We start from the raw sequence: 57,027 nt of genomic DNA on the forward strand, positions 1-57,027 counted from the left end.
GATCACCGGCGACGTCACCCAGGTCGACCTGCCCAAAGGCACCAAATCGGGCCTGGCCCAGGTGATCGAGGTGCTCAAGGACGTGCCGGGGATCAGCTTCACCCACTTCATGCCCAAAGACGTGGTACGTCACCCGTTGGTGCAGCGCATTGTCGAAGCCTACGAGCGCTTCGACCACCGCGACGACCAACCGGCCAAGGACACTCGCCGCGATGCTTGAGCTTGACCTGCAACTGGCCACTGAAGCGCCCGCCCCCAGCGAAGAACAGTTCCGCCAATGGTGCACCCTGGCCCTGCGCCAGCGCACCGCCGACTCGGAACTGACCATTCGCCTGGTGGACGAGCCCGAAGGCCGTGAACTGAATCACACCTGGCGACAAAAAGACTACGCGACCAACGTGCTGTCGTTTCCCGCCGACGTACCCGATGAGCTGCTGGATATCCCGTTGCTGGGGGATCTTGTTATCTGCGTCGAAGTGGTCGAGCGTGAAGCAAAGGAACAAGGCAAGGAACTTGAAGCCCATTGGGCCCATCTGGTCATCCACGGCTGCTTGCATCTCTTGGGTTACGACCATATAGACGATGACGAAGCCGAAGAAATGGAAGCACTGGAACGAACGTTGCTTGCAGAACTGGGTCATCGTGACCCGTATGCAGACGACGAAATTGCAACTACACCTAACTGAAACAATAAAGGATTTAGAGTAATCGCTATGAGCGAAGACCGATCGAGCAACGGGCAAAAGTCATGGCTGGGGAAACTCACCCAGGCCTTTGCCCACGAGCCGAAAAACCGCCAGGAGCTGTTGGAGCTGCTGCGCGAGGCACATCAGAACAAGTTGCTGGACAGCGAAGCGCTGGCCATCGTCGAAGGCGCCATCCAGGTGGCTGACCTGCAAGTACGGGACATCATGGTTCCGCGCTCGCAGATGGTCAGCATCAAGGCGACCCAGACCCCTCGGGAGTTCCTCCCGGCCGTCATCGACTCCGCGCACTCGCGCTACCCGGTGATCGGCGAAAGCCATGACGACGTCATGGGCGTCCTGCTGGCCAAGGACCTGCTGCCGCTGATCCTCAAGGAGAACGGCGACAGCTTCAACATCAAGGACCTGTTGCGTCCTGCCACCTTCGTCCCCGAATCCAAGCGCCTGAATGTGCTGCTGCGCGAATTTCGTGCGAACCACAATCACATGGCCATCGTGATTGACGAATACGGCGGCGTGGCCGGCCTGGTGACCATCGAAGACGTGCTGGAACAGATCGTCGGCGACATCGAGGACGAACACGATGTCGAAGAAGACAGCTATATCAAGCCGCTGCCCAGCGGTGACTTCCTGGTCAAGGCCCTGACGCCGATCGAGAACTTCAACGAGTTCTTTGACAGCGAGTTCTCCGACGACGAATTCGACACCGTCGGCGGCCTGGTGATGAGTGCGTTCGGGCATCTGCCAAAACGTAACGAGACCACCGAGATCGGTGCCTATCGCTTCCGCATCCTGAATGCTGATAGCCGTAGGATCCATCTGATCCGCCTGACACCTATTGCCCGCTAAGGAAGGGGTGGGTCATCAGCTATTTCCTGTGTCGCGTTGCCCCTGAGAGCCGGCCAGGCAAGGCGCAGGCCGCAGGGAATGGCGTTCCCTTTCCAAGGCCTGCAACGCAGCATGGCCGGCTCTCAGGGGCAACCCGAAGGGCCGACCCGCTGTGGCGCAGGGCTGCGTTACTCGTCGTTCATTTGGAAAAACCAAACCACACTCCTCGCGCCTTGCCCTGCGCCACAGCGGGCCGGCGCGACACAGGAAATAGCTGATGACCCACCCCTACATGCGCCGTATGATTGCACCCGGCTGGCCCGGTAACCTGCTGGCCGTGGTGGCCGGTGCCATCACCACCCTGGCGCTGGCGCCGTTCGATCTCTGGCCGTTTGCGCTGGTGGCGGTCGGTTTCTTTTATGCGGGACTGCGTGAGCTGACACCGCGCCAGGCCTTGTGGCGCGGCTGGTGTTTCGGCTTCGGCCTGTTTGGCGCCGGCACCAGCTGGATCTATTACAGCATCCACCATTTCGGCGGCGCTTCGGTACTGCTGGCGGGCATGCTGATGCTGGCGTTTACCGCGGCAATTGCCTGGTTCTTTGCCCTGCCCGCCTGGCTCTGGGCGCGCTGGCTGCGCCGCAACGAAGCGCCATTGGCCGATGCACTGGCCTTTGCGGCCTTGTGGGTGGGCCAGGAAGCGTTTCGCGGCTGGTTCCTCACCGGCTTTCCATGGCTTTATTCCGGTTACAGCCAACTCGACGGCCCCCTCACCGGCCTCGCGCCACTGGGTGGCATGTGGCTGATTTCCTTTGCCTTGGCGCTGACTGCCGCATTGATCTTCAACCTGCCACGTTTGCTGGCAGGCAAGCGCAACCTGTTCATCGGTGCCGGCTTGCTGCTGTTGGTGGCGCCATGGGCTATCGGCCTGGCACTCAAGCATCACGCCTGGACCACCCCGGCTGGCGCGCCGCTGACCGTGGCCGCCGTCCAGGGCAACGTCGAACAAAGCATGAAATGGGACCCCGAGCAGCTCAATGCGCAGCTCGCGCTATACCGCGACATGAGTTTTACCTCCAAGCCCGTCGACCTGCTGGTGTGGCCGGAAACCGCCGTGCCCGTACTCAAGGAGTCCGTCGAAGGCTACCTGGGCATGATGGGCAAGTTCGCCGCTGACCGGCACACCGCGCTGATCACCGGCGTGCCGATCCGCCAGGAAGTGCACCACCACAAGCGCTTCTTCAATGGCATCACTGTGGTGGGTGAAGGCGACGGCACCTACCTGAAGCAAAAGCTGGTGCCGTTTGGCGAGTACGTACCGTTGCAGGACATGTTGCGCGGTTTGATCGCGTTCTTTGACCTGCCAATGTCGGACTTTGCCCGCGGCCCGGCCGACCAGGCACTGTTGCAGGCCAAGGGCTATCAGATTGCGCCGTTCATTTGCTATGAAGTGGTGTACCCGGAATTCGCCGCCGGCCTGTCGGCCCGCAGCGATTTGTTGCTGACCATCAGCAATGACACCTGGTTCGGCCGCTCCATCGGCCCGCTGCAGCATTTGCAGATGGCCCAGATGCGCGCCCTGGAAGCCGGCCGCTGGATGATCCGCGCCACCAACAATGGCGTCACCGGCCTGATCAACCCGTACGGGCAGATCACCGCGCAGATCCCGCAGTTTGAACGCGGGATTCTCTACGGCGAGGTGGTGCCGATGCACAACCTCACGCCGTACCTGCAATGGCGGTCGTGGCCGTTGATCATCCTGTGCCTTGGCCTGTTCGGCTGGACCTTGCTGGCCGGGCGGATGTCCAGGACCGTGTAGGAATGGCGCCTGTGGGTTATCGGTAAAACAACCGATAACCCACCTGCCCCACCGCTTCATTCAGCAACTGTCCGCTTTGCCATATCGCCTTGAATTCTGGCATCCAGCCACCCAGTGGCCGGGCATTGTCCATCCCCATAAAGCCCACCGGCGCCGGCACTACCGTGAACCCGGCCTTTTCGAAGCTCCAGCGCGAGCGCGGCATGTGCGCAGCGTGAGTGACCACCACCACCCGCTTGATGCCCTGCGGCAACAGAATCTCGGCGCTCATCTGTGCGTTTTCCCACGTGGTGCGGCTGCGTTCTTCCTTCCAGCGCACGCTCACGCCGAAGTCATCCTGCATCGACACCGCCATCAGTTCCGCCTCGCTGGGCGGCGTGCCGTAGTGCAAGCCACCGGTGGTCAGCACCGGCAAGCCTGAAGCTTTTGCCAGTCGCGCGGCATAGCGCTGACGCTCAAGGCCGATACCGGTCGGCTGATCAGTGCCCCATGCCAGATCCCCGCGCTCACGCCCGGAACCCAATACCACGATGGCATCAGCCCGCTGCGCCAAGGTCGCCCATTCGTCACGCGGCAACGGCGGTTCGGTCGAAAGTGCTTTTGCCCCCCACTCCACCACCACCGGCAGGCTCATCAACCACATCCCGCCGAACCCCAGCGCAAAGCACACCGCCGCAAGGCGCGGACGGCTGCGACGAAACCACCAGGCAAGGGCCAGCAACAGCAACAGAATGCCGGGCGGCAACAGCAATTGTTTAATGAAATAACGAATAGGCATCGGGCATCTCCAAAGATGCCCGAAGCCTAAGGTGTAACGGGGTTTAGCGACAATCTTTACAAGAACATACGCTGAGAAGGCTACAGATAACGCGGTGCTTCACTTGAAACGCACGGACCGGAGTTTTTCCGGGCTGCGACCGGCCGATAAATCCTTGAGCCATACCACCTTGGCCGACTGCGAAAACTCCTGGGCTGGCGGGGAGGCCATGCCATGGGGCGCGCGATGCTCATTTAACGCCAGATACGCCCTGATCACTTCCAGCTCTGCCTGGCTCAAGCCACGCAGTTCCAACTCCAGAGGCCGTTCATCACACAATCGGCCAGAGGTTTTTGCTGCATCCAGTGCTCGACCCAAACGGTCGATCAGTCCTTCGTACACCTGCGGTTTCGTTAAAGTTCGCTGCGAATCAACCATCCCTCACCTCATTGAAGATAAGACTCACTCCCCACTAAACAGCGTAGTCCTGCTGGCCCTGCCTGCCTGACGCCGCGACCAACGGCCTTGGCGGCGCAATCAGGGTTTCCCTCGATAGAGTGGGGTCATGTATGCTACGGCGCTTCCTGTAACTCCACTTCCCGCAGGGTTTGGGCACGGACGCGCCGCTTTTTGGTGTCGATCAACCTGAACGTTGCACCGAAGAGGATTAGGCCACCCCTATTCAGTTCAAAAGTAGCCATGCACGAACAATATCAGCCCCGTGAAATAGAAAATGCCGCCCAGTCGTTCTGGGATGAGCAAAAGTCCTTTGAAGTCAGTGAACAGCCAGGCAAGGAGACTTTCTATTGCCTATCGATGTTCCCTTACCCCAGCGGCAAGCTACACATGGGGCATGTGCGCAACTACACCATCGGCGACGTAATCTCCCGCTACCAGCGCATGCTGGGCAAGAACGTCCTGCAACCCATGGGTTGGGACGCCTTCGGCATGCCGGCGGAAAACGCCGCGATGAAGAACAACGTAGCGCCCGCCAAGTGGACCTACGAAAACATCGCCTACATGAAGACCCAGCTGCGCAGCCTGGGCCTGGCGGTGGACTGGTCCCGCGAGGTGACCACCTGCAAGCCTGATTACTACCGCTGGGAACAATGGCTGTTCACTCGCCTGTTCGAAAAAGGCGTGATCTACAAAAAGAGCGGCACCGTCAACTGGGACCCGGTGGACCAGACCGTGCTGGCCAACGAACAAGTGATCGACGGCCGCGGCTGGCGTTCCGGCGCGCTGATCGAAAAGCGCGAAATCCCGATGTACTACTTCAAGATCACCGCCTACGCGGATGAACTCTTGTCGAGCCTCGACGATTTGCCGGGCTGGCCCGAGCAGGTCAAGACCATGCAGCGCAACTGGATCGGCAAGTCCCGTGGCATGGAAGTGCAGTTCCCCTACAACGTCGACTCCATCGGCGCAGAAGGCGTACTGAAAGTCTTCACCACCCGTCCGGACACCCTGATGGGCGCGACCTACGTCGCCGTGGCCGCCGAACACCCGCTGGCCACCCAGGCCGCACAGAACAACCCTGAGCTGCAGGCGTTCATCGCCGAATGCAAAGGCGGCAGCGTCGCCGAAGCCGACGTCGCCACCCAAGAGAAAAAAGGCCTGCCGACCTCGCTGTTCGTCGAGCACCCGCTCACCGGCGAGAAGCTGCCGGTGTGGGTCGCCAACTATGTGCTGATGCACTACGGCGATGGCGCAGTAATGGCTGTGCCGGCGCATGACGAGCGCGACTTCGAATTCGCCGTGAAATACAACCTGCCGATCAAGTCCGTCGTGCGCACCAGCTCGGGCGACACCAACCCGGCTCCGTGGCAGGACGCGTACAACGAACACGGCACCCTGATCAATTCCGGCGAGTTCGACGGCCTGGATTTCGAAGGCGCGTTCGAAGCTATCGAAGTTGCCCTGATCAAGAAAAACCTCGGTGCCTCGCGCACCCAGTTCCGCCTGCGTGACTGGGGCATCAGCCGCCAGCGCTACTGGGGCTGCCCGATCCCGATCATCCACTGCGAAACCTGCGGTGACGTGCCGGTGCCGGAAGACCAACTGCCCGTCGTACTGCCGGAAGATGTAGTGCCGGACGGCGCTGGTTCGCCCTTGGCGCGCATGCCTGAATTCTACGAGTGCACCTGCCCGAACTGCGGCGCACCGGCCAAGCGTGAAACCGACACCATGGACACGTTCGTGGAGTCCTCGTGGTACTACGCCCGCTACGCCTCGCCGCACTATGAAGGCGGCCTGGTGGAAAAATCCGCGGCCGACCACTGGCTGCCGGTGGACCAGTACATCGGCGGTATCGAACACGCCATCCTTCACCTGCTGTACGCGCGCTTCTTCCACAAGCTGATGCGTGACGAAGGCCTGGTGAGCTCCGACGAGCCGTTCAAGAACCTGCTGACCCAAGGCATGGTGATTGCCGAGACTTATTACCGTCGCGAAGCCAATGGCGCCTACACCTGGTTCAACCCGGCGGACGTCGAGTTGGTGCGTGACAGCAAGGCCAAGGTGATCAGCGCCAAGTTGATCTCCGACGGCCTGCCGGTGGAAATCGGCGGCACCGAGAAGATGGCCAAGTCGAAGAACAACGGCGTCGACCCACAGTCGATGATCGACCAGTTCGGCGCAGATACCTGCCGCCTGTTCATGATGTTCGCCTCGCCGCCTGACATGAGCGCGGAATGGTCCGACTCCGGCGTAGAGGGTTCGCACCGTTTCCTCAAGCGCGTCTGGCGCCTGGCGCACGCCCATGTCAGCCAGGGCTTGCCGGGCAAACTGGACGTGGCAACCTTGAGCGATGAGCAAAAAGCCATTCGCCGCAGCACCCACCTGGCCATCCGCCAGGCCAGCCAGGACGTGGGCCAGAATCACAAATTCAACACCGCCATTGCCCAAGTGATGACGCTGATGAACGTGCTGGAAAAAGCGCCGCAGGCCACCGAACAGGACCGCGCACTGGTACAGGAAGGCCTGGAAACGGTCACCCTGCTGCTGGCTCCGATCACGCCGCACATCAGCCACGAACTGTGGAGCCGTTTGGGCCACAGCGGTGCAGTCATCGATGCCGGCTGGCCGGTACAGGATGACAGCGCCCTGGTACAGGACACGCTGCAACTGGTGATTCAGGTCAACGGCAAGCTGCGCGGCCAGATCGACATGCCGGCCAGCGCCAGCCGTGAAGACGTCGAAGCCGCCGCCCGTACCAACGAGAACGTGCTGCGGTTCACCGAAGGCCTGACGATCCGCAAAGTGATCGTAGTGCCCGGTAAACTGGTCAATATCGTCGCTAGCTAATCGGATCGGGCGCCAGGGCATTACCCTGGCGCCGAACAAAACCTCCAGGGCCTCGATAAGGCCCACATGGTTTCAAGGGGAGCATCAAAATGATCAAACGCAATCTGCTGGTTATGGGCCTTGCCGTGCTACTGAGCGCTTGCGGCTTCCAGCTGCGCGGCACCGGCCACACCGAACTGGCGATCAAGGAACTGGACGTCACCGCCCGTAACTCCTACGGCGAGACCGTGCAACAGCTGCGCCAGGTCCTGGAAAGCAGTGGTGTCAAAGTCTATTCAGGCGCGGCTTACAAACTGAACCTGCTGGATGAGAAAGAAGAGCAGCGCAACCTCAGCTATGCCAGTGCCGGGCGTGCGTCGGACATCGAGCTGAGCACCACGCTCTTCTTCGAAATCCAGGGCCACGACCACCTGCCGTTGATGGGCGACAAGATCCAGGTACAGAAAGTCGTGAGCCACGACGGCAACAACCTGGTGGGTTCGGACTCCGAAACCATCCAGGTGCGCAAGGAAATGCGTCGTGAGCTGGTGCAACGCATGCTTCTGCGCCTGCAGCTGATCACCCCTGAAAAACTGGATCAACTGCAGCAGACGGCAGATAACAAGGCCAAGGCAGATGCCGATGCGCTGAAAGCAGCGCAAGAGTATGAAAACAGCCAGCCGAAACAATCGCCTGTCGAAGTCCCAGCTGAGTAAGCCAGACGGGGCGCCCCTGGCGCCCCGTTCGCCCTGCCTATGAAACTTGCCCCCGCCCAACTCGCCAAGCACCTGCAAGGCAGCCTCGCGCCCGTCTACATCGTCAGCGGTGATGACCCGCTGCTGTGCCAGGAGGCTGCGGACGCGATCCGCACGGCCGCTCGTCAACAGGGCTTCGATGAACGCCAGGTATTCAGCGCCGACGCCAGTTTCGACTGGGGTACGCTGCTGCAAGCCGGGGCGAGCATGTCGCTGTTTGCCGAAAAACGCCTGCTGGAACTGCGGCTGCCTTCGGGCAAGCCGGGTGACAAGGGCGCGGCGGCACTGATGGAATACTGTGCGCGCCCGGCTGAAGACACACTGTTGCTCATCAGCTTGCCCAAGCTCGATGGCAGCGCGCAGAAAACCAAGTGGGGCAAGGCGCTGGTTGAAGGGGCTCAGACCCAGTTCATGCAGATCTGGCCAGTGGACAGCGGGCAATTGCCACAGTGGATTCGCCAGCGGCTATCCCAATCCGGGCTGACCGCCAGTCATGACGCGGTAGAGCTGATCGCAGCGCGAGTGGAAGGCAACCTGTTGGCCGCGGCCCAGGAAATCGAAAAGCTCAAGCTGATGGCCGAAGGCGGCCAGATCACCGTCGAAACCGTACAAGGCGCGGTGGCTGACAGCGCACGCTTTGACGTGTTTGGCCTGGTGGACGCGATCCTGAACGGCGAACCCGCTCACGCCCTGCGCATGCTCGAAGGGTTGCGCGGTGAAGGCGTCGAGCCACCGGTGATTCTCTGGGCCCTGGCGCGCGAACTACGCCTGCTGGCCAATATTGCCCTGCAATACAGCCAGGGCATCCCGCTGGACAAGGCCTTCAGCCAGGCGCGACCACCAGTGTGGGACAAGCGCAAACCGCTGATCAGCAAAGCCCTGCAACGACACTCGGCGCAACGCTGGGCGCAATTGCTGCTGGAAGCCCAGCGCATTGACGCGCAGATCAAAGGCCAGGCCGCCGGATCACCATGGATGAGCTTGAGTCGTTTGTCACTTTTGATGTCAGGACAGCGCCTGGCGTTGCCTGCTGAATAGTCCTACGCGTCGTTGGGCTGGACAGAACCCAAACTTCGGCCGATGATTCGCACCGCATCATCAACCCGCCAGAGAGTACCCATCATGAGCAAAAAGCCATCCAAGCATGGCCCCAACAAGGCCAAATCCATCATCGCCCAGCCGTTGTTCCGCAGTCGCCAGGAACGCGCCGGCAAGGGCAAAGGCAGCTACCGCCGCGAAGCCTTCCAGTCTAATAGCTGGGAGGCTTCTTACTTTCTGGCTGCCTGAAGGCAAGCGCCCCTCTGGCATGATAAGGTCTGTACCTGATTCGTATTCCCTGGACCTGTGCATGCCCTCTAGTCTTTCCCGTCGTTGGCACCTTCGCCAACTGATCGCTGCCTCCAGCCTCATTCTGTTAGTCGCCTGCGCAGAAAAACCTACCGCCGCCGATGCCCAACCCCTGCCCCCGCTCCAGACTGCACCGGTAGCTGCGCCTGCCGTCGTTGCGCCATTGGCGGTGGACAATCTTGATATCCAGCCAACCCAGACCTTTGCCGAGTGGCAGGCGGGCTTTCGTGTGGAAGCCTTGAAGGCCGGTATCACGCCACAGGTGTTCGACACTGCGTTTGCCAATGTCGTACCCGACATGGCGGTGATCCGCGCCGACCGCAGCCAGCCTGAGTTCTCCCGCCCGGTCTGGGAATACCTCGACGGCGCCCTGTCGCCGCTGCGCGTGCGCAATGGCCAGGCGCTGCTGGTGAAATACGCCGACATTTTGCAACGCATTGAGGACCGTTATGGCGTCGACCGCCAGGCACTGGTCTCGGTGTGGGGCATGGAGAGTAACTTCGGCCAGTTTCAGGGCAACAACTCGGTGATCCGCTCACTGGCGACCCTGGCCTATGAGGGCCGTCGCCCGGCGTTCGCTCAAGCGCAACTGCTGGCGGCGCTGCAAATCATCCAGCACGGTGATATCGCCGCCGACCAGATGAAAGGCTCCTGGGCCGGGGCCATGGGCCAGACCCAGTTCATCCCGACCACCTATAACACCCACGCGGTGGACTTCGACGGTGACGGTCGCCGCGATATCTGGAACAGCCCGGCCGATGCCCTCGCCTCCACCGCGCACTACCTGCAAAGCTCCGGCTGGCAGAAAGGCCAGCCGTGGGGCTTTGAGGTGCAGCAACTGCCGTTGAATTTTGATTACGCACTGGCCGATGGCAGCGTGCGCAAAACCGTTGGCGAGTGGTTGAAACTGGGGATCCAGGTGCCACCTGGCGCCAGCGTCCCGGCCAATGTGGACCAGCTTTCCGCAGCCCTGCTGCTGCCGGCCGGCTATCGTGGCCCGGCGTTCCTGGTGCTGGATAACTTCCGCGCGATCCTCAAGTACAACAACTCGTCGTCCTACGCACTGGCGGTGGGCTTGTTGTCGGAAAGGTTCGGGGGCGGAGGCATGATTCGTGGGAGCTGGCCGAAAGACGAGCTGCCATTGACGCGTTCACAGCGGATTGACTTGCAGACGGTGCTCAGCGCCAATGGTTACGACGCGGGCAACCCGGACGGCATCATCGGCGCCAATACCCGCAAGGCGATTCGTGCTGCGCAGCAGTCCCTGGGCTGGCCGGCGGATGGTTATCCGACGGTGAAGTTGCTGGAGTCGTTGCAGAGCCGCTAGATTACTGTGCGGCCGCTACCGCCATCGCAGGCAAGCCAGCTCCCACCTTGAGCGCGTATATCACTAACAACGCGATCGAAGGTGGGAGCTGGCTTGCCTGCGATGAGGCCTTCAGAAGCAACAGAAGTTTCAGGCCTTAAAGACCACATCCTGCTCCAACACCAACCGCTTCTCCCCCGCATCCAGCCGCACCCTCGCGCCCATCGGCAACGTGAGGTTCGGGTTGCAATGCCCGCTGCGCCAGCCGGCCAGCACAGGAATGCACAGTGGCTCGAAGGTCTCCTTAAGCAGTCGTTCAAGTGCAGCACTATCAACGCCCGCCACATCCCCCACCACCACACCCGCTACCTGAGCCAGCTTGCCCGCGAGGCGCAAATGGGTGAGCAACCGGTCGATTCGGTACAGCGGCTCGTTGATGTCTTCGATAAACAGAATGATGCCCTCGGCATCAATCTCGAACGCCGTGCCCATCACCGCTGCGATCATCGACAGATTGCCGCCCAGCAGCCGCCCGCAGGCGATGCCTGGCTCGACGGTGGTCAATGGATAGGCCACCGGGTGGGTCAGCTGGCTGCCCGCCTTCACCTGGCCACGCAGCATGCTGAACAGTGAAGATTCGGTCGGCTGTTGCTTTTCACCCAACAGGTCGGCTTTGAACATCGGCCCGTGAAAGGTGACGAAACCGGCATAACGATTGATCGCCAGGTGCAACGCGGTGATATCGCTGTAGCCTACAAACGGCTTGGGGTTGGCCCGCAGCAGGTCAAAGTCCAGGCGGTCCAGCAGGCGCGGCGTGCCGTAGCCACCCCGCAGGCAAAAAATCGCATCGATGGCCGGGTCGGCGAATGCGGCGTGCAGGTCATTCAGGCGTACGTCATCACTGCCGGCCAGGTAGCCATCACGCTGCCCCACACCCGGGAAAACCAGCAGTGTGTAGCCCCGGGCACGCATCCATTGCGTGGCCTTGTCGATATCCAGCTCGGCCGGCCCGGCAGGGGCAATCAGCCCGATCACGCCTTCGGCGCGCAGCGCAGGTACCGCACAAGTGGTCAATTGAGTCGTCATCCATGGTTCTCCTCGTGTGGATTGCCCAAGGCACTCTAAACAGCAATGGTTGCAAACAGAAGAGGAGGAATCAGCCGCTGGATGCGGAAAAAGAGGGTGTAGCAGTGGGAGCGGGAAACCCCGCCCCCACAGTCGGTATCAGGACACCAGACTGGCCTTGACCAGTTTCGCCTGCTCGTCGGCGTGGTACGAGGAACGTACCAGCGGGCCGGAAGCGACGTTCTTGAAGCCCATCTTGTAGCCTTCTTCGGCAAACCAGGCGAACACGTCCGGGTGCACGAAGCGCTGTACCGGCAAGTGGCTGCGGGACGGCTGCAGGTACTGGCCGAGGGTCAGCATGTCGATGTCGTGTTCACGCATGCGCTTCATGACTTCGATGACTTCTTCGTCGGTTTCGCCCAGGCCCAGCATCAGGCCGGATTTGGTCGGAATGTGCGGCATCATCTGCTTGAATTTCTGCAGCAGGGTCAGCGACCACTGGTAGTCCGAACCCGGACGCGCGGCCTTGTACAGGCGCGGTACGGTTTCCAGGTTGTGGTTGAACACATCCGGCGGCTCGGCAGCGGTGATTTCCAGTGCTACGTCCATGCGGCCACGGTAGTCCGGGACCAGGGTTTCGAGCATCACGTTAGGCGACAGCTTGCGGATCTCGCGGATGCAATCGGCAAAGTGCTGGGCACCGCCGTCGCGCAGGTCGTCTCGGTCAACCGAGGTGATCACCACGTACTTGAGTTTCAGGTCGGCGATGGCAATGGCCAGGCTTTCCGGCTCGTTGACGTCCAGTGGCTTCGGCCGGCCGTGGCCAACGTCGCAGAACGGGCAACGACGGGTGCAGATGTCACCCATGATCATGAAGGTGGCGGTGCCACCGGAGAAGCACTCGCCCAGGTTCGGGCAGGACGCTTCCTCGCACACGCTGTGCAGTTTGTGTTTGCGCAGCAGGGACTTGATGCGGTCGACTTCCGGCGAAACCGGGATGCGCACGCGAATCCAGTCAGGTTTCTTCGGCAGTTCGGTGGTCGGAATGATCTTCACCGGGATGCGTGCAACCTTCTCGGCGCCGCGCAGCTTGACGCCGGCTTCCACCTTGGCACGCGGGGCCGGACGCTCGGTGATATCCAGCGTCGGGATCATGGTTTGCACTGCATCAGTAGTCATAATCAGTCGATTCCGCCCGTTAGGGTCGTCTGCTCAGCATAGTCGAGGTGTTTGACGAGCTGCGCGCGCAGCCGGGCACTTACCTCGGCAAATTCTAGTGGTGTTGCGTGATCGCTCAACTGGGTCATCGCCAAACCGGCATAGCCACAGGGATTGATCCGTCGAAACGGCGCCAGGTCCATGTCCACGTTCAGGGCCAGGCCATGAAAGGAACAACCGTGGCGAATCCGCAGGCCCAGGGAGGCGATTTTCGCGCCATCTACGTATACCCCCGGTGCATCCGGCTTGGCGGCTGCGGTCACGCCGTAGCTGCCCAGCAGCTCGATCAGGCATGACTCCATGCGACTGACCAGCTCACGCACGCCAAAACCCAGCCTGCGCACGTCCAGCAACAGATAAGCCACCAATTGGCCTGGGCCATGGTAAGTCACCTGCCCGCCGCGGTCGACCTGCACCACCGGGATTTCTCCCGGCAGCAGCAAATGCTCGGCCTTGCCGGCCTGGCCCTGGGTGAACACCGGCGGGTGTTCCACCAGCCAGATCTCGTCCGGGGCTTCGGTGCCACGCTCGTTGGTGAACCGCTGCATGGCGTGCCACACCGGTTCGTATGCCATTTGGCCGAGCTCGCGAAAGCCCAGGGTCTGTGACATCACAACACCATGTGCACGAAGCCGGTAGCCCGCAGTTCGCTATTGATGTTGTAGAGCTGGTCCTGGTCAGTCGCCACGATGTGCAACTGAATAGTGGTGTACTTGCCGTTGGTGCTTTGACGCTCATCCACACGGTCATGGTTGATCGTTGCGTGTTTCTTGACGATCTCGATGATCTTGTCTTTGTTGCCCACACCCGTATCGCTGATCACCTTGACGGGATAGTCCACGTTCGGGAATTCGATCTTTGGCGCCTTTACTTCGGTATCGGTCATGGCGTAACGGCCTCGTAAGCGTAAGCCGTGGCGACGGGCATAACCCCGCGCCGGATCAGCGCGAGGTCATGCAGGTGCACACTATCAGTTGAACAAGCTGTAGAAGAATAGACGGATGCTATCCCACACGCGTCGGAAGATACCACCTTCGTCGACGGCGTCCAGAGCGATCAGGTCGGCGCTGTGGATCACTTTGTCGTCCAGTTTCACTTCGACCTTACCGATGACATCGCCCTTGGCGATCGGTGCGACCAATTGCGGGTTCATGGTCATGCTGGCAGCGAGCTTCTTGAGCTGGCCTTTTGGCATGGTCAGGGTCAGGTCTTCAGCCAGGCCGGCCTTGACTTGATGAGTCGCGCCTTTCCACACAGGGGCTTGAGCCAGCTCGGTGCCTTTCTGGTAGAAGGTCTGGGTTTCGAAGAAACGGAAGCCATAGGTCAGCAGCTTCTGCGTCTCGGCCGCACGGGCCTGCTCGCTGTTGGTACCGAACACCACGGCAATCAGACGCTGGCCGTCACGGACAGCAGACGACACCATGCAGTAGCCGGCTTCTTCGGTGTGGCCGGTTTTCAGACCATCGACGGTCTTGTCACGCCACAGCAACAGGTTGCGGTTAGGCTGCTTGATGTTGTTCCAGAAGAACTCTTTCTGGGAGTAGATTGCGTAGTGCACTGGGTCGACACGAATGATCGCGCGGGCCAGGATCGCCATGTCGTGAGCCGACGAGTAGTGCTCCGGGTTCGGCAGGCCGGTCGGGTTCATGAAGTGGCTGTTGGTCATGCCCAGGTCGGCCACGGTTTTGTTCATCATGTCGGCGAACGCGTCTTCGCTGCCGGCGATGTGCTCGGACAGCGCCACGCTGGCGTCGTTGCCGGACTGGATGATGATGCCGTGCAGCAGGTCGCTGACCGTTACCTGCGAGCCGACCTTGATGAACATCCGGGAACCGCCGGTACGCCAGGCGTTTTCGCTGACGGTGACCGGATCGTTTTCACCGATCTGGCCGCGACGGATTTCCAGGGTCGCGATGTAGGCAGTCATCAGCTTGGTGAGGCTGGCTGGGGGCAGGCGCTGGTCACCGTTGTTCTCCACCAGCACGTTACCGCTGGCGGCATCCATGAGCACCCAGGCCTTGGCGGCCAGTTGCGGTGAAGCCGGCACCATTTCCACCGCCCAGGCGGCAGGGGTGATGATCAGCGAAAGAAGCAGGCACGTGCGTTTGGCTAAGGTGGTGATGTTCATCCGTCTCTCGAAATTGCTTATGGAAACTTGCCCTCGCGGGCAAAACTATTCAGACAGCCCGTCGCCAGACTGTCGCGTGTTCGGTTGTACGCCCACCCCTTGCCCCTGGGTTTTTTATTGTTCAACGAGCCAACAACCAGGGCTCAAACCCGCATGCGAGCCTGAGCCATCAATCCTTTGTCTTGCTTATTCGGCGGTGACCACGCTGGGTTGCCCCAGGTTGGCCATGCGCACACTGTTCTGTACTTGCGCCACTTCACTCGGCGAACCGATCGGGCCCATGCGCACACGGTGCAGGGTCTGCTGGTTACGCACAATAGAGCTGATAAAGACCGGCGCGCTGACCATCCCGCTGAGCTTGGACCTTAACAGTTCTGCCGCGTCCGGGTTGGCGAAAGCGCCGACTTGCAGGTACTGCCCGCCCACGGTAGAAGCCCCCGGTGCGGCATGCGGTACCACGACAGTGTCGGGAGCATGCTGCGCCGGTGGCGGTGTCCACTGCTCGATCTTGCCGGCGGATGCGGTCACTTGCGGTTGTGGGCTCTGCGGCTCATTGAGCATCAACGGCGCCGGCTTGCCACGCTGGGCCCAGTACTGGGCCGGGTCGATACCTTCCACCTTCACCCGCGCCGTACCGATCTCGGCGTACCCGAGTTTCTTCGCGGCGGCGTAGGACAAGTCGATGATCCGGTCCGAATAGAACGGCCCACGGTCATTGACCCGCAGGATCACCGTGCGGTTGTTGTCCAGGTTGGTCACGCGTACGTAGCTGGGCAGCGGCAGGGTCTTGTGCGCCGCGCTCATGCCGTACAGGTCATACACTTCGCCGTTGGCGGTGTTCTGGCCATGGAACTTGGTCCCGTACCAGGACGCCGTGCCCGATTGCACGTAGGTCTTGGAGTCTTGCAGCGGGAAGTAGTTTTTGCCCAGCACGGTATAGGGGTTGGCCTTGTAAGGGCCGGTGTGCAGGGTCGGCGTGGCGTCCGGGATTTTCGAAACATCCACATCCCACCACGGCGCGCCGTCTTTGTGGGCGCGGTTGATGTCCAGCCCCGGCTGGGAGCGGATGGCGGTGCCACCGGATTTTTGCACCGGTGCACGACTGGTGGAGCAACTGACCACCAACAACGACAATGCGGCGTATGCCACCAGCTTCAGGGGTTTGTACATCGGTGATACCGGCATTACTTGACGCCCCGTGCTTGGACCAGCATGTCTGACAGCTGATGCACGGCCATGGCGTACATCACACTGCGGTTATAACGCGTGATTGCGTAGAAATTCTTCAGGCCCATCCAATATTCCGGGCCGTTCTCGCCTTCGAGGCGGAACGCCGTCACCGGCATATCATCGCGTGGCGCATTCTGACTCGACCACCCCAGCGCCCGCAACTCCCCGACCGTCCTGGCCGGCTCGATACCCTGGGTCAGGCCTTCGTCGGCGCGGTCACCCGTCACCTCGGCGCGGATCACCACCGGCTCGCCGGCTACCCAACCATGACGCTTGAAGTAGCTGGCAACACTGCCGATGGCGTCATCGGGGTTGCTCCAGATATTGATATGGCCGTCACCGTCGAAGTCCACGGCGTACGCGCGAAAGCTGCTCGGCATGAACTGCGGCAAACCCATCGCCCCGGCATAGGAGCCCTTGAGGGTCAGCGGGTCGACCTGTTCTTCACGGGCCAGCAACAGGAACTCGCGCAGCTCCTTGCGGAAGAATTCGGCGCGCGGCGGGTAATCGAAGCCCAGGGTCGACAGCGCGTCGATCACCCGGTAGCTGCCGGTGTTGCGGCCGTAGAAGGTTTCGATGCCGATGATTGCCACGATCACTTGAGCCGGTACGCCGTACTCCTGCTCGGCACGGGCCAGCACGGCTTCGTGCTGGCGCCAGAAGTCCACGCCACGTGCCACGCGGGCGTCGGTCAGGAACATCGGGCGATATTCCTTCCACTGTTTAACGCGTTCGGCGGGCCGGGAGATGGCGTCGAGGATCGCCTGCTTGCGCTGGGCTTCACGAAACACGCCCATCAGTTGTTCACCGGCGAAACCATAGTCACGGGTCATCTCACCGACAAACTCGGCGACCTGGGGCGAACCGTCATAGTCGCCGGCCTGCGCTTCCTGCACAGCGGCTCCCAGCAGGCCCAGCAGGCCCATCCAGGACACGTGCCGAGCCGCCCAGCCGCGCATTACTTGCATTGACATCTTCACCTTATTCAAACCTGTGCGATCCACTTACGATGGGTATGGATCGACATCAAAACCCCAAACGCTGACATCAATGTCACCAGCGAAGTTCCGCCGTAGCTAATGAACGGCAACGGCACCCCAACCACCGGCAACAGGCCACTGACCATACCGATGTTGACGAAAACGTAAACAAAAAACGTCATGGTGAGGCTGCCGGCGAGCAATTTGCCGAACAGCGTCTGCGCCTGGGCGGTAATCACCAGGCCACGACCGATCAGCAGCAAGTAAATCAGCAACAGTGCGCAGATGCCCACCAGGCCGAACTCCTCCCCCATCACCGCGATAATAAAGTCGGTGTGGCTTTCCGGCAAAAAGTCCAGGTGCGACTGGGTGCCCAGCAGCCAGCCCTTGCCGAATACGCCGCCGGAACCAATGGCCGCCTTGGACTGGATGATGTTCCAGCCGGTGCCCAGCGGGTCGCTCTCCGGATCGAGGAAGGTAAGGATTCGCTGCTTCTGATAGTCGTGCATGAAAAAGAACCACATGGCCACGGCCACCGGCACGGCGGCGGCCAGCACGCTGAGGATCCAGCGCCAGCGCAGCCCACCCATGAACAGCACGAACGCACCGCCCGCGAGGATCAACAGCGACGTGCCGAGGTCGGGCTGGCGCACGATCAGGATAAACGGCACGCCAATCAATATCAGGCTGATGCCCACGTGCTTGAGTTGGGGCGGCAATGTGCGTTTTGACAGGTACCAGGCAATGGTCGCCGGCATCAAAATCTTCATGAATTCCGACGGCTGGAAGCGAATCACCCCCGGGATATTGATCCAGCGGGTCGCGCCCATGGCGTTGTGGCCCATGACATCCACCACCACCAGCAGCAACACGCCGGCGACATAACCCAGCGGCACCCAACGCGCCATGAAGCGCGGCTCGAGCTGGGCGATCACCACCATCGACAACAGGCCCAGGCCAAACGAGGACGCTTGCTTGATCAGCAGGTCCCAGTTCTTGCCACTGGCCGAATACAGAACGAACAGGCTGCCGGCCGCCAGGGTCAACAGCAGGATCAGCAACGGGCCATCAATGTGCATGCGCTGCAGCAAGGTGGCGCGTCGGCGCATCACATCCTCGCTGGAAAGGATGCGATCAAAATTACTCTTCACTGGCCGTAACCTCGGTGCTTGAAGGGGGGCCGCCATATTCGGGCTTGAGCCTGCCGTCGTCGGCCAACAGCCAGGCATCCATCACCTGGCGCACCACGGGCGCGGCGACGCCGGAACCGGACTCGCCGTTCTCGACCATCACCGCCACGACGATTTTCGGGTTGTCGGCCGGGGCAAAGCCGACGAACAAGGCGTGGTCGCGGTGGCGTTCCTGGACTTTGGAGCGGTCGTATTTCTCGCCCTGTTTGATCGCGACCACCTGGGCGGTACCGCTCTTGCCGGCAATCCGGTACTGCGCGCCCACCGCCGCTTTACGCGCGGTACCCCGGGCGCCGTGCATCACTTGCTGCATGCCGTGGTTGACCTTGGTCCAGTCGGACGGGTCACGCAGGACAATGTCCGGAATCGGGTTTTCATCCAGCGGGCGTTCGCCCTCGATGGTCTTGGCCAGGTGCGGACGGTTCCACACCCCTTTGTTGGCCACCAGCGCGGTGGCCTGGGCCAGTTGCAGCGGCGTGGCCTGCATATAGCCCTGGCCGATCCCCAGGATCAGGGTTTCGCCCGGGAACCACGCCTGGCGACGAGTCGCACGCTTCCACTCGCGGGATGGCATCAGGCCGGGGGATTCTTCGAACATGTCCAGGGAGACTTTCTGACCGAGGCCGAACTTGCCCATGTAGGCCGAAAGCCGATCAATCCCCAGCTTGTGGGCCAGGTCATAGAAGTAGGTGTCGTTGGAACGCATGATCGCCGTGTCCAGGTCCACATAGCCGTCGCCGGTGCGGTTCCAGTTACGGTATTTGTGGTCGTAGTTGGGCAGCATGTAGTAGCCAGGGTCGAACACACGGCTCGATGCGGTCACCACACCCGAGTCGAGGCCGGCAATCGCCACCGCCGGCTTGATGGTCGAGCCCGGCGGATACAGGCCGCGCAGCACGCGGTTGAACAGCGGCCGGTCGATGGAATCACGCAGCTCGGCGTAGGCCTTGAAGCTGATCCCGGTGACAAACAGGTTCGGATCAAAGCTTGGCTGGCTGACCATTGCCAGCACTTCGCCAGTGCTCGGGTCCAGCGCTACCACGGCACCCCGGCGACCGCCCAAGGCCATCTCCGCCGCTTCCTGCAACTTGATGTCCAAGCTCAGCACGATGTCCTTGCCGGGAACCGGGTCGGTGCGCTTGAGCACCCGCAGCACCCGGCCACGGGCGTTGGTCTCGACTTCCTCGTAACCCACCTGGCCGTGCAGTTCCGGCTCGTAGAAACGCTCGATGCCGGTCTTGCCGATATGGTGGGTGCCGCTGTAGTTGACCGGGTCGAGGGTCTTCAGCTCTTTCTCGTTGATCCGGCCCATGTAGCCGACCGAATGCGCGAAGTGCGCGCCTTGCGGGTAGTGCCGCACCAACTGCGCCACCACTTCCACACCCGGCAGCCGGAACTGGTTCACCGCGATCCGGGCGATCTGCTCTTCGGTCAGCTCGAACAGGATCGGCACCGGCTCAAACGGTCGGCGCCCCTGCTTCATGCGTTTTTCGAAGATCACCCGGTCTTCCGGCGTCAGTTGCAGCACCTCGACGATCACATCGAGGATTTGCTGCCAGTCGCCGGAGCGCTCGCGGGTCATGCTCAGGCTGAAACTGGGCCGGTTATCCGCTACCACCACGCCATTGCGGTCGAAAATCAGCCCACGGGTCGGTGGAATCGGCTGCACGTGCACCCGGTTGTTCTCCGACAGCGTGGAGTGATAGTCGTACTGGATCACCTGCAGGAAATACAGGCGGGCAATCAACACCCCCAGCAGTACCACCACCAAAATCGCGCCGAACACCACCCGCGCGCGTACAAGACGTGCGTCTTTCTCGTGGTCCTTGATGCGGATCGGCTGGGTCATCAGGCAGGGCGCAGATTATTTGTGGTAAGGGTGCCCGGACAGAACTGTCCAGGCGCGATACAGCTGTTCACCGATCAGGATTCTTACCAACGGATGCGGCAGTGTCAGGGGCGACAGCGACCAGCGCTGGTCCGCCCGCGCGCACACTTCCGGCGCCAGCCCTTCGGGGCCACCCACCATGAAGTTGACCGTGCGCGAATCCAGGCGCCAGCGATCCAGTTCCACCGCCAACTGCTCGGTGCTCCAGGGCTTGCCGTGCACTTCGAGGGTCACGATCCGCTCGTTGGGGCCGACCTTGGCCAACATGGCTTCGCCTTCCTGACGGATAAAGCGGGCCACGTCGGCATTCTTGCCCCGGGTATTGAGCGGTATTTCCACCAGTTCCAGCGCCAATTCGGATGGCAGGCGCTTGGCATATTCATGCCAGCCTTCTTCCACCCACTTGGGCATGCGTGAACCGACAGCGATCAGACGCAGGCGCACAGCCGTTCCTTATTCCTGGTCTTTGTTGAGCTTGTCGAAGTGCGCGTGGCCAACTTCAGGACTGTGGTGCTTGCCATCGGCGGCACGGCTCTGCTCGGCGCCTTTCCACAGACGCTCCAGGTCGTAGAACTGGCGGGCGTTGCTGGTCATCATGTGAACGATCACGTCGTCCATGTCCAGCAGTACCCAGTCGCTGTCGCCCTTGCCTTCTTCACCCAACGGCTTGACGCCCTGGGCTTTGACCGCTTCGCGAACCTTGTCCAGCATCGCGCCGATCTGGCGGTTGGAGGTACCGGTGGCGATGATCATGAAGTCGGTGATGCTCTGCTTGTCGCGCACGTCCAGGACCTGGATGTCCTGGGCCTTCACGTCTTCCAGGGCAGCCACGGCCACCTTGACCAGCTCTTCGCCGGCCAGCTCAGGGCCGGTGTGGGCTTCTACTGGCAGAGGAGCGCTCTTGAACGTGCCTTTGCGCTTAACTTTGCTTACGTCTTTGTTCGTCATATAAAACTCGTTTTGCTCGTATGTTCGGGCGCTCGCTGCACGACTGTTCGTGCGTTCAAGCGCGCCTTTTCAGTTCGACGCACGGTAAAGTCCGTGCGCATCGATGTAGGCCAGGACCGCGTCAGGCACCAGGAAACGTACCGACTTCCCGCTGGCCAGCAGTTGACGGATCTGGGTGGCAGACACCGCAAGCGGGGTTTGCCAGACGAATGCAATATTCCCGCTCGGCCCGGTCAGGGCCAATGGGTCACTTACCGACCGCGCTGCCAGCAGGTTGCGCAAGGCATCCGGCGATTCCGCGTCGGCATCCGGGCGTTGCAGCACCAGGATGTGGCAATGCTGGAGCAACTCTTCCCAGCGGTGCCAAGTGGGCAGGCCGCAAAACGCGTCCCAGCCCAAAAGTAGAAATAACTGGTCATCCGCGGCCAACTCGGCCCGCATCAGTTCCAGGGTGTCGACAGTGTAGGACGGTTTGTCGCGTTTGAGTTCGCGGTCGTCCACCACCAGCGGTGCAATGCCGGCCACAGCGAGGCGGACCATCTCCAGGCGCTGCTGCGCAGACACCTGCGGCGTGTCGCGATGGGGCGGCCGGGCATTCGGTGCCAGACGCAACTCATCCAGACCGAGGGCGTCCGCGACTTCCAGCGCACTGCGCAAATGGCCGATGTGCACGGGGTCGAAGGTGCCACCGAGCAGCCCGATGCGTTTACCCATCAAGTGCGCACATGACCGTCACCGAACACCACGTACTTCTCGCTGGTCAGCCCTTCCAGGCCAACCGGCCCGCGTGCGTGGAGCTTGTCGGTGGAGATACCGATCTCCGCCCCCAGGCCATATTCGAAGCCGTCGGCAAAACGCGTCGAGGCGTTGACCATCACCGAAGCGGAATCCACTTCGTTGAGGAAACGCCGGGCATCGCTGAAATGCTCGGTGACAATAGCGTCGGTGTGCTTGGAGCCGTATTGATTGATGTGGTCGATGGCCTGGTCCAGGTCGTCAACGATGCGGATCGACAGGATCGGCGCCGTGTATTCGGTGTACCAGTCCTGCTCGGTGGCTTCGATCACGTCGCTGCCGAGGATCGCCCGGGTACGCTCGCAACCACGCAGTTCGACGCCCTTGTCGCGGTAGATGGCAGCCAGCGGCGGCAGTACGCGCTCGGCAATGCCGGCGTGCACCAGCAGGGTTTCCATGGTGTTGCACGGGGCGTAGCGATGAGTCTTGGCGTTGTCGGCAATGCGGATCGCCTTGTCGAGGTCGGCGGCGACGTCGATGAACACGTGGCAGACGCCATCCAGGTGCTTGATAACCGGCACCTTGGCATCGCGGCTCACGCGCTCGATCAGGCTCTTGCCACCGCGCGGCACGATCACATCAACAAATTCAGGCATGGTGATCAGCGCGCCAACGGCGGCGCGATCGGTGGTTTCGACCACTTGCACCACTTCGGCCGGCAATTCGGCCACGGCCAGGCCCTGCTGAATGCACGCGGCAATGGCGCGGTTGGAATTGATCGCCTCGGAACCGCCCCGCAGGATGGTGGCGTTGCCGGACTTGAGGCACAGGCTCGCGGCGTCGATGGTCACGTTCGGGCGCGACTCATAGATGATGCCGATCACGCCCAGGGGCACGCGCATCTTGCCGACCTGAATGCCGGACGGCAGGTAGCGCATGTCGCGGATTTCACCGATGGGGTCAGGCAGCTTGGCCACCTGACGCAAACCTTCGATCATGTCGTCGATACGTGCTGGCGTCAGCGCCAGGCGATCCAGCAGGGCTGGCTCCAGGCCATTGGCCCGGCCGTTGGCTAAATCCAGTTCATTGGCAGCGGTCAGCTCGGAGCGCGAAGCATCCAGAGCGTCGGCGGCCGCCAGTAAGGCACGGTTCTTCTGCGCGGTGCTCGCACGGGCGATCAACCGCGAGGCCTGACGGGCAGCGCGACCCAGGCGGGTCATGTAGTCAAGAACGGACTCAGTCATGGTCTGGTGGGGTCTTGGCAAAGAGGAAAGCGGCAGATTATAGCTGTGACGCCGTCCTACGGACAGCGGTGAGGGGCGGATGGTCGAAATGAACTGTAAAAACCCGACGTTCAGCGGGAATTAAGGCTGGAGTTGTTATCATCCTGTCACATTTAGCCGCATTACCTTTGATCGCCATGTCCAGTTTTACCCCAATGATCCCCGCCAACGCCCTGCCCGACGGCTTTTTCGACCGTGACGCGCAACTGCTCGCGCGGGAATTGCTGGGAAAAGTCATTCGCCATCGCGTCGGCGATTTGTGGCTGTCGGCGCGAATTATCGAAACCGAAGCCTATTACCTCGCCGAAAAAGGCAGCCACGCGTCCCTGGGCTACACAGAAAAGCGTAAGGCTTTGTTTCTGGATGGCGGCCACATCTATATGTACTACGCCCGTGGCGGTGATTCGCTGAACTTCAGCGCCCACGGCCCGGGCAATGCGGTGCTGATCAAATCGGCCTATCCGTGGGTTGACGAAGTGTCCGGCCCGGCCAGCCTGGCGCAGATGCTGTCGAACAACCCGGATGCCAGCGGCAGGCCGCGCCCTTCGCAAAAGCTGTGTGCCGGCCAGACCTTGCTGTGCAAGGCCCTGGGTTTGAAAGTACCGATGTGGGACGCCAAGCGTTTTGACCAGGAGTTGCTCTATGTCGAAGACGTGGGCCTGGCGCCCGGCCAAGTGATTCAGACCACCCGTCTGGGCATTCCCGGCGGTCGCGATGAACACCTGATGTACCGCTTCGTCGATGCCGGCTATGCGCCGTATTGCACACGGAACCCGCTACGCCGGGGCCAGGTCGAAGGCCGCGACTATTTTTTGATTTGAAAACATACATAAACCTGTAGGAGCCCGGCTTGCCGGCGATAGCGGACTCAAGGACGCCATCGCCAGCAAGGCGGGCTCCTACAAGGACGATCTACAAAAGGGAGTTGATTGTATGGGCCCATGGCTCGATGGCATTACCGGCTGGCTGACCCTGAACCCACAATGGCTGGCCGTGGCGGTGTTTATCGTGGCGTGCGTGGAGTGCCTGGCCATTGCCGGCCTCATCGTACCGGGCACGGTGTTGCTCTTCGCCATCGCCGCACTGGCCGGCAGCGGCGCACTGTCCCTGGGGGAAACCCTGTTGCTGGGCTTCCTCGGGGGCATACTGGGCGATGTTGTTTCCTACTTCCTTGGTCGCCATTTCCACCAGAACATCCGGCGCCTTCCGGGCCTGCGGCATCACCCTGAATGGATGAGCGGCGCCGAGACTTACTTCCAAAAGTACGGCATCGCCAGCCTGCTGGTAGGACGCTTCATTGGCCCGCTGCGGCCAATGTTGCCGATGGTCGCCGGCATGTGCGACATGCCCTTCCCGCGCTTCGCCGCCGTCAGCCTGTTGGCCGCCGCGGGTTGGTCGGTGGCGTATCTGCTGCCGGGTTGGGCCACCGGCGCCGCATTCCGCCTGCCGCTGCCCGAAGGATTCTGGCCGGAGGCCGGAATTGTCGCCGCGTGCCTCGCCGTATTGATCGGCGTGAGCCTCAACAGCAGCCTGCGCGGCCACCGGCGCGCCACCCTGTGGATCGGCTGCATCGGCGGCACGCTGCTGATCGCATTGTTTATCGGCTATCACTACCTGAACGACTTTGACCAAGGCTTGATGGCCCTGGTGCAGGAACACCGCGGCCCGGCGATCGACCGGGCGATGGTGATGGTGACCCAGCTGGGTGAGTTCAAGAAGATGTTCGTCGCCAGCGCGGTGCTGACCGGCCTGCTGGTAGTGGCGCGGCAATGGCGCCAGGCAATCTTTGTCGGCGCCACGCTGCTGGGCGCCGCGTTGATCAATACCGGCACCAAGCTGTTTTTTGCGCGGATGCGCCCGGAAGTGCTGACCGACCCACTCACCAGCTTCAGCATGCCCAGCGGCCATGCGTCCGGCTCGTTTGCGTTCTTCCTGGCGTTGGCGGTGCTGGCCGGTCGCGGTCAACCGACCCGACTGCGCCTGACCTGGCTGGTGCTGGGTTGCATCCCGGCTGCCACCATCGCCGTGTCCCGGGTGTACCTGGGCGCCCACTGGCCCACGGACATCCTGGCGGGCACCTTGCTGGCGATGACGGTCTGCGCCTTCAGCCTGCACTTCAGCCAGCACCGCAGCCCGTTGCCGCCGATGCCGCCAAAAGTCTGGTGGTTGATCTTGCCGGTATGTGGGGCGGTGCTGGGCTTCATTGCGTTTACCGGCACGTCCCACGCACTTCTCAGGTATGCCTACTGAGCAAACAACTCGCCCTGCAACTCGTCCAGCAACAGCTGAATCGCATCCAGCCGTTGCTGCGGGTCGTCGAGCTGCAGCAGGTCAATCTTGTCGGCCTCGGTGAAGGGCAGCAAGTACGCCAGCTGATTGCCCAAGGCTTGCTGGCCATCGGCGTGGGTGCCCATGTCCAGGGACGCGACCATCGGGTGCTCGGCCAGGGCGTGGAGCAGCGCGAGCAAGTCGGCGTCTTCCTCCTCCAGCGGTTGTTCGGGGTGCTCGTGAAGCCACTGCACCTCGGCCACCAGCAGTTGATCCTTCTGCACGCCGGCGTCACGCACGCGGAAACGCCGGCCGCCCTCGACGCGAATCCCCAGCAGGCCGTTGTCTTGCTGCTTGAAATCACGAATCAGCGCTTCGCAGCCAATCAACGCGTAGCCATCCGGCGCCAGCCCGACTTCCTTGCCGTCGAGGATGCACACCACGCCAAAGCTTTCGCCCTTTTTCATGCAGCGGCTGATCATGTCCAGGTAACGCGCCTCGAACAGTTGCAGGTCGAGAGTGCACCCGGGGAACAGCACGGTATTGAGCGGGAAAAGCGCCAGACTCATAAAGGTTTCCTTAAACCCGACTTAACTAACCAGCGACACGGCCAACGGCAGGAACACTGCCGTGGCCACGCCCATCAAACTCATGGCCAGCGCCGCAAAGGCGCCGGTCTCTTCGCTTTCCTGCAACGCCACCGACGTTCCCACGGCGTGGGCGGTCATGCCAAGGGCCATCCCGCGCGCCTCGGGGCTGTGCACGCCCAGGCGTGACAAATACGCCGGCCCGATCATCGCGCCGATCACCCCGGTGATCAGCACAAACACCGCCGCCAATGCCGCTACGCCACCAATCTGCTCGGCCACCAGCATCGCAATCGGCGAGGTCACGGACTTGGGCGCCATGGTCATCAGCATCATGTGTTCGGCGCCAAACCACCAGCCCAACAGCACGCACAGGCCGGTAGCCAATACGCCACCTATCACCAGCGTAGTAAAAATCGGCCAGAACAATTGGCGAATCCGTCGCAGATTCAGGTAAAGCGGCACCGCCAGGGCCACCGTCGCCGGGCCGAGCAGGATGCTCATGATCTCGGTGCTCTTGCGGTACTCGGCGTACGTCAGGCCACACCCCAGCAACACGCCGATCACCAGCAGCATCGACACCAGCACCGGCTGCAGGAAGATCCAGCGGGTTTTCTCAAAACCGGCCAGCACCAGCTGATAGGCACCGAGGGTGATGCCGATGCCGAACAAGGGGTGATGAATCACGGCGGCCCAGGCACCCTGCCAATCCACGGTCATTGGCCCTCCTCCCGCTGCGCCTGGCGCTTGACCAGTTTTTGCATCAGCACGCCGACAAAGCCCATGGCGACCACCAGCGACAATACCAACGCGCCGACAATGGCCCAGAAGTCCGCGGCGATGTCCTTGGCATACACCATCACACCCACCGCGGGCGGCACCAGCAGCAAGGGCAAGTAACGCAGCAGACTGCCAGCCGCCAGGCTCAGGGGCTCACCGACTTCGCCGCGCCATATCAGGAAGGCCAGCATCAGCAGCAGGCCAATAATCGGCCCCGGCAACACCGGGACAAACAAATGATTGATCGCCGTGCCGAGCAATTGAAACAGCACCAGCCATGTCAGACCGCGTAACAGCATCCGTTCTCTCCCCCCCTTAAAGCGTGTCGGCATTATAAGCACGCCGCCTCTATGGAACGGCATTCGCCAAAAGCATGGTGGGTTGACCGGGCCAAGTGCCCATGATGATCTACATTGGTTCTCTGGACCTGTCCAAAAAATACAAAAATGATGAACCTAAGGAGAGTCGCAATGCCCTCAGTACCCGTAGCGCAACTCAAGGATTATGTCGGCAAGGAACTGGGACGTTCTGCATGGCTCACCATCGATCAGGAGCGCATCAACCTGTTCGCGGAGGCCACCGGCGATTTTCAGTTCATCCACGTTGACCCGGTGAAAGCCGCCCAGACGCCGTTCGGCGGCACCATCGCCCACGGTTTCCTGTCGCTGTCGCTGATACCCAAGCTGATCGAAGACATCCTGATCATGCCCGAGGGCCTGAAGATGGCGGTCAACTATGGCCTGGACAGCGTGCGTTTCATCCAGCCGGTGAAGGTCGACTCCCGGGTACGCCTGGCCGTGACCCTGACCGACGCCACCGAGAAAAAGCCCGGGCAATGGTTGCTTAAAGCCACCTGCACCCTGGAAATCGATGGCCAGGAAAAACCTGCCTACATTGCGGAGTCGCTGTCACTCTGCTTCGTCTGAACCCGGCTGTGGTGAGCCCGCACGCTCACCACAATTCATGTAAATTTATGTATAGATCTCGCAGCTGCGGCATACTCGGCGCTCAATTATCCGGATCCCGCTATGCGCCCACTCGCTCCCCTTGCTCTTGTCCTGTTGCTCACCGCGTGCGGCGACGGCGAATCGCTGTTGCCGCCCGATGCGCGGCTGCCCGATGGCGGTCGTTACCGTGGCGATGTGGTCAATGGCTTGTTGCAAGGCCAGGGCCGGGTGGATTACCCCAATGGCAGTTGGTATGCCGGCCAGTTCGATAAAGGCCAGTGGCACGGCCAGGGCGAATGGCATGGCAGCAACGGCGAGGTCTACAAGGGCCAGTTCCAGCAAGGCCTCTTCGACGGCCAGGGCAGCCTGACCACGTCGGGCAACAGTTACGTCGGCGGGTTCAAGCAAGGCAAGCGCAACGGCGAAGGCACCCTCAAAGAAGGGCAGATGACCTATCGCGGCGAATTCAAGGACGACCAGTACTCCGGTCTCGGCCGCCTCGAGCTGGCCGACGGCAGCCAGTACCAGGGCCAGTTCGCCCACGGCAAGCCCAACGGCGAAGGCCAGCGCAACGACGACAGCGGCAACCAGTTCAGCGGCCACTTCGTCGATGGACAGCTGGAGGGCAATGGCACCTTCAACAGCGCCGATGGCGACATGTACATCGGCCACTTCAAACAGAACCAGCTCAACGGCAAGGGCCGTTATGAAAACGCCGACGGCGACGTGTGGATCGGCGAATTCAAGGAAGGCGCCCTCAGCGGCAAGGGCGAGCTGATTGGCGTGGACGGCAGCCATTACGTGGGCCAATTCGTCGACTGGCGCTTCACCGGCCCCGGTCGCCTGAACCTTACCGACGGCAGCTTCTATATTGGCGGCTTCGACAGCGACAGCTATCAAGGCCGCGGCACCCTGGTGCTCACCGATGGCACCGTGCAGGCCGGCACCTGGGTCAACGGCATGCGCGTGCGCGATGCCGATGGCAAGTTGTTGCCTGACCCGCTGGAGATCGGCCTGTTTGCCCAGGGCCGCCTACTGGATGCCGCCCTCGCCGCAGTGCCCGCCTCCAAATCGGGAGTGGAGCTATACACCCTGGTGGTGGCCGGTGACGGCAAACAAAGCGTATTTCTGCGTGAAGCCGACTACGTCAGCAACATGCTCGCCACGCGATTCGGGGCCTATGGCCAGATCCGCCTGGTGAACCACCGCGACCACATCGCCGACCGCCCCATGGCCACCCGCGAAAGCCTGCGCCGTGCGGTCCAGACCCTCGCCGAACGCAGCGGCCCGCAAGACCTGGTGTTCATCTACCTGACCAGCCATGGCACCCACGAACACGAACTGGTGCTCGACCAGCCGCGCATGGAACTGGCCGACCTGCCCGCCGATGAGCTGGCCGCAGTAATGGCGCCGCTGAAAAACCGCGACAAGATCGTGGTGATTTCAGCCTGCTACTCCGGGGGGTTCATCCCGGCCCTCAAGGACGAACACACCCTGATCATGACCGCCTCACGCGCCGACCGCGTGTCGTTCGGCTGCTCAGAAGAGGCCGATTTCACCTACTTCGGCGACGCCCTCTTCGCCCAGGCCTTCAACCAGACCGATGATTTGCAGCAAGCCTTCAAGCTGGCGCAAACCCACGTGGCCGAGCGCGAACAGGCGGACAGCTTCGAAGCCTCCGAACCGCAGATCTGGGCCCCCAAAGGCGTGATTGCCCATTGGCAATTATTACGCAAACAGCAGGCACGAAAGGCGCTGGAAAGCGTCTCAATGAATAGCAAGGAAGCCAAGAGCAACTAAGCTGAATCTGTACCAAGGGGGAAACATCATGTACCTGACACCTCAGCATATCTTGCTCGCCGGAGCCTCCGGCCTGACCGGGGAGCACCTGCTGGACCGCCTGCTCAACGAGCCCACCGTGACCCGCGTGCTGGCACCCAGCCGCAAGCCACTGGCCGAGCATCCACACCTGGAAAACCCGGTGGGCGACCCGGCCGTATTCCTGCCGCAACTGAGCGGCCAGGTGGACATCGCCTTCTGCTGCCTGGGCACCACCATCAAGCAGGCCGGCTCTGAAGAAGCCTTCCGCGCGGTCGACCTGGACATGGTCGTGGCCTTCGCCAAGCGCGCTCGGGAAATGGGCGCGCGACACCTGATAGTGATCAGCGCGATTGGCGCCGACCCGAAATCCTCGATTTTCTACAACCGGGTCAAGGGTGAGATGGAACAGGCGTTGAAGGCTCAGGACTGGCCGCAGCTGACCATCGTCCGGCCTTCGCTGTTGCTGGGAGAGCGGTTGGAGCCACGTTTGGCCGAGCAACTGGCCGGGCCCTTGTCACGGTTGATTCCGGGCAAGTATCACGGCATTGAAGTATGCGAACTGGCGCGGGCGATGTGGCGACTCGCGCTGGAAGAGCAGGATGGGGTGCGGGTTGTGGAGTCGGACGAGCTGCGCAAGCTCGGCAAGTAGTTTTGCTGTGAGCCGGCTGGCCTCATCGCGGGCAAGCCCGGCTCCCACATCAACTGCGCCGACATGGCGAACACAGTCTCATGTGGGAGCTGGCTTGCCTGCGATGAGGCCGTCACAGGCGCCGACCCTTTCAGCTCCTACAGCCCGCCCGTCGCGTTAAACCCAACCCCCAACACCGTCAGCACCGACAGCGGCAACAGCAGCGTGTCGAGCAAGGCGCTGGCCGGCAGGTCGACATGGGGATAGCTCGGCGCTTCGGCCCCAAAGCGGTCCATCGCACAGCACCCGCCCTGAATCGCGTACAGATCCAGGCGCGTCCCGGCATACACCACCGGGGCGCCGGGCTGCGCGGCGTCCAGCGTGCGCGCCGTGGCACAGCCGGTCAGTTGCAGCGCCAGCCACACCATCAAGAGTTTATTCATCACTGCTCAAATGGTGTTCGCCCCAGCGCGGCAGCATGTCTTGAGGGATATTCAGCAGGTTGAGAATCCGCGCCACCACAAAGTCCACCAGGTCATCGATGGTTTGCGGCTGGTGATAAAAGCCCGGCGACGCCGGCAGGATGGTCACGCCCATGTTCGACAGCTTGAGCATGTGCTCCAGGTGAATACTCGAATACGGCGCCTCGCGCGGCACCAGGATCAACTGGCGACGCTCCTTCAAGGTCACGTCCGCCGCACGCTCGATCAGGTTATTACAGGCGCCCGTGGCAATCGCCGACAGGGTGCCGGTGGAACACGGCACCACCACCATCGCGGCCGGTGCACCGGAGCCCGAAGCCACCGGCGACATCCAGTCTTCCTTGCCATAGACCTTGATCTGGCCCGCCGCCGCACCGGTGTACTCGGTGAGGAAGGCCTGCATCATCTGCACCTTGGGCGGCAACGCGACATCGGTCTCGGTGGCCAGCACCAGTTGCGCGGCCTTGGAGATCAGGAAGTGCACCTCGCGGTCCTCGCGCACCAGGCAGTCCAGCAGGCGCAAGCCATAGGGCGCGCCGGACGCACCGGTCATCGCCAGGGTGACGCGTTCCGGGCCGCTCATTTCAGCGCCTCGGCGAGTTTGCCGTGCAGGCCGCCGAAGCCGCCGTTGCTCATGATCACCACGTGGGTGCCGGGCTTGGCCTGGTGTTTCACGTGCTCGATGATGCCTTCCAGCGAGTCGCAGCAAATCGACGGCACGGTGCACAGCGCAGCGATGGCGGGCAGGTCCCAGCCGAGGTTGGCCGGTGCATACCAGACCACCTGGTCGGCATCGTTGACGCTTTCCGGCAAACCGTCACGGTGGGCGCCCAGCTTCATGGAGTTGGAGCGCGGTTCGATAATCGCGATCACCTGGGCATCACCCACGCGCTTGCGCAAGCCATCCAGGGTGGTGGCGATGGCCGTCGGGTGGTGGGCAAAGTCGTCGTAGATGGTAATCCCGTTCACGTCGGCGACTTTTTCCATACGGCGCTTGACGCTCTTGAACGCGCTCAATGCCGCGATGCCCATGGACGGCACCACGCCGACATGCCGTGCGGCCGCCAGGGTGACCAGGGCGTTGGCGACGTTGTGCTGGCCAGTCATGTCCCACTCGACGACGCCTTGGGCGACACCTTCGAACAGGACTTCAAATTTGGAGCCGTCTTCGCTCAGCAGTTTGACCTGCCATTGCCCGCCCGCGCCGGTGGTTTGCACCGGGGTCCAGCAGCCCATCTCGATGACTCGCTGCAAGGCCGGCTCGGTAGTCGGGTGAATCACCAGGCCTTCGCTCGGAATCGTGCGCACCAAGTGGTGGAACTGCCGCTCGATGGCCGGCAGATCGGGGAAGATGTCCGCGTGATCGAACTCCAGATTGTTCAGGATCGCTGTGCGCGGGCGGTAGTGGACGAACTTGGAGCGCTTGTCGAAAAACGCGCTGTCGTATTCATCGGCTTCGATGACAAAAAATGGTGTATCGCCGAGGCGCGCCGACACCGAGAAGTTCTGCGGCACACCACCGATCAGGAAACCAGGGCTCATGCCCGCATGCTCCAGCACCCAGGCCAGCATGCTGCTGGTGGTGGTCTTGCCGTGGGTACCGGCAACGGCGAGCACCCAGCGGCCTTGCAGCACATGGTCGGCCAGCCATTGCGGGCCAGACACGTACGGCAAACCTTTATTCAGTACATATTCGACCGCCGGGTTGCCGCGCACCATGGCATTGCCGATCACCACCAAGTCCGGGACCGGGTCGAATTGTGCCGGGTCGTAACCTTGGGTCAGCTCAATGCCCTGGGCCTGCAGTTGCGTGCTCATGGGCGGGTAAACGTTGGCATCGGAGCCAGTAACATGATGGCCCAGCTCTTTGGCCAACACCGCCATTGAGCCCATGAACGTGCCGCAAATACCGAGAATATGAATGTGCATAGTCGACCTCGTAAAACATCGAGGCAGGTTAGCGTAGGGAGGAACAAATCGCACCCTTTAGCTAACGGGCAATCCCGTGTTTGCGCAGCTTTCTATACAGGGTGTTACGGCTGACACCCAATTGTTCGGCCGTGTGGCTCATATGCCAGCGCTGTTGCTCCAAGGCATTGAGCAGCGCCAGGCGCTCTGCGTCGTCCAGAGGCGATTCCGAAAGTTCGTTCGCCCTTACGGGCTGCGGGCGCGCCTGGCGAATCACTGCCGGCAAGTCTTCAAGCCCGATACGTCCGTCGTCACACAACGCCGCCAACGTGCGCAATACCGTGCGCAACTGCCGCACATTGCCCGGCCAGGCAAATGCCAACAGTGCCTGACGCGCGGGACTGTCCAGCAAGACCGACTGATCGCCCGCCTCCTCCGCCAGCAGAAAATCCAGTAACTGCGACTTGTCGCTACGCTCACGCAGCGGTGGCAGGGCGATTTCCAGACCGTTCAGCCGGTAGTACAGGTCCTCGCGAAAGCTGCCGTCCTGTACCCGTTCCAGCAAATTACGGTGGGTGGCGCTGATGATTCTGACGTTCACCGCCTGTGGCTCGCCGCCGATAGGCACTACCAGCCGGTCTTCCAATACCCTTAACAGCCGGGTTTGCAACGCCAAGGGCATATCGCCGATTTCATCCAGGAATAACGTGCCGCCGTCCGCCTGCTGCAGCTTGCCGCGCATGCCCTCCTTACGGGCGCCGGTGAAGCTGCCGCCGCGGTAGCCGAAGAGCTCGCTCTCGATCAAGCTTTCGGGGATCGCCGCACAGTTCAGCGCAATAAACGCTTTGTCGGCCCTGAGGCTGGCATGGTGCACCGCCTTGGCAAACGCCTCCTTGCCGGAGCCGGTTTCGCCATTGACCAGCAACGGCACGTCGCGCTCAAACACCCGCAACGCCTTGCGAAAATCGTTTTGCAGTGCTGCGTCCCCCAGGCAAATGCCCGGCAGCCGCGCCCGCTCGGGGATGGGCTGAGGAACCGGCACCGGCACACTGCGTGGCTGGCCGCGCAACACCGCGAACAACCCACGACCATCGCGAGTACGCAGAGGCCAACTGGCGCTGGCATTCGCGCTGGCACGCCCGAGCAACTCATCCAGCGAACAATCGAAAAACGCCTCCACCGGCTGCCCCAACAGCCCGCCACGAATTTGCCCGAGCAAGTTCAATGCACTCTGGTTCACCGCACAGATGCGCCCTTCACCGTCGAATGCCAGCAGCCCTTCGCTGAACAGGCCCACGGATTCGGCCTGCAAATGAAAGCGCAGTAACCAGTGGTTCTCGAAATGCCGCAGGAAGTAACAGCTCTCGATCATCTTCGCCGACAGATTGACCAGCGCCATGGTGTGGAACTGGCTCTGGCGCGACACGGCTTCCCGGGCCGAGGACACATCCAGCACCGCCAGCAGTTCGCCATGGGGGTCGAACACCGGGCTGGCCGAGCAGGTCAGGCCGGTGTGCCGGCCACGGAAGTGCTCATCGCGATGAATCGTCAGGGACTGGCGCTCCACCAGGCAAGTGCCGATGCCGTTGGTGCCTTCGCAGGCCTCGCTCCAGTCGGCGCCCAGCCACAGCCCGGCGCGCTCGAAAATCTTGCGCTCACTGGGCGCGGTGACGCAGTTGAGGATCACCCCGCGGGCGTCGGTGAGCAGCACCGCATGGCCGGCACCGGAGAGTTGTTGATGCAGGCTGTTCATTTCGCTGCCGGCGATGGTCAGCACTTGTTGCAGGCGCTCGCGGCTTTCCAGCAGGCGGCCATGTTCGAGCACCGTGGGGGCGATAGTCAGCGCGGGGTCGAGGTGATAGTCCTCCAGGCAACGCAGCCAGGAGCGGGCGATGGACGGATCGCTGCCGGGTCCGTGCAACGGATCCTGGCCACGGGTAACGGTCAGGACTTGCTGGGCATGGCGACTGAAATGATCGTTTTGCATGTTCTTATTATTCTCCCTGCGTGAACTACAAACCGCGCGCGAGTGCCCAGCATCCTCCAGCCTCCCGACCATTGCAATCCCGGGCAGACCCACCGGTCACAGGCTGTACCGTTTGTGGCACAAACTGTCACTCGGGCTGTATCAGTCGTGCCACAGCAACGGCTTGCAACAAACCCCAAGTCCTTGATTTACGGGCACTGCAAGGCACTGGCCCGACCTTTGCTCTACGCTTTAACAAGCACAACCGTGCGTCCTCCAATAAACACAAAAAGCCAGGAGATACCCACCATGCGTTACGCACACCCCGGTACTGAAGGCGCTATCGTTTCGTTCAAGGCCAAGTACGGCAACTACATCGGCGGTGAGTTTGTCGCGCCGGTCGATGGCAACTATTTCACCAACACCTCGCCGGTCAACGGCAAGGCCATCGCCGAATTCCCGCGTTCCACTGCCAAGGATATCGACAAGGCCCTGGACGCCGCCCACGCCGCCGCTGACGCCTGGGGCAAGACCTCGGCCCAGGACCGCTCGCTGGTGCTGCTGAAAATCGCCGACCGCATCGAACAGAACCTCGAACTGCTGGCCATCACCGAAACCTGGGACAACGGCAAGGCCGTGCGCGAAACCCTGAACGCCGACATCCCGCTGGCCGCTGACCACTTCCGCTACTTCGCCGGCTGCATTCGCGCCCAGGAAGGCAGCAGCGCGGAAATCAACGAACACACCGCCGCTTACCACTTCCACGAACCACTGGGTGTGGTCGGCCAGATCATCCCGTGGAACTTCCCGCTGCTGATGGCCGCCTGGAAACTCGCGCCCGCCCTGGCCGCCGGTAACTGCGTGGTGCTCAAGCCCGCCGAGCAAACCCCGCTGGGCATCAACGTGCTGATGGAACTGATCGGCGACCTGCTGCCGCCGGGCGTGCTGAACGTGGTGCACGGCTTCGGCAAAGAAGCCGGCGAAGCCCTGGCCACCAGCAAGCGCATCGCCAAGATCGCTTTCACCGGCTCCACGCCAGTGGGCTCGCACATCATGCATGCGGCCGCCGAGAACATCATTCCGTCCACCGTTGAGTTGGGCGGCAAATCGCCGAACATCTTCTTCGCCGACATCATGAAAGCCGAGCCGCAATTCATCGAGAAGGCCGCCGAAGGCCTGGTGCTGGCGTTCTTCAACCAGGGCGAAGTGTGCACCTGCCCGTCCCGCGCGCTGGTGGAAGAGTCGATCTACGACGACTTCATGAAAGTCGTCATGAAGAAAGTCGAGTCGATCAAACGCGGCGACCCACTGGACACCGACACCATGGTTGGCGCCCAGGCGTCCGAGCAGCAATTCGACAAGATCCTGTCCTACCTCGAAATCGCCAAAGGCGAAGGCGCCGAACTGCTGACCGGCGGCAAGGTCGAGAAACTGACGGGTGACCTGTCCACCGGCTATTACATCCAGCCGACCCTGCTCAAGGGCACCAACAAGATGCGGGTGTTCCAGGAAGAAATCTTTGGCCCGGTGGTGAGCATCACCACCTTCAAGGATGAAGCCGAAGCCCTGGCGATCGCCAACGACACCGAGTTCGGCCTGGGTGCCGGCCTGTGGACCCGCGACATCAACCGCGCGTATCGCATGGGCCGGGCGATCAAGGCCGGGCGCGTGTGGACCAACTGCTATCACCTGTACCCGGCGCACGCCGCGTTCGGCGGTTACAAGAAGTCCGGCGTGGGCCGTGAAACCCACAAGATGATGCTCGATCACTACCAGCAGACCAAAAACCTGCTGGTGAGCTACGACATCAATCCGCTGGGCTTCTTCTAACTGACAACCCGCTCCCACATTTGAACTGCAATAAAAATGTGGGAGCGGGCTTGCTGTGGTGAGCGGGCTTGCCCCGCACGGGGCTGCGAAGCAGCCCCGTCAATCGGTGGTGAACCCGACGGGGGACAGGCCCCCTCATCACAGCAAGCCCCCTCCCACACTTGATCTTCACGAAACCTTGCGACTCATCCGGCTTAAGTAAGCCGGGAAAAAACAATAAGAAAGGGATTCCATTATGCCTAGCGAACCGAATGGCGCTCCGGCGTCCGGGTCTTCTGTCGACTTCGAAAAGGTCGGCACCGAATACTTCCAACAACGGGAACTGAAAAAAGGCGCTGCCGGTTGGGTGCTATTAGTTGGTCTCGGGGTTGCCTACGTGATCTCCGGCGACTACGCCGGCTGGAACTTCGGCCTGGCCCAGGGTGGCTGGGGCGGCATGTTCCTCGCCACACTGCTGATGGCCACCATGTATCTGTGCATGTGTTTCTCTCTGGCCGAGCTCTCTTCCATGATTCCTACCGCCGGCGGCGGCTACGGCTTCGCCCGCAGCGCATTCGGCCCTTGGGGCGGGTTCCTCACCGGCACCGCAATCCTGATCGAATATGCGATCGCCCCCGCCGCCATTGCGGTGTTTATCGGCGCCTATTGCGAGTCGCTGTTCGGCATTGGCGGCTGGATGATCTACCTGGCGTTCTACATCATCTTTATCGGCATCCACATTTTCGGCGTGGGTGAAGCGTTGAAGCTGATGTTTGTGATTACTGCCGTCGCCGCGATTGCCCTGGGTGTATTCCTGGTGGCGATGGTGCCGCACTTCAGTGTCGCCAACCTGCTGGACATTCCGGTGACCGAGGCCAAGGGCGCCAGCACCTTCCTACCGTTTGGTTATGTGGGTGTGTGGGCGGCGATTCCCTATGCGATCTGGTTCTTCCTCGCCGTCGAGGGCGTGCCGCTGGCCGCCGAAGAAACCAAAAACCCCAAGCGTGACCTGCCTCGCGGCCTGATCGGCGCCATTGTGGTGCTGACCAGCTTTGCCCTGCTGATTTTGGTGATCGCACCCGGCGGTGCCGGTGCCTACGCGCTGATGGCGTCGGGCAATCCGCTGGTGGAAGCCTTGTCCAAGGCCTACGGCGGCTCCACGTGGATGGGCCACTTCGTCAACCTGGTGGGCCTCGCCGGGCTGATCGCGAGCTTCTTCTCGATCATCTACGCCTACTCCCGGCAGATCTTCGCCCTGTCCCGCGCCGGCTACCTGCCGCGCAAGCTGTCACAGACCAACAAAAGCAAGGCGCCAGTCCTGGCACTGGTCATCCCCGGCATCATCGGCTTTGGCCTGTCGCTGACCGGCCAGGGTGATTTGCTGATCCTGGTGGCCGTGTTCGGCGCCACCATTTCCTACGTGCTGATGATGGCCGCGCACATCACCTTGCGCATCCGCCGCCCCAAAATGGATCGCCCGTACCGCACACCGGGCGGCATCTTCACCTCGGGCGTCGCACTGGTACTGGCCTGCATCGCTGTTGTGGCGGGCTTCCTGGTGGATCCGCGCGTGGTGATTGGCGCCGCGATCATCTATGGAGTATTAATTGCTTACTTTGCTTTCTACAGTCGGCATCACTTGGTAGCAGGCACGCCGGAAGAAGAGTTCGCGGCGATCCAGGCCGCAGAGGCCGCCTTGCACTAAACGCCGTAAACCTCGGTGCGGGCGCTTTACTCACATTCTGCCCGCGCCGACAAGGAGACTCTGTATGGCAAGCTTTTCCCACGCGGTCGGCGCACTGACCTACCGCTTTGACAGCCTCAAGGACGTAATGGCCAAGGCCAGCCCGGCGCGCTCCGGGGATTTCCTGGCGGGCGTTGCGGCACAGAACGACGGTGAGCGGGTCGCCGCGCAAATGGCCCTGGCGAATATTCCGTTGAAACACTTTCTTGAAGAAGTGTTGATCCCGTACGAAAGCGACGAAGTCACCCGGCTGATTATCGATACCCACGATAAACCGGCATTTTCCGTGGTCAGCCACCTGACCGTCGGTGGTTTACGCGATTGGCTGCTCAGCGACGCTGCCGATGAACACAGCCTGCGCGCCCTGGCGCCCGGGCTGACACCGGAAATGGTGGCTGCCGTGTCGAAGATCATGCGCGTGCAGGACTTGATCCTGGTCTCGCAAAAGATCCGGGTCGTCACACAGTTTCGCGGCACCCTGGGCCTGCGCGGGCGCCTGTCCACCCGCCTGCAACCCAACCACCCCACCGATGAACCGGCGGGCATCGCCGCGAGCATTCTTGACGGCCTGCTCTACGGCAACGGCGACGCCATGATCGGCATCAACCCGGCCACCGACAGCATCGCCTCGATCTGCGCGATGCTGGAAATGCTCGACGCGATCATCCAGCGTTATGAAATCCCGACCCAGGCCTGCGTGCTGACCCACGTCACCACCTCCATCGAAGCCATCAACCGTGGCGTGCCGCTGGACCTGGTGTTCCAGTCGATCGCCGGCACCGAGGCGGCCAATGCCAGTTTCGGCATCAGCCTGAGCGTGCTGCAGGAAGGCTACGACGCGGGCCTGAGCCTGAACCGCGGCACCCTCGGGCAAAACCTGATGTATTTCGAAACCGGCCAGGGCAGCGCCTTGTCGGCCAACGCGCACTTTGGCGTCGACCAGCAAACCTGCGAAACCCGCGCCTATGCGGTGGCCCGGCATTTCAAACCGTTTCTGGTGAACACCGTGGTCGGTTTTATCGGCCCCGAGTACCTGTACAACGGCAAGCAGATCATCCGCGCCGGCCTCGAAGACCACTTCTGCGGCAAGTTGCTGGGCGTGCCGATGGGCTGCGACATCTGCTACACCAACCACGCCGAAGCCGACCAGGACGACATGGACACCCTGCTGACCCTGCTGGGCGTGGCCGGGATCAACTTCATCATGGGCATCCCGGGCTCCGACGACATCATGCTCAACTACCAGACCACTTCATTTCACGACGCACTGTACGCCCGGCAAACATTGGGATTAAAGCCGGCGCCGGAGTTTGAACAGTGGTTGGCGAAAATGGGCATCTTCACGCAAGCCGACGGCAAGGTGCACTTCGGCAACAGCCTGCCGCCAGCATTTCGCCACGCCTTGGCGCAACTGGGATGAAGGAGGAACCGCCTGTGCACATCGACACCCCGGAACATAATGTAGACAACCCGTGGCTGGAACTGCGGCGCCTGACTCCGGCGCGGATTGCCTTGGGCCGCACCGGCACCAGTATTCCTACCGGCGCGCAGTTGGACTTCCAGTTCGCCCACGCCCAGGCGCGGGACGCGGTGCATCTGCCGTTTGACCATGCAGGACTGAGCAGCCAACTGGCCGAACGCGGCCGCGACAGCCTGTTGCTGCACAGCGCTGCCATTGACCGCCACAGCTACCTGCAACGCCCGGACCTTGGGCGGCGCCTGAGCGATGAGTCGGCCCAAACATTGCGGAACTACGCCGAAGCCAACCCGGGCGGGGTCGACCTGGCGGTGGTGGTGGCCGACGGCTTGTCAGCCCTGGCGGTGCATAAACATACGTTGCCGTTTCTTACACGCATGGAGGAACAAACCCACGCTGAAGGCTGGTCGCTGTCACCGGTCATTCTGGTGGAACAGGGCCGCGTCGCCGTCGCGGACGAAGTCGGCCAGTTGCTGGGGGCGAAAATGGTGGTGATCCTGATCGGCGAGCGACCGGGACTTAGTTCGCCGGACAGCCTGGGGCTGTATTTCACCTACAACCCCAAGGTGGGGCTCACCGATGCGTACCGCAACTGCATCTCCAACGTGCGCCTGGAAGGTTTGAGCTACGGCATGGCGGCTCATCGCTTGCTTTACTTGATGCGTGAGGCCTGTCGCCGGCAGTTGTCGGGGGTCAATCTCAAGGATGAAGCGCAGTTGCAGACACTCGAATCGGATGATCCTGACCTGATGAAGGGCAACTTCCTGCTCAGCGCACCTAAGGACTGATCCCTGCACGATTGCGCTTTTTCTCCGCTTTAGGCAGCATCGAGACACGGCCGCTTGTGTGGTCATACCCCATTTGGAAGTTGAGGCCTGGCATGCGGATAACTCAAGCGACCCTGGAACACCTGGACCTGTTGACCCCGCTTTTCGTCAAATACCGCGAGTTCTACGGCGCGCTGCCCTTCCCCGATTCAAGCCGCGCCTTCCTGGAAAAACGCCTGCGCCGCAAGGAGTCGGTGATCTACCTGGCGCTGGCCGACGATGACGACAAAAAACTGCTCGGTTTTTGCCAGTTGTATCCCAGTTTTTCGTCGCTCTCCCTCAAGCGCGTGTGGATCCTCAACGACATCTATGTGGCCGAAGACGCACGCCGGCAGTTGGTGGCCGACAACCTGATGCGCACTGCGAAGAAGATGGCCAAGGAAACTCACGCCGTGCGTCTGCGTGTTTCCACCAGCAGCGACAACGAGGTGGCGCAGAAAACCTACGAATCCATTGGTTTCAGGGAAGACACCGAGTTCAAAAACTACGTGCTGCCCATCAGCGATGACTGACATCTATTAACCAAAGCTCATGCATCTGTTGTGGGAGCCCCCTCCCACACGGACGCTGTGTCTACAATACGATCGATGTCGCGACATTCCCCGCTACAAAACCAACACGCTTTTCACGACTCTATCCGTATAATGCGGACCTTTCAGGGTCGTAAGAAATAAGCCACAACCTTGTAGCCCTTATTACCCGAAGCCTCCGCACAGGCCCGCTGAGCCAGGCCATTCACACAGGTGCCCTCCATGGATTTCAACCCGCTCGACCTTATCCTGCATCTCGACGTGTACCTCGACATGCTGGTGAGAAACTACGGAGTGTGGATCTACGCCATTCTGTTCCTGGTTATCTTTTGCGAAACCGGCCTGGTGGTCATGCCCTTCCTGCCGGGTGATTCCTTGTTGTTTATCGCCGGCGCCATCGCCGCAGGCGGCGGCATGGACCCGATATTGCTGGGCGGCTTGCTGATGCTCGCGGCCATCCTGGGTGACAGCACCAACTACGTGATCGGACGAACGGCCGGGGAGCGCTTGTTCAGCAACCCCAACTCGAAAATCTTCCGCCGCGACTACCTGCAGAAAACCCACGATTTCTACGACAAGCACGGCGGCAAAACCGTGACCCTGGCGCGCTTTCTGCCGATCCTGCGGACCTTCGCACCGTTCGTCGCCGGCATCGCCAAGATGCCGTACCCGCGCTTCTTCGGGTTCAGCGTATTCGGCACCATCCTGTGGGTCGGCGGCCTCGTAACCCTGGGCTACTTCTTCGGCAACGTACCGTTCATCAAGAAAAACCTGTCGCTGCTGGTAGTGTTCATCATCCTGCTGTCGCTGGTACCGATGATCATCGGCGTGTTCCGCAGCCGCTTCGGCCGCAGCTCCACCGAAGCCAAGCCGCAGTAACCGGCGATGTGGTCCCTCAGCGCCTGGCGTCGCCGGCGCCTGCTGACCAAGCACCCGATTGCCGATGAAACCTGGCAGCGGGTGCGCCACCACCTGACCTTTCTCGACGGCATCACCGCAGAAGAAGACCAGTGGCTGCGGGAAGCCTGCGTGCTGTTCCTCGCCGAAAAACACCTCACGGCCCTGCCCGGTGTCGAACTGCACCAGGAACAACGCCTGCTGCTCGCCGCCCAGGCGCAGCTGCCATTGATGAACCTTGGCGACCTCGACTGGTACCAGGGTTTTCACGAGATCGTGCTCTACCCCGACGACTTCCTCAGCCCCCAGCGCCATCGCGACGCCAGCGGCGTGGAACACGAATGGGACGGTGAACACAGCGGCGAAGCCTGGCAACAGGGCCCGGTGATCCTTGCGTGGCCCGGCGTGCTGGCCAGCGGCAACTGGGAAGGCTACAACCTGGTGATCCACGAACTGGCCCACAAGCTGGACATGCTCAACGGCGACGCCAACGGCCTGCCGCCGCTGCACCACGACATGCGCGTGCAGGAATGGGCCAGCGTCATGCAAAGCGCCTTCGACGACCTCAACCGCCAACTTGACCACAACCCCGACGCCGAAACGGCCATCGACCCGTACGCCGCGGAAAACCCGGCCGAGTTCTTTGCCGTCACCAGCGAATATTTCTTCAGTGCCCCGGATTTACTGGCCAGCACTTATCCACAGGTGTACGAGCAACTGAGCCACTTCTACCGCCAGGACCCGCTGGCGCGCCTGCACCAGCTGCAGGCCGGCGACGTGCGCTATCAGACGGAACGCCAAGCGCCCTACGACGTCTGACGCATGGCATCGGCGTCAGAATATGCCTATAATCGCCGCCACTTTTAGGCCAATCCGGCCATGTTTCATGGCCAACTACGGGGGCAACGCCCAATGAGCTACAGCAAGATTCCGGCTGGCAAAGACCTGCCGAACGACATCTACGTCGCCATCGAGATTCCGGCCAACCACGCGCCGATCAAATACGAAATCGACAAAGACAGCGACTGCCTGTTCGTTGACCGTTTCATGGCCACCCCGATGTTCTACCCGGCCAACTACGGTTTCATCCCCAACACCCTGGCTGACGACGGTGACCCCCTCGACGTGCTGGTCGTGACCCCTTACCCGGTCACCCCAGGCTCGGTTATCCGCGCACGCCCGGTCGGCATCCTGAACATGACTGACGACGGCGGCGGCGATGCCAAAGTTATCGCAGTACCCCACGACAAGCTGTCCCAGCTGTACGTCGACGTGAAGGAATACACCGACCTGCCGCCACTGCTGCTGGAACAGATCAAACACTTCTTCGAGAACTACAAAGACCTCGAAAAAGGCAAATGGGTGAAGATCGATGGTTGGGGCAACGCAGACGCCGCCCGTGCCGAGATCCTGAAGTCGGTCGCTGCCTACAAAGGCTGATACCGCTACTCGCTCTAAAAAAGCCCCGATTATTCGGGGCTTTTTTTGTGGGAAAAATATAAACACCCAGCTATTTCAATAAACACTTTTACAGCACATGTTTAACTAGATTAGTTAACTAACAGAATAAGCCTTCAATAAGGAAACACCTACATACGGCAACTCAACGCATGGTTTATTTGATCTGGTTTTACGGCCAGTAAACTCTGCGTTTATGAATACATCAGGTGATCGCTTAAGAGCGCTATTAAGGGAAGTTCATCTTTCCGCTTCCGACTTCGCCAAGAACCGCGATGTTACGCCTCAACACGTAAACAACTGGTTCAAGCGCGGCGTCCCCATGGGCCGTCTCAACGAGTTCGCAGAACTGCTGTGCGTCACCAGCCGCTGGCTGCGTACAGGCGAAGGCCCCAAACATCCACCCGCCAACTTCCTGCTGGAAGGATCCGATGCAGACCACACACACCGTATCGCCCGCGAACAGACCGGCAACTACATCGCCCATCCGGTCTCAACCCCGGTAAAAATCGACGTGGAGATTCCCCTCCACCCCACCTTCACCTCAACCGAAAACATCCGCCTCTCCCTGCACACCCTTGAAACCATCGGCGTAAACCCGGAGCGGGCACTCGGTGCCTACATGGTCGGCAACAGCATGATCGACATCATCCAGGACGGAAGTACCCTCGCCATCGACTGCGGCCGCAAACAGATTATCGACGGCGAGATTTATGCGGTAGAACACGACGGAATGTTGCGCATCAAGTACCTCTACAACCGGCCTGGAGGCGGCCTGCGGATGCGTAGCCACAACAGCGCCGAGCATCCCGACGAGTTTTTGACCTACGAACAGCGGCATGAGCAGAACTTTGAAATTCTGGGCTGGGTGTTCTGGTGGGCGACACTGAACAACCGCCGCCCGCCCGTGCCGCTGGATGAGCATTTATTGGGCTACGAAGGCTCTAAATCGGATCCGAAGCTGGGAAATTGAGGCGAATGTGGGTATCATGCGCCGCACATTTGGCAGGGGGTTGGCGTGAAGCCGGTCCGCCCTGCCTGGCGATGCGGAGGAGTTCCCGCTGATGCCCCTATCACCTGAGCGCAAGCCTGGGTGACCGATTTGAAGGCTGGTGAGGTTTACCAAAAATAAGCTGAACCAGTCCCCGAGAAGCCGGCCACAAGCCGGCTTTTTAATTGTCCGAAATAATCCTATCCCATCCAAGAATCTTCCTGATAGCTTAGCTATTCCGGGGGTTTCAGACATTCCCCTGTCCGATGGTGTTCTACGCCATTTGACCTCATCCGACGATGAAGTGGGGGGACAGGTGGGGGGACAAAAGGGACGACAGGGGAAATCAAATGAGTAAGCTGAATCCGAAACAAGTCGAAAACCTGACCGAACCCGGCACCTATGAAGATGGTGAGGGACTTCGCTTGGTCGTCAAACCTACCGGGCGTAAATCCTGGCTGCTTCGCTTCCAACTGGCGGGGCGTCGTAGGGAGATGGGCTTGGGCTCATTTCCCGAAGTCAGTCTCAAGAAAGCCAGACAAGCAGCCAGCGCCAAACGCAGCCAACTGAGCGATGGCATCGATCCCCTGGCAGCCAGAGACGTAGAACGTGCAGTTCAACGGGAAGCCGAGCGAGTAAGTGAAGCCAAGCAACTGAAGTTTGAAACACTCGCAACGGAATACCGTGATGCTCACGGCGCGACGTGGTCGGAGAAGTGGCGTAAAGGCTGGCTTCGAAAGCTCGAGCTGTATGCGTTTGATCACATAGGCAAGCTTTCAGCCGAAGACATCGGTACTTCCGAAATGCTCAAGGTGTTACAACCCATCTGGGCCACCAAAACCAGAACCGCTGACGAGGTACGCGGCCAGATTGAGCAAGTTCTGGATGCAGCCAAGGCACGCAACTTGCGACAGGGTGAGAACCCTGCTCGCTGGCGCGGGCACTTAGACAACCTGCTGAGCCGTTCTGAGAAGAGGAAGGCTCGGAAGCGTGAGCACTTTGAAGCCTTGCGCTGGCAGGAAGTGCCGGATCTGATGATAAAACTTAGGGCAAACTCCACGCCTCCGTCTTGGGCCGCTCAACTGTTAATCATGACCAGCGCACGCGCCCACATGGTCAGGTTCGCTCGTTGGGATGAGTTTGATCTAGAAGCTGGGACTTGGTCACTGCCAAATGAGCGAATGAAGATGCGGGTAGCTTTCGTAATTCCGCTCGCCGAGGAAGTTGTAAAGCTGGTGAATAGCATTCCGCGAGATGAGGAAAGCGTCTTTCTATTTCCTGGCCAGGGCAAAACAGGAGTCATGCACGCAAACGCCATACGAACGCTCCTACACGGCATGGAGTACGACCACGTCACTCGACACGGCTTTCGATCTTCATTTCGAGACTGGGCCGGTGAATGCACTCACTACCCACGGGAAGTTTGCGAGATGGCTCTGGCGCATGATGAACGTGACCAAACTGAAGGGGCGTATTCTCGCTCGGACTTCCTCGACAAGCGCCGGCCCCTTATGATTGATTGGGCTAAGTTTTTGCACCATGCACCCTTGGATCCGAAATAAACACACTCAGCCACAGTTAATATATTAAAATTAAAGCTACAGAAACCTAAAGTAAAATATAAAACTAACAACCTAAAAACTAATAGAAAAATGCCTAATAACCCAACATTTGAAAAGCGATCTACAAACGTGGAAAAAATCACCAAACTACTACGCGACGTAAAAATCGATGGGGAAATTGACGGGAAAATTGATAACATGCTAGGCCAGCTAGAATATTTAAACAAAAATAGTCCTGAGAGAACCGATACAAATGTAAACTTTCAACTGATCGCAGAAGGCATAGAAGCCGGAAAAATAGACGACACATACATAGCCAATCAATATTTCCATATAAACTACACAGAAAAAGATCCAAAAATAAAGCTAACAAAAACCCTTCTACTCGCCCACATTTATACCTATACGGCGATACAGCTTAAAAACCACAATGATCTCATGATGGCTTGGAATGCAATTTCGGAAGCGTGTAGTTACATTGGTGCCTGCAATGTCATTCATGAAGCTTTAGAAAATCCAAAAACCAACCGCGCCAGTAAAGGCGGTAAAGCAAACGCAAAAAAAACAAGCGATTTCAAAGAATCTGTCATTAAAGCTCTGCACTCCTTCAGACCCAAAAATGGCTGGAGCAGCTCAAGTATGGCAGCGGACAAAATAATTGACCACTTAATTAACTTATCCCCGCCGCACAAGGGCAATCACGCCGAACACCGGAGCGATTTAATCGCAAAAGTACGAAACATGATTCAAGATGATAGAAACGTCAAAATGGCATTTACTACTCCGAGCTAGCTAAACCCAAAACTCTTACCCTTTTAGGAGATAAGAACTTCCCCAATAACATATAAAAATAACGCCCTCAAAAAACAAAAAAAATTACAACCCAAGTATACCGCCGACACAGCATGCAGGCTTTCCTAACGTTTACCGGGATAAAGCCTTAGTCGCTGCAATTTTGTGCAGCTAAATCTCAGCACAATTGCAGCGCCCGGTTAAAATCAAATCTTACCACTCTACATCTCCAGCTCAACACATTGAACACGTCCTCTATTGAAAAATCTTATTTTCCCTTGGCTATACAGTTCATCCAACGCTTTATTCAAGCGAATTTTCTCTCTCATTTTATTGGGACCATACTGGCGAATGTAGTTTTTAGATACCCAACTACCGTCCCTACTCAAAAGAGGCCACAACCACTTCCTCAGCTCTACAGCATCTAATTTCTCTTGTGCCTCGGGTAAAAAAAGATCATAAAATTCATCAGAGCACCAAAGGCAAAAATCGACCGAAAACTTAAGCGTTCTCAACGACACGTCACCCTCAAAACCTTCAAAGCAATGTAAGAGGGCCGCCACTCTAGCAATATTATCAGCCAGTTTTGAAGCGTGATCGCCCATTCGATAAAAGCGTCCCCCCGTTTTAATTCCAGATTCAATAGCATTGTAAGCTTTCAGCCACACTTCACTAGCCTCCGGAGAGAAGCTAATAGTTTTTCGATTTGGAAAGGATGCCTCCAACAAAGCAGTGTTCATTTCAAGAAGCTCGACCAGCCGTACAGAAAACTTATCGAGATGCTCCCAAGAAACAGTTTCATTTTTAATAAGCCTAGTACCCTGAGTCGATTTTGGCCAACAAACTAAAAATCTAGCCCAGAGACCTGAACCACGAGACTTTTCTCCAGCACTCTTGATATATTCACTGAATGCACTTCCTTGCGACATTATCGAAATAGTCAGGCGCCCTCCAACAATCTCATAACTTTCAGATGTTTTACGATCAACAGTTACGGAATCCCCACTCCAAATAGCATTATGTTTGGATAAGTCAGCTAATGCCCGACCATTAAGAACTCCACCTCCCTCACTCGACACCAATCCAGCCGTTGGTAAGTTTTGAAAGAGCCCCAGAAATAGAGCTTCAGAAGTAGCGTCTTCGTATAGCATCTTAAACTGCTTAGGTTTCAACGGCCGAGCAAAGCCGTGCTCGATCAATCGACGTTCAGCTTCTTCCGAACATCGTTCATCTTGGGTTAGCTTAGCTATCTGCTTAAGTATTACCTTATTTTTTGTTTCCCATATTTTCGACTTTGATTCCCACTCCTTTAGGCCGGATTGGCATGCTGTCCCTTTCATTTTTTGAAACTGACGAATCGGTTCAAAAAAAAGGTTTTCTGCTGTTGACTTTCGCTCTCCCGAATCCGCAATAGATAACAGCATTAGCGATATAGGAACGCATTGCCCAATTGGCTTGCGGACATCACAAAGTCCCTGAACACCCACGGCAATCGCAGCCAAAGCCCCAAAAAAAATTAGTGGTCGTGGAGCTTGTATGTTGTTTTCGGCCTCATCCACAGCCGCCCTCAAGATAGGCAGGCATCCTAATGACGGGAAATGATCTCCAATTTCCGGTAACACTCGCTCCCGATAACGGTCAGTGCTCATTTCTGGCCCGCCCGCAAAACCGCAGCACCTGCTACTATTCTTGAATCAATCCAAAGGCAGATATCCGACTCGATCCAACCTATAGCCCCCCTTGCGCCTACCGACAGCTTTATCGGACGTGGAAAAGCAGGGTTGTATCGTGGCGAACATGGGTTCATCCAGTCGTAGACCGTCGACCGCCCCACCCCAAGGCGCTCTTGCAACTTCTTCAAACGCAAGACCCGAATGAATGTCTTGCTTTCCCCTTCCTGATCCAAAAAATTACGATTTTTTTCATCTTCAACTGCACGCATCGCGCCACCCTCCTTTAGAAATTTGTGATGACGCAATGCTACCCAGCTGAACTTTTTATTTAACCCCGCCCGCTTGCGCTCCTCGCGTACCGCAAGCGCACCCCTTGAAATAAAAATAAAAACATGGCAGGAAAAACCTCAGAAGATTCTATTTATTCACTCGGCAATTACCTCCCGCACTGCTATTTCCGCTACGAATAGCGGAAATAGCAGGGGCTGACTACCGACAATGCAAAAGCTGCTGGTAGTGGTCTGAGGCCGCACCCCATTTAGGCGAGAATGCGCGCCAGATCGAGGTGTCAGATGACCAAACGACGCCGTTCATTTTCTGCTGAACTCAATCGCGAGGCTGCCGACCTCCTGCTCAAGCAAAACTACAGCTAACTCGAAGCCAGCCGTTCACTCCGTGCCAGCGATTCCGCATGCCCTTCAAATAAAAACACCGATCATGTCCGTTGAGCTGGCTCGTTGGATCAGGACAGCAATGCAACTCATCAAGCGCCAGATCCCTAAGTAAGGGGTCATCTCTTACTACTACCAAATCCATGCTGACCAGATCCAAACACCTTCGTAGCAACCTTGCAGAGGTAGCTGGCACGTCGAAACAAGTCAGGCAGAACATCCTCCTCGCCATCAGGAATATCCCTATCTACGCGATACGTTGCGTTATTCGGGATTTCTACCAAACCATCAACCAGATCGACCGATACCCCCAAAGCACTCGCCCATGCCTCGCTCAAGCGACTGAACATGTTGATCCGCTCAGAACAAATGCGGCCAACAGTGTAGAAGGCATCACGATTGAGCAGAATCAACAGATGGTAGTGAGGTCTTCCACGCTGTCCCTGCTCCCTTGCCCAGACAAACCGAACCTTGCAGCGATGGGCGTACTTGTTATTTTCTAGCGCCCTGGATCGATTGTGCTGGATCTTCGATTTGAATGAAGCGATGAACCTGCTGATGACTTCATTGGTAGAAACGTAATCGTCCAGTCCAACATCATGGGGAAGACGCAGATCCACCCTGAACGCTAGCACCCTTGGGTACTGGTTAAAGGTCAGATCAATAGTGCGCTTTAGATCAGCCAGGTATTCACGGATGAATGGACCTTTTTCGATCATCACTGGCAAGCCTTCGAAGGTGTCGGTGTAGTGCAGATGAAGGTTTGGGTTATCGGAGTGACGACGCATGGTTAGTACTCTTGGGTTAGATTCATACCTCCGCACCCTGAGTACTTTTTAACCGGCTGCCATGACCATCCTTCCTACTTGTCGACCATCTGTCTTATGACGCTAGACGATGTCAAATGTGATTTGATCGTCGTAGGCAGCGTTGAGGACATATAGGTACTAGCAACCTTATTCAAAAATAATAACTCTATATGAGTACTGAGATCTATAGTACTTCGCTGTATACCCCCAGAGTTATCTAGGTGTATAGCCCAATAGTCTTTTAGTACAAAGCATATTACCCGTACCGAGAAAATCATTGTTGAGAACCACTCAGATGCAGCACCAAAAACTCTAACCATGCGTTAATTTTTTGACAACTTCTTACTCTGGCAAAAAAACATTGTTGTAATGCGGAGTAGCTTAGGGCGCCCTAAGCTAGACGTCTTCGAAGGTATGACGCTATATTTAAAAAAAACTAATCAGATGCCAAAAAAACTCAGCCCTACATCACCGGCATGACATCCCCTTCATGGAGCTTCAAAACATGTCATTGCTGTGCCCTCGCTGTACCTCACCCAAAATCGCCTCTCTCCACCAAGCCATGAAAATCGCAGCAGTCATCGGTACGGTGGGCGGTGCCGCACACGGCGTCAGTGCCGCACTTGCTGGACAAGCAAGTACCACCGTCGGCGCTATTGTCGGCCCGTTCGGAGTCATTCTCGGAGCTGTTTCCGGTGTCATCTTCGGCGGGCTAGTCGCTGGAGCTGGTGGCTGCGCATTGGGCGCTCAACTTGGCGATAGACTCGACCGCCACTTCCTCGCACAGAATCTCTGCCTGACCTGTGAGCATCGGTTCAATCTACCGGCTTAGTCCGTTCTCCCCTTCTCTCTTCTAGTACGTCCCAACAGTGCCATGCGATGCGTGGCACTTATGCCGACTTGCACCCCAAGGAATCGTAATCATGGCTCATTTTATCGAAACAATGGCTTACGTTGGCGCAACACCGTGGCATGGCCTTGGCAGTCAACTGACTCAAAAGCAGCCTATTGAAATCTGGCAGCGCGAGGCGGGTATGGATTGGCAGATTCAGGAAAGCGCTGTTCACTTCAAGTCCGATTCCATTGGACATCTGGGAACCATTCACTCGTTCCCGGAGCAAAAGGTGCTGTACCGGTCCGATACCAAAGCTCCGCTATCAGTGGTCTCCAATCGCTACCAGGTTGTACAGCCGCGTGACGTCTTGGAGTTCTACCGAGATCTGAGCGAAGTCTCGGGCTACCATCTGGAAACAGCTGGCGTATTGAAAGGCGGTCGTAAGTTCTGGGCACTCGCCAGGACGGGGCAAGCGACCGTGCTGAAGGGAAATGATCAAGTGAACGGCTATCTGCTATTAGCCACCTCATGTGACGGCACGCTAGCCACCACAGCGACTCCCACCACTGGTCGCGTAGTCTGCAACAACACGCTTACCATCTCCCTGAGTGGTGCCACCCGCGCCATCAAGGTTCCACACAGCACGCGTTTTGATCCTCAAACAATGAAAAATCAGTTAGGTATAGCCGTCTCGCAATGGGACGAATTCATGTACCGGATGCGCACCCTCGCCGAACGTAAGGTTAAGTGGCCTGAGGCAATGAGCTTCTTTATGGACGTACTGTGTGACACCCGAGCCCATGACCCTATTCCCGCTGTACTGCCCAACAAACGAGCGATGGAAAAGGTGCAAAGCCTATACGAAGGAAAGGGCCGAGGGGCTGATCTGGAATCCGCCCGTGGCACCGCATGGGGTCTGTTGAATGCATTGACTGAATACGTTGATCACGAGCGTAGGGCCAGAAGCTCAGAGTACCGGGTAGATTCAGCCTGGTTCGGTCAGGGCGCGGCAATCAAACAACGCGCCCTAGACTCTGCTCTTCGATTGGTAGCCTAACGTTTTCCCCTCCACAGCTTTTGAGCACTTTCCGCTCAAGCAGCTTTACGCCTGAAGGAAATCGCGATGAACGTAATACGCTTTATCGGCCTACTTTTTCTGTTTTTCGGAATACTGGCCAGCTGTGTATTGGCCGTCTTGCTTGTGTTCATCCTGGTGCGGTTTTGGCCATTGCTGATCGCTGTGCTGCTCGCATGCCTAATATTTGAAGCTATAGCAAGGAAGGCTGAAACACCAGCAGAGTCAGCCTGAGGGCGTAGCGACAAGCAACTCATCAAGCCTACTCATCAGCTCCACGCGCCCAAACGTATCAAGCTGATGAAACTTGACCAGCAACTCTGCTTCATCATCCTCAACGGCATAAAAAAATGCTGCTGGTACGTTGAGCACCTTGCTCAAACGCTCGACAAAGTCAGGAGCTGGAACCCGCTTTCCCAGCTCATAGCGGTTCATGCGAGTACTCGCAGACATCTCATCCAGACCAGCATCCAACCCCAGTCGCTCCTGCGATAAGCCTGCCTGCACACGCGCCTGCTTTATGCGCTTTCCCAAGACCGACATGCACACGACCCATTTGCCAAAAAGGCATCGTGATTGCTTGTCTTTCACCCGATACTACCGATTTGGTAGTATCGACCTCAGCTACGCACCCAGCGAGTCTCCGAGACGAGGTAAATCCCTCGGTTATGCATCAAGACTTCGCTGATTTTTAACTTTGCAAGGAAGGCCTCCATGAAACGCTCAACGCTTGTCTTACTCCCTTTTTTGATGATTCTTGGCAGCGCGGTACAAGCTCAAGACGATGTAGCAGCGTGCTCTCTAATTCGGATAGATCAGTACTATGGGCTGAAAGAGTGGGATTGCCGCGTTCCAAACACCCCGGTCCGAATTAGCAACATCTACACGGACAAGGAAGGTCAGAAGCGTGTAGAGAGCATCAGCAGCCAGCAAAATGCTATGTGTGATGAGCAGGGAGTTTGTTCAAACTCGGGGAATTTTGCGGGAAATGCGCCAGCGGGAAGTTATCACTACACCTTCGGTTGGTATTTGGGACCAGACACTCAAGGTAATCCAGTGTCTTATAGGAGTGGAACAGGGCCAGGATTTGGCGGAAAACACTTCACAGCCGCTGAAGAATCTAGATTAGCTAAAACTCTCCCCGATGTTGTTTGCATGCCGACTGCCAGCTTTAACTGCTCAATTGATGACAAAGAAATAGAAGACGAAGATTTACCTAAATACCTACCGATAGTACAAGAGCAAGACGTCAAAAGTGCTGGCGGAAGCTGCCAAAGCATTCCATTGTGCTACGATAAACACATGAAACTTCTGGGACTAAACAAAAAATACTTTAAGTAGATTAATTTGCAAAAATACCAATACGAAATCCAGTGCATAACTGCGTGTTATTATGCGCTGGATGGGCGTAAAGGTTATACACGCTCACCTTCATCAGCGTGCTTGTAAAAGAATCAGCAATATTGTCGGCTGTAATTCAGACTGCGACTTTCGCCGATCCTGATCCCGTTAGCATTCCTTTATTACTCCCTCAATGGCTTATCAGGCGCTTCCCTTGCGTCTGATAAGGCAGAAATCGGATGGGAAGCCTTCTGTCTGCCTAAATTCATTTTTGACCGAAATCCAGAATCTCTAAGAGGGCATGGATTACTCATGTCGAAGCTTTCGGAGCGAATCACGAACGTTGCGGCTATAAACTCCCATCAATTAATAAGCCTCTCACCAATCGACGAACGCACCTGATACGAATAGCTCTCCGCAAAATACTGTATATAATCACAGCATAAAATCATACGTCCGAAACACCTGGACCTGTCTGCTTACTCTTCAATACTATCGCTCGGTAGCGTCTGAAGAGGCCAGCATAGGGCTGTGCTTAAGAGATATCACCCGGATTTCAACGCGGCTGAAGGAGCTCAATCATGCGGGTACCACCTAGCGAAGCCCAAGGCTTTTCCGATGCAATATTTCTAGATGAACTCAACGACATATGTGAAGCCTGTAATATCAAACCAATCCAGCAGTCAGGTGGCCCAAGCCATTGCGGTTGCTTGCGGGGCAATCCATTTTCCATCACTATTGCCCCCTCGGCGCCTACCGAGCTGCCTCTAGTCAGCATGCCGAGTAAGCATCAAGCATCGGTGCCCCAAAAAGATCACCTTCATGCTGCCAATATAAGCGCAAGCAAAGGGCTTCGCGAGACGCTCCCTACCCTGAAAACGACCGTATCCGGGCAGGAGCCCATGAAAATTTTTGAAACCCTCCCCCCGCTACCCGCCCACGGGCAACCTTTGATGTTCGCAGATCTTTTTGCGGGCTGCGGAGGCCTATCTCTAGGTCTGTCGCTCGCAGGGCTAAATGGCGTTTTTGCCGTCGAACGCGACAAAATGGCTTTTTCTACGCTTTCGGCAAACCTGCTCGAAGGGCGTGACGTACCGGTCCCTCAGTTCGAATGGCCCTCGTGGCTGGAAAGGAAAGCCTGGGGTATCGATGAAATTCTGGAACAGCACGCACTTGATCTTTCCAAGCTCAAGGGCAAAGTGCATGTACTTGCAGGGGGCCCTCCCTGCCAAGGATTCAGCTTCGCAGGGAAGCGATTAGAGTCGGACCCACGAAACCAGCTGTTTGAGAAGTATGTGGAAATGGTCAACGCCATTCAGCCGGCAGCCATTGTTCTAGAAAACGTACCGGGCATGAAAGTCGCGCACAAAGCCAAATATTGGAAAGAAGAACTTGGCGTAACGAAAGTGAAACCCCACTCCTACTATGACAAGCTTGTAGAGAGCCTGAATAGGGTCGGCTATCAGGTCCTCGGTCAAATCATGGATTCCTCACTCTTCGGTGTGCCCCAGAAGCGCCCACGCCTGATCGTAATAGGAATTCGCAAGGATCTTGCTCGTCATCTTCGCGGTGGTGTCACCCGAGCTTTCGAAATACTAGAAGAAGCAAGGCTGAACCAACTGCAAGAGCTTGGACTTGCAGAAATAGTCACTGCTTCAGAGGCCATTTCGGATTTGGAAATAAAGCACGTAGGGACCAGACCATGCCGTGATCCCTCATCTCGTACTGGCTTTCAAGAGCTCGCTTATAAAGGGCCTCGGACACATTACCAAGCGCTCATGCATCAAGGGTGCGGCGATTCCATGGACAGCGTGCGCTTAGCAAAACACAAGCCCGAAATCAGTGAGCGGTTTATGAGGATCATCCAAGACCCCGCGTGTATTAGGGGTGGCTTGATGAGCTTGGCCCAAAGGGAAAAATATGGCCTCAAGAAGCACCGCATTTGCCTAATGCACGAGGAAAATCCCGCACCAACAATAACAACGTTGCCCGACGATGTGCTCCACTACAGCGAACCCAGAATACTGACCGTCCGAGAGTCTGCACGCCTGCAGTCGTTTCCCGACTGGTTCCAGTTCCGAGGAAAATTCACCACGGGCGGGAGCCAGCGTACTAAAGAATGCCCACGCTACACTCAGGTAGGCAACGCAGTTCCTCCTTACCTTGCAAGAGCCATTGGCCTAGCCATCGAATCGGTACTAAAAGAAGCCATGGCCACAGCTAGTCAACAAACAATCACTGAACCAGAACAAGAAATCTTAGCCATAGCTTGAAAACATAGGAGTCGAGGGGAATGGATAGCACCCAAATGGAAGGGGCGCGCTACCCCGCTGCCCTTGTCGACTGGGCCGGCCATCACTCGGGGGGAGTGAAGCGGCTTTTAGACAACGAAAGCGGCCAGCCTAACAAACTATTATTAAGGACAAGCCTTCTGGCTCGACTCCAAGCCTGGGCCGAAAAGCTTCCGGCCGACAGCACGAGCATCCCGAGGATTATCCTTCTGGTTGGCGGACCAGGTAATGGAAAAACCGAAGCGATCGAGTCCACTATCCACTGCCTAGACGCGAGCCTAGGCTGTGGGGGACGGCTCATAAAAGAGCTGTCAAAGGCGTTCCATCCATCCGCGGGCTTCAAAGTCCCACGAATAGTAAGCGTCGATGCTGGAAGCCTTTCAAGATTCGATAGTAGCCTGAGCTTGGATATAGTTCAGGACGCCACTTCTACAGCTGGTCACGAGGGAAGCACTGCACCAGCACTCCTTATCGAGGAGCTCGGCAGGCTTCTGGATGGGCCACCATCCCAAGCTTACCTATGCTGCGTTAACCGTGGCGTCCTCGATGATGCGTTGATCCATGCTATCGACAATAATCTGGAAAAACCGCGCGTCATCCTCGAGGCTATTACGAGGGCTGTGAGCCTGGCGTACGATGCCCCTTCATGCTGGCCACTCGAAGGCTTCCCATCGATTGCAGTCTGGCCAATGGATGCAGAGTCCCTCCTAGTCAAACCTGACGACGAGACTTCGGCGCCAGCGGAAATCCTCATCGGCCAGGCCACTGCATCCAAAATGTGGCCCGCAAAGGGAGCATGTCCAGCGGGAGAAAAATGCCCCTTCTGTACCAGCCAGGCTATCTTAGCCAGAGACGAGCACCGAACTGCGTTACTAAAGATACTACGCTGGTATGAACTAGCCAGCGGCAAGCGTTGGAGCTTCCGTGACCTTTTCTCCCTTACCTCGTACTTGTTGGCTGGGCACCATCCTGTAGTTCATGACTCAGCAAGACACACACACCAATCAACACCTTGCCAATGGGCCGAGAACCTAGTCGAACTTGACCACAAAGCAGCAGGCACAAAAAAGCACAACCGACAAACGCTCACTGCGATTTTTCACCTAGCAACGTCAAGCTACCAACATGCACTTTTCCATCGTTGGGACAAGGATGCAGCGACCTCGCTCCGCCGTGATCTCAAAGACTTAGGGCTCGAAAAGGAGCTAGATGCCGAAGCTGGGCGAACCCTGATGGGGCTTGTGCATTTTCTCACAGAAAGAAAGACACATTACCTACCGGCTACAATTGCGCCATTGCTGGAAGGCCTTGTCGAGACCCTAGACCCAGCATTCGCAAGTCCCGACAGTCAGGTCGCCGTAAGTAGCCAGAGCATGATTAGCCTCGGCGACCTCG

At 59.0% G+C, this 57,027-nt stretch carries 57 protein-coding genes (2 of these 57 cut by a window edge); 31 read left to right on the forward strand and 26 right to left on the reverse strand.

Annotation, left to right across the window (positions count from 1 at the left end; translation table 11 throughout):
* From HKK54_RS06190 to lnt, 4 genes are all read left to right on the forward strand, one after another.
* Positions 1-220, forward strand: partial view of a PhoH family protein gene (locus tag HKK54_RS06190; RefSeq protein ID WP_010174798.1) — the end only. 782 nt of this gene lie to the left of the window's left edge; the window shows 220 of its 1,002 coding nt (coding positions 783-1,002); its start codon lies off the left edge, out of view; it ends in the stop codon at positions 218-220.
* On the forward strand, positions 213-686 hold the full coding sequence (gene ybeY / locus HKK54_RS06195; RefSeq protein ID WP_003215452.1) for an rRNA maturation RNase YbeY: 474 nt from the start codon (positions 213-215) through the stop codon (positions 684-686). The genes HKK54_RS06190 and ybeY overlap by 8 nt, the downstream gene beginning before the upstream one ends.
* A 27-nt stretch (positions 687-713) precedes the next feature.
* Complete coding sequence (locus HKK54_RS06200) at positions 714-1,553, forward strand: HlyC/CorC family transporter (protein ID WP_003215451.1); 840 nt, start codon at positions 714-716, stop codon at positions 1,551-1,553.
* A 271-nt stretch (positions 1,554-1,824) separates the two neighbouring features.
* On the forward strand, positions 1,825-3,348 hold the full coding sequence (lnt, locus tag HKK54_RS06205) for an apolipoprotein N-acyltransferase (RefSeq protein WP_169389251.1): 1,524 nt from the start codon (positions 1,825-1,827) through the stop codon (positions 3,346-3,348).
* A gap of 16 nt (positions 3,349-3,364) precedes the next feature.
* Here lnt and HKK54_RS06210 read toward each other — a convergent pair whose 3' ends face one another.
* A complete protein-coding gene (locus HKK54_RS06210; RefSeq protein ID WP_010174796.1) occupies positions 3,365-4,126 on the reverse strand; it encodes a YdcF family protein in 762 nt (253 codons plus the stop codon).
* Positions 4,127-4,225: 99 nt separating this feature from the next.
* A complete protein-coding gene (locus HKK54_RS06215; protein WP_010174795.1) occupies positions 4,226-4,543 on the reverse strand; it encodes a hypothetical protein in 318 nt (105 codons plus the stop codon).
* A 261-nt stretch (positions 4,544-4,804) separates the two neighbouring features.
* On the opposite strand from HKK54_RS06215, the gene leuS reads away from it, so the two are divergent.
* The 5 genes from leuS (at position 4,805) to HKK54_RS06240 (ending at position 10,819) form a co-directional block, all read left to right on the forward strand.
* On the forward strand, positions 4,805-7,411 hold the full coding sequence (gene leuS, locus HKK54_RS06220; protein WP_169386374.1) for a leucine--tRNA ligase: 2,607 nt from the start codon (positions 4,805-4,807) through the stop codon (positions 7,409-7,411).
* Positions 7,412-7,500: 89 nt separating this feature from the next.
* Positions 7,501-8,106 carry an LPS-assembly lipoprotein LptE gene (locus HKK54_RS06225; protein ID WP_010174793.1) on the forward strand — a complete coding sequence of 202 codons (606 nt, stop codon included), beginning with the start codon at positions 7,501-7,503 and terminating at the stop codon, positions 8,104-8,106.
* Between the two features lie 39 nt (positions 8,107-8,145).
* Complete coding sequence (gene holA, locus HKK54_RS06230; protein ID WP_169386375.1) at positions 8,146-9,183, forward strand: DNA polymerase III subunit delta; 1,038 nt, start codon at positions 8,146-8,148, stop codon at positions 9,181-9,183.
* Between the two features lie 84 nt (positions 9,184-9,267).
* Complete coding sequence (gene arfA, locus HKK54_RS06235; RefSeq protein ID WP_003176285.1) at positions 9,268-9,432, forward strand: alternative ribosome rescue factor ArfA; 165 nt, start codon at positions 9,268-9,270, stop codon at positions 9,430-9,432.
* 61 nt (positions 9,433-9,493) lie between these two features.
* Positions 9,494-10,819, forward strand: coding sequence for a lytic murein transglycosylase (locus tag HKK54_RS06240; protein WP_169386376.1), 1,326 nt, complete (start codon positions 9,494-9,496; stop codon positions 10,817-10,819).
* A gap of 129 nt (positions 10,820-10,948) precedes the next feature.
* Here HKK54_RS06240 and HKK54_RS06245 read toward each other — a convergent pair whose 3' ends face one another.
* The 13 genes from HKK54_RS06245 to HKK54_RS06305 all read right to left on the reverse strand — a co-directional run bounded on the left by HKK54_RS06245 (position 10,949) and on the right by HKK54_RS06305 (position 23,424).
* Complete coding sequence (locus tag HKK54_RS06245; protein WP_169386377.1) at positions 10,949-11,884, reverse strand: S66 peptidase family protein; 936 nt, start codon at positions 11,882-11,884, stop codon at positions 10,949-10,951.
* Between the two features lie 138 nt (positions 11,885-12,022).
* Positions 12,023-13,042, reverse strand: coding sequence for a lipoyl synthase (gene lipA / locus HKK54_RS06250; protein WP_029616063.1), 1,020 nt, complete (start codon positions 13,040-13,042; stop codon positions 12,023-12,025).
* Positions 13,043-13,044: 2 nt separating this feature from the next.
* Entirely contained in the window at positions 13,045-13,692 is a 648-nt protein-coding gene (gene lipB, locus HKK54_RS06255) for a lipoyl(octanoyl) transferase LipB (RefSeq protein ID WP_010174788.1), read from the reverse strand.
* On the reverse strand, positions 13,692-13,967 hold the full coding sequence (locus tag HKK54_RS06260) for a DUF493 domain-containing protein (protein WP_003215438.1): 276 nt from the start codon (positions 13,965-13,967) through the stop codon (positions 13,692-13,694). Before HKK54_RS06260 ends, lipB begins: the two co-directional genes overlap by 1 nt.
* Before the next feature lie 84 nt (positions 13,968-14,051).
* Entirely contained in the window at positions 14,052-15,209 is a 1,158-nt protein-coding gene (locus HKK54_RS06265; RefSeq protein ID WP_010174787.1) for a D-alanyl-D-alanine carboxypeptidase family protein, read from the reverse strand.
* 186 nt (positions 15,210-15,395) lie between these two features.
* Positions 15,396-16,394, reverse strand: a complete 999-nt coding sequence (locus tag HKK54_RS06270; RefSeq protein ID WP_169386378.1) for a septal ring lytic transglycosylase RlpA family protein — start codon at positions 16,392-16,394, stop codon at positions 15,396-15,398.
* Positions 16,394-17,407, reverse strand: a complete 1,014-nt coding sequence (mltB, locus tag HKK54_RS06275) for a lytic murein transglycosylase B (protein WP_010174785.1) — start codon at positions 17,405-17,407, stop codon at positions 16,394-16,396. The genes HKK54_RS06270 and mltB overlap by 1 nt, the downstream gene beginning before the upstream one ends.
* Positions 17,408-17,424: 17 nt before the next feature.
* Positions 17,425-18,528, reverse strand: coding sequence for a rod shape-determining protein RodA (gene rodA, locus HKK54_RS06280; RefSeq protein ID WP_050543221.1), 1,104 nt, complete (start codon positions 18,526-18,528; stop codon positions 17,425-17,427).
* 31 nt (positions 18,529-18,559) lie between these two features.
* Positions 18,560-20,458: a penicillin-binding protein 2 gene (gene mrdA / locus HKK54_RS06285; protein WP_010174783.1), complete on the reverse strand. Its 1,899-nt coding sequence runs from the start codon at positions 20,456-20,458 to the stop codon at positions 18,560-18,562.
* 15 nt (positions 20,459-20,473) lie between these two features.
* On the reverse strand, positions 20,474-20,941 hold the full coding sequence (gene rlmH, locus HKK54_RS06290; RefSeq protein ID WP_003185785.1) for a 23S rRNA (pseudouridine(1915)-N(3))-methyltransferase RlmH: 468 nt from the start codon (positions 20,939-20,941) through the stop codon (positions 20,474-20,476).
* 9 nt (positions 20,942-20,950) lie between these two features.
* Positions 20,951-21,445: a ribosome silencing factor gene (gene rsfS, locus HKK54_RS06295; RefSeq protein WP_003215432.1), complete on the reverse strand. Its 495-nt coding sequence runs from the start codon at positions 21,443-21,445 to the stop codon at positions 20,951-20,953.
* 69 nt (positions 21,446-21,514) lie between these two features.
* Complete coding sequence (nadD, locus tag HKK54_RS06300; protein WP_003215431.1) at positions 21,515-22,159, reverse strand: nicotinate-nucleotide adenylyltransferase; 645 nt, start codon at positions 22,157-22,159, stop codon at positions 21,515-21,517.
* Entirely contained in the window at positions 22,159-23,424 is a 1,266-nt protein-coding gene (locus tag HKK54_RS06305; protein WP_169386379.1) for a glutamate-5-semialdehyde dehydrogenase, read from the reverse strand. Before HKK54_RS06305 ends, nadD begins: the two co-directional genes overlap by 1 nt.
* 176 nt (positions 23,425-23,600) lie before the next feature.
* On the opposite strand from HKK54_RS06305, the gene HKK54_RS06310 reads away from it, so the two are divergent.
* Positions 23,601-24,284, forward strand: coding sequence for a DNA-3-methyladenine glycosylase (locus HKK54_RS06310; protein ID WP_169386380.1), 684 nt, complete (start codon positions 23,601-23,603; stop codon positions 24,282-24,284).
* Between the two features lie 112 nt (positions 24,285-24,396).
* Complete coding sequence (locus HKK54_RS06315) at positions 24,397-25,713, forward strand: bifunctional DedA family/phosphatase PAP2 family protein (RefSeq protein WP_169386381.1); 1,317 nt, start codon at positions 24,397-24,399, stop codon at positions 25,711-25,713.
* On the opposite strand, the gene HKK54_RS06320 is transcribed toward HKK54_RS06315, so the two are convergent.
* Genes HKK54_RS06320 through HKK54_RS06330 form a run of 3 tightly spaced genes read right to left on the reverse strand, consistent with a single transcriptional unit; the run spans position 25,707 to position 27,397 of the window.
* The gene (locus HKK54_RS06320) at positions 25,707-26,300 is read right to left on the reverse strand and encodes an LON peptidase substrate-binding domain-containing protein (protein ID WP_010174766.1); all 594 of its coding nucleotides are present in this window, start codon (positions 26,298-26,300) and stop codon (positions 25,707-25,709) included. The two genes, HKK54_RS06315 and HKK54_RS06320, sit on opposite strands and share 7 nt — an antisense overlap.
* 21 nt (positions 26,301-26,321) lie before the next feature.
* Positions 26,322-27,038 (reverse strand): LrgB family protein, encoded by a 717-nt coding sequence (locus HKK54_RS06325; RefSeq protein WP_010174764.1) that lies wholly within the window; start codon positions 27,036-27,038, stop codon positions 26,322-26,324.
* Positions 27,035-27,397: a CidA/LrgA family protein gene (locus HKK54_RS06330; protein WP_010174762.1), complete on the reverse strand. Its 363-nt coding sequence runs from the start codon at positions 27,395-27,397 to the stop codon at positions 27,035-27,037. Before HKK54_RS06330 ends, HKK54_RS06325 begins: the two co-directional genes overlap by 4 nt.
* 171 nt (positions 27,398-27,568) lie before the next feature.
* Here HKK54_RS06330 and HKK54_RS06335 point away from each other — a divergent pair, with 171 nt between their 5' ends.
* The 3 genes from HKK54_RS06335 (at position 27,569) to HKK54_RS06345 (ending at position 30,515) form a co-directional block, all read left to right on the forward strand.
* Entirely contained in the window at positions 27,569-28,024 is a 456-nt protein-coding gene (locus HKK54_RS06335) for a MaoC family dehydratase (protein ID WP_010174760.1), read from the forward strand.
* A 102-nt stretch (positions 28,025-28,126) separates the two neighbouring features.
* Positions 28,127-29,845, forward strand: a complete 1,719-nt coding sequence (locus tag HKK54_RS06340) for a C13 family peptidase (protein ID WP_169386382.1) — start codon at positions 28,127-28,129, stop codon at positions 29,843-29,845.
* A gap of 28 nt (positions 29,846-29,873) precedes the next feature.
* A complete protein-coding gene (locus HKK54_RS06345) occupies positions 29,874-30,515 on the forward strand; it encodes an oxidoreductase (protein WP_169386383.1) in 642 nt (213 codons plus the stop codon).
* Positions 30,516-30,652: 137 nt separating this feature from the next.
* Here HKK54_RS06345 and HKK54_RS06350 read toward each other — a convergent pair whose 3' ends face one another.
* The 4 genes from HKK54_RS06350 to HKK54_RS06365 form a co-directional block, all read right to left on the reverse strand.
* Complete coding sequence (locus HKK54_RS06350; RefSeq protein ID WP_029616061.1) at positions 30,653-30,937, reverse strand: YceK/YidQ family lipoprotein; 285 nt, start codon at positions 30,935-30,937, stop codon at positions 30,653-30,655.
* Positions 30,930-31,559 carry a flavin prenyltransferase UbiX gene (ubiX, locus tag HKK54_RS06355; RefSeq protein WP_003219402.1) on the reverse strand — a complete coding sequence of 210 codons (630 nt, stop codon included), beginning with the start codon at positions 31,557-31,559 and terminating at the stop codon, positions 30,930-30,932. The genes HKK54_RS06350 and ubiX overlap by 8 nt, the downstream gene beginning before the upstream one ends.
* Entirely contained in the window at positions 31,556-32,905 is a 1,350-nt protein-coding gene (gene mpl, locus HKK54_RS06360; protein WP_010174752.1) for a UDP-N-acetylmuramate:L-alanyl-gamma-D-glutamyl-meso-diaminopimelate ligase, read from the reverse strand. Before mpl ends, ubiX begins: the two co-directional genes overlap by 4 nt.
* A 61-nt stretch (positions 32,906-32,966) precedes the next feature.
* On the reverse strand, positions 32,967-34,871 hold the full coding sequence (locus HKK54_RS06365; RefSeq protein ID WP_169386384.1) for a sigma-54-dependent Fis family transcriptional regulator: 1,905 nt from the start codon (positions 34,869-34,871) through the stop codon (positions 32,967-32,969).
* A 288-nt stretch (positions 34,872-35,159) separates the two neighbouring features.
* Between HKK54_RS06365 and exaC the strand changes: the two genes are divergently transcribed.
* The 11 genes from exaC to HKK54_RS06420 all read left to right on the forward strand — a co-directional run bounded on the left by exaC (position 35,160) and on the right by HKK54_RS06420 (position 46,937).
* The gene (exaC, locus tag HKK54_RS06370; protein ID WP_169386385.1) at positions 35,160-36,680 is read left to right on the forward strand and encodes an acetaldehyde dehydrogenase ExaC; all 1,521 of its coding nucleotides are present in this window, start codon (positions 35,160-35,162) and stop codon (positions 36,678-36,680) included.
* Between the two features lie 235 nt (positions 36,681-36,915).
* Complete coding sequence (gene eat, locus HKK54_RS06375) at positions 36,916-38,364, forward strand: ethanolamine permease (RefSeq protein WP_088426931.1); 1,449 nt, start codon at positions 36,916-36,918, stop codon at positions 38,362-38,364.
* A gap of 64 nt (positions 38,365-38,428) precedes the next feature.
* Positions 38,429-39,823, forward strand: a complete 1,395-nt coding sequence (locus tag HKK54_RS06380; protein WP_010174743.1) for an ethanolamine ammonia-lyase subunit EutB — start codon at positions 38,429-38,431, stop codon at positions 39,821-39,823.
* Positions 39,820-40,668 (forward strand): ethanolamine ammonia-lyase subunit EutC, encoded by an 849-nt coding sequence (gene eutC / locus HKK54_RS06385; RefSeq protein WP_169386386.1) that lies wholly within the window; start codon positions 39,820-39,822, stop codon positions 40,666-40,668. Before HKK54_RS06380 ends, eutC begins: the two co-directional genes overlap by 4 nt.
* A 92-nt stretch (positions 40,669-40,760) precedes the next feature.
* On the forward strand, positions 40,761-41,219 hold the full coding sequence (locus HKK54_RS06390; protein WP_010174739.1) for a GNAT family N-acetyltransferase: 459 nt from the start codon (positions 40,761-40,763) through the stop codon (positions 41,217-41,219).
* 240 nt (positions 41,220-41,459) lie between these two features.
* The gene (locus HKK54_RS06395; RefSeq protein WP_010174737.1) at positions 41,460-42,116 is read left to right on the forward strand and encodes a DedA family protein; all 657 of its coding nucleotides are present in this window, start codon (positions 41,460-41,462) and stop codon (positions 42,114-42,116) included.
* Between the two features lie 6 nt (positions 42,117-42,122).
* Positions 42,123-42,953, forward strand: coding sequence for a zinc-dependent peptidase (locus HKK54_RS06400; protein WP_169386387.1), 831 nt, complete (start codon positions 42,123-42,125; stop codon positions 42,951-42,953).
* 93 nt (positions 42,954-43,046) lie between these two features.
* A complete protein-coding gene (gene ppa / locus HKK54_RS06405) occupies positions 43,047-43,574 on the forward strand; it encodes an inorganic diphosphatase (RefSeq protein WP_003219382.1) in 528 nt (175 codons plus the stop codon).
* Between the two features lie 214 nt (positions 43,575-43,788).
* Positions 43,789-44,565, forward strand: a complete 777-nt coding sequence (locus HKK54_RS06410; protein ID WP_169386388.1) for a LexA family transcriptional regulator — start codon at positions 43,789-43,791, stop codon at positions 44,563-44,565.
* 368 nt (positions 44,566-44,933) lie between these two features.
* Positions 44,934-46,145: a tyrosine-type recombinase/integrase gene (locus HKK54_RS06415; RefSeq protein ID WP_169386389.1), complete on the forward strand. Its 1,212-nt coding sequence runs from the start codon at positions 44,934-44,936 to the stop codon at positions 46,143-46,145.
* A gap of 129 nt (positions 46,146-46,274) precedes the next feature.
* Positions 46,275-46,937 (forward strand): hypothetical protein, encoded by a 663-nt coding sequence (locus HKK54_RS06420; protein ID WP_169386390.1) that lies wholly within the window; start codon positions 46,275-46,277, stop codon positions 46,935-46,937.
* A 221-nt stretch (positions 46,938-47,158) separates the two neighbouring features.
* Here HKK54_RS06420 and HKK54_RS06425 read toward each other — a convergent pair whose 3' ends face one another.
* The 3 genes from HKK54_RS06425 to HKK54_RS06435 all read right to left on the reverse strand — a co-directional run bounded on the left by HKK54_RS06425 (position 47,159) and on the right by HKK54_RS06435 (position 50,069).
* Entirely contained in the window at positions 47,159-48,586 is a 1,428-nt protein-coding gene (locus tag HKK54_RS06425) for a YfjI family protein (protein WP_169386391.1), read from the reverse strand.
* On the reverse strand, positions 48,583-48,879 hold the full coding sequence (locus HKK54_RS06430; RefSeq protein ID WP_169386392.1) for a helix-turn-helix transcriptional regulator: 297 nt from the start codon (positions 48,877-48,879) through the stop codon (positions 48,583-48,585). Before HKK54_RS06430 ends, HKK54_RS06425 begins: the two co-directional genes overlap by 4 nt.
* Before the next feature lie 521 nt (positions 48,880-49,400).
* The gene (locus HKK54_RS06435) at positions 49,401-50,069 is read right to left on the reverse strand and encodes an inovirus Gp2 family protein (protein WP_169386393.1); all 669 of its coding nucleotides are present in this window, start codon (positions 50,067-50,069) and stop codon (positions 49,401-49,403) included.
* 526 nt (positions 50,070-50,595) lie between these two features.
* Between HKK54_RS06435 and HKK54_RS33540 the strand changes: the two genes are divergently transcribed.
* The 3 genes from HKK54_RS33540 to HKK54_RS06450 all read left to right on the forward strand — a co-directional run bounded on the left by HKK54_RS33540 (position 50,596) and on the right by HKK54_RS06450 (position 52,234).
* Positions 50,596-50,922, forward strand: coding sequence for a hypothetical protein (locus HKK54_RS33540; RefSeq protein ID WP_169389252.1), 327 nt, complete (start codon positions 50,596-50,598; stop codon positions 50,920-50,922).
* Positions 50,923-51,013: 91 nt separating this feature from the next.
* Positions 51,014-51,982, forward strand: a complete 969-nt coding sequence (locus HKK54_RS06445) for a DUF932 domain-containing protein (protein WP_169386394.1) — start codon at positions 51,014-51,016, stop codon at positions 51,980-51,982.
* A 66-nt stretch (positions 51,983-52,048) separates the two neighbouring features.
* Positions 52,049-52,234: a hypothetical protein gene (locus HKK54_RS06450; RefSeq protein ID WP_169386395.1), complete on the forward strand. Its 186-nt coding sequence runs from the start codon at positions 52,049-52,051 to the stop codon at positions 52,232-52,234.
* Here HKK54_RS06450 and HKK54_RS06455 read toward each other — a convergent pair.
* Positions 52,226-52,591: a helix-turn-helix domain-containing protein gene (locus tag HKK54_RS06455; RefSeq protein ID WP_237151048.1), complete on the reverse strand. Its 366-nt coding sequence runs from the start codon at positions 52,589-52,591 to the stop codon at positions 52,226-52,228. The two genes, HKK54_RS06450 and HKK54_RS06455, sit on opposite strands and share 9 nt — an antisense overlap.
* 123 nt (positions 52,592-52,714) lie before the next feature.
* On the opposite strand from HKK54_RS06455, the gene HKK54_RS06460 reads away from it, so the two are divergent.
* From HKK54_RS06460 to HKK54_RS06470, 3 genes are all read left to right on the forward strand, one after another.
* Positions 52,715-53,341 carry a hypothetical protein gene (locus HKK54_RS06460; RefSeq protein WP_169386396.1) on the forward strand — a complete coding sequence of 209 codons (627 nt, stop codon included), beginning with the start codon at positions 52,715-52,717 and terminating at the stop codon, positions 53,339-53,341.
* A gap of 581 nt (positions 53,342-53,922) precedes the next feature.
* Positions 53,923-55,614, forward strand: a complete 1,692-nt coding sequence (locus tag HKK54_RS06465) for a DNA cytosine methyltransferase (RefSeq protein WP_202026888.1) — start codon at positions 53,923-53,925, stop codon at positions 55,612-55,614.
* A gap of 20 nt (positions 55,615-55,634) precedes the next feature.
* Positions 55,635-57,027, forward strand: partial view of a hypothetical protein gene (locus tag HKK54_RS06470; RefSeq protein ID WP_169386397.1) — the 5' portion only. Its footprint extends 752 nt past the window's final position; 1,393 of the gene's 2,145 nt are visible here — the first part of the coding sequence; the start codon lies at positions 55,635-55,637; its stop codon lies off the right edge, out of view.

The organism is Pseudomonas sp. ADAK13, assembly GCF_012935715.1.
Lineage (GTDB): Bacteria > Pseudomonadota > Gammaproteobacteria > Pseudomonadales > Pseudomonadaceae > Aquipseudomonas.

Coding starts and splice junctions, on each gene's coding strand:
- HKK54_RS06430 (WP_169386392.1), bottom strand. CDS start 48,879: ATGCGTGCAGTTGAAGATGAAAAAAATCGTAATTTTTTGGATCAGGAA.
- HKK54_RS06340 (WP_169386382.1), top strand. CDS start 28,127: ATGCGCCCACTCGCTCCCCTTGCTCTTGTCCTGTTGCTCACCGCGTGC.
- HKK54_RS06350 (WP_029616061.1), bottom strand. CDS start 30,937: ATGAATAAACTCTTGATGGTGTGGCTGGCGCTGCAACTGACCGGCTGT.
- HKK54_RS06305 (WP_169386379.1), bottom strand. CDS start 23,424: ATGACTGAGTCCGTTCTTGACTACATGACCCGCCTGGGTCGCGCTGCC.
- HKK54_RS06345 (WP_169386383.1), top strand. CDS start 29,874: ATGTACCTGACACCTCAGCATATCTTGCTCGCCGGAGCCTCCGGCCTG.
- HKK54_RS06325 (WP_010174764.1), bottom strand. CDS start 27,038: ATGACCGTGGATTGGCAGGGTGCCTGGGCCGCCGTGATTCATCACCCC.
- HKK54_RS06330 (WP_010174762.1), bottom strand. CDS start 27,397: ATGCTGTTACGCGGTCTGACATGGCTGGTGCTGTTTCAATTGCTCGGC.
- eutC (WP_169386386.1), top strand. CDS start 39,820: ATGAAGGAGGAACCGCCTGTGCACATCGACACCCCGGAACATAATGTA.
- HKK54_RS06240 (WP_169386376.1), top strand. CDS start 9,494: ATGCCCTCTAGTCTTTCCCGTCGTTGGCACCTTCGCCAACTGATCGCT.
- nadD (WP_003215431.1), bottom strand. CDS start 22,159: ATGGGTAAACGCATCGGGCTGCTCGGTGGCACCTTCGACCCCGTGCAC.
- HKK54_RS06310 (WP_169386380.1), top strand. CDS start 23,601: ATGTCCAGTTTTACCCCAATGATCCCCGCCAACGCCCTGCCCGACGGC.
- HKK54_RS06200 (WP_003215451.1), top strand. CDS start 714: ATGAGCGAAGACCGATCGAGCAACGGGCAAAAGTCATGGCTGGGGAAA.
- mpl (WP_010174752.1), bottom strand. CDS start 32,905: ATGCACATTCATATTCTCGGTATTTGCGGCACGTTCATGGGCTCAATG.
- eat (WP_088426931.1), top strand. CDS start 36,916: ATGCCTAGCGAACCGAATGGCGCTCCGGCGTCCGGGTCTTCTGTCGAC.
- HKK54_RS06260 (WP_003215438.1), bottom strand. CDS start 13,967: ATGACCGATACCGAAGTAAAGGCGCCAAAGATCGAATTCCCGAACGTG.
- HKK54_RS06410 (WP_169386388.1), top strand. CDS start 43,789: ATGAATACATCAGGTGATCGCTTAAGAGCGCTATTAAGGGAAGTTCAT.
- lipB (WP_010174788.1), bottom strand. CDS start 13,692: ATGTCACAGACCCTGGGCTTTCGCGAGCTCGGCCAAATGGCATACGAA.
- HKK54_RS06450 (WP_169386395.1), top strand. CDS start 52,049: ATGAACGTAATACGCTTTATCGGCCTACTTTTTCTGTTTTTCGGAATA.
- HKK54_RS06225 (WP_010174793.1), top strand. CDS start 7,501: ATGATCAAACGCAATCTGCTGGTTATGGGCCTTGCCGTGCTACTGAGC.
- HKK54_RS06390 (WP_010174739.1), top strand. CDS start 40,761: ATGCGGATAACTCAAGCGACCCTGGAACACCTGGACCTGTTGACCCCG.
- HKK54_RS06245 (WP_169386377.1), bottom strand. CDS start 11,884: ATGACGACTCAATTGACCACTTGTGCGGTACCTGCGCTGCGCGCCGAA.
- HKK54_RS06465 (WP_202026888.1), top strand. CDS start 53,923: ATGCGGGTACCACCTAGCGAAGCCCAAGGCTTTTCCGATGCAATATTT.
- HKK54_RS06215 (WP_010174795.1), bottom strand. CDS start 4,543: ATGGTTGATTCGCAGCGAACTTTAACGAAACCGCAGGTGTACGAAGGA.
- HKK54_RS06265 (WP_010174787.1), bottom strand. CDS start 15,209: ATGAACATCACCACCTTAGCCAAACGCACGTGCCTGCTTCTTTCGCTG.
- ubiX (WP_003219402.1), bottom strand. CDS start 31,559: ATGAGCGGCCCGGAACGCGTCACCCTGGCGATGACCGGTGCGTCCGGC.
- mltB (WP_010174785.1), bottom strand. CDS start 17,407: ATGCAAGTAATGCGCGGCTGGGCGGCTCGGCACGTGTCCTGGATGGGC.
- HKK54_RS06445 (WP_169386394.1), top strand. CDS start 51,014: ATGGCTCATTTTATCGAAACAATGGCTTACGTTGGCGCAACACCGTGG.
- holA (WP_169386375.1), top strand. CDS start 8,146: ATGAAACTTGCCCCCGCCCAACTCGCCAAGCACCTGCAAGGCAGCCTC.
- ybeY (WP_003215452.1), top strand. CDS start 213: ATGCTTGAGCTTGACCTGCAACTGGCCACTGAAGCGCCCGCCCCCAGC.
- mrdA (WP_010174783.1), bottom strand. CDS start 20,458: ATGACCCAGCCGATCCGCATCAAGGACCACGAGAAAGACGCACGTCTT.
- lipA (WP_029616063.1), bottom strand. CDS start 13,042: ATGACTACTGATGCAGTGCAAACCATGATCCCGACGCTGGATATCACC.
- HKK54_RS33540 (WP_169389252.1), top strand. CDS start 50,596: ATGTCATTGCTGTGCCCTCGCTGTACCTCACCCAAAATCGCCTCTCTC.
- HKK54_RS06315 (WP_169386381.1), top strand. CDS start 24,397: ATGGGCCCATGGCTCGATGGCATTACCGGCTGGCTGACCCTGAACCCA.
- HKK54_RS06400 (WP_169386387.1), top strand. CDS start 42,123: ATGTGGTCCCTCAGCGCCTGGCGTCGCCGGCGCCTGCTGACCAAGCAC.
- HKK54_RS06380 (WP_010174743.1), top strand. CDS start 38,429: ATGGCAAGCTTTTCCCACGCGGTCGGCGCACTGACCTACCGCTTTGAC.
- HKK54_RS06395 (WP_010174737.1), top strand. CDS start 41,460: ATGGATTTCAACCCGCTCGACCTTATCCTGCATCTCGACGTGTACCTC.
- rsfS (WP_003215432.1), bottom strand. CDS start 21,445: ATGACGAACAAAGACGTAAGCAAAGTTAAGCGCAAAGGCACGTTCAAG.
- exaC (WP_169386385.1), top strand. CDS start 35,160: ATGCGTTACGCACACCCCGGTACTGAAGGCGCTATCGTTTCGTTCAAG.
- HKK54_RS06365 (WP_169386384.1), bottom strand. CDS start 34,871: ATGCAAAACGATCATTTCAGTCGCCATGCCCAGCAAGTCCTGACCGTT.
- HKK54_RS06320 (WP_010174766.1), bottom strand. CDS start 26,300: ATGAGTCTGGCGCTTTTCCCGCTCAATACCGTGCTGTTCCCCGGGTGC.
- HKK54_RS06270 (WP_169386378.1), bottom strand. CDS start 16,394: ATGCCGGTATCACCGATGTACAAACCCCTGAAGCTGGTGGCATACGCC.
- arfA (WP_003176285.1), top strand. CDS start 9,268: ATGAGCAAAAAGCCATCCAAGCATGGCCCCAACAAGGCCAAATCCATC.
- leuS (WP_169386374.1), top strand. CDS start 4,805: ATGCACGAACAATATCAGCCCCGTGAAATAGAAAATGCCGCCCAGTCG.
- HKK54_RS06435 (WP_169386393.1), bottom strand. CDS start 50,069: ATGCGTCGTCACTCCGATAACCCAAACCTTCATCTGCACTACACCGAC.
- rodA (WP_050543221.1), bottom strand. CDS start 18,528: ATGCGCCGACGCGCCACCTTGCTGCAGCGCATGCACATTGATGGCCCG.
- HKK54_RS06415 (WP_169386389.1), top strand. CDS start 44,934: ATGAGTAAGCTGAATCCGAAACAAGTCGAAAACCTGACCGAACCCGGC.
- ppa (WP_003219382.1), top strand. CDS start 43,047: ATGAGCTACAGCAAGATTCCGGCTGGCAAAGACCTGCCGAACGACATC.
- lnt (WP_169389251.1), top strand. CDS start 1,825: ATGCGCCGTATGATTGCACCCGGCTGGCCCGGTAACCTGCTGGCCGTG.
- HKK54_RS06460 (WP_169386396.1), top strand. CDS start 52,715: ATGAAACGCTCAACGCTTGTCTTACTCCCTTTTTTGATGATTCTTGGC.
- HKK54_RS06335 (WP_010174760.1), top strand. CDS start 27,569: ATGCCCTCAGTACCCGTAGCGCAACTCAAGGATTATGTCGGCAAGGAA.
- HKK54_RS06210 (WP_010174796.1), bottom strand. CDS start 4,126: ATGCCTATTCGTTATTTCATTAAACAATTGCTGTTGCCGCCCGGCATT.
- HKK54_RS06425 (WP_169386391.1), bottom strand. CDS start 48,586: ATGAGCACTGACCGTTATCGGGAGCGAGTGTTACCGGAAATTGGAGAT.